Source organism: Pseudomonas sp., from assembly GCF_035497915.1.
Taxonomy (GTDB): Bacteria; Pseudomonadota; Gammaproteobacteria; order Pseudomonadales; family Pseudomonadaceae; genus Serpens.
The window spans coordinates 1-56,002 of record NZ_DATJCS010000053.1 but is presented as its reverse complement, the minus strand read 5'-3'; the positions used below and the strand labels follow the sequence as shown (position 1 = coordinate 56,002).

Sequence of the window (56,002 nt, the reverse complement as noted above, 5' to 3'; positions counted from 1 at the left end):
GGTCAACAAGCCGCTGATCCAGTACGGCGTCGAGGAGGCTCGTGACGCGGGCCTGACCCAGATCGCCATTGTCACCGGCCGTGGCAAGCGCGCGCTGGAAGACCACTTCGATATCAGCTACGAGCTGGAGCATCAAATCCAGGGTACGGACAAGGAGCGCTACCTGGATGGGGCTCGTGAGCTGATCGATCAGTGCACGTTTGCCTATACCCGCCAAGTAGAGATGAAGGGGCTGGGTCATGCGATTCTCTCCGGACAGCCGCTGATTGGTGACGAGCCCTTTGCGGTGGTGCTGGCCGATGACCTGTGCGTGAACCCGGACGGTGATCCGGTGCTGCTGCAGATGGTCAACCTGTACAAGCAGTTCCGATGTTCTATCGTGGCTATTCAGGAGGTGCCGCGTGAGGAAACCTCCAAGTACGGTGTGATCGCCGGGGATATGATTCGCGACGATATCTACCGGGTGAACACCATGGTGGAGAAGCCCAAGCCCGAGGATGCGCCTTCGAACCTGGCCATTATCGGGCGCTATATTCTGACACCTGATATCTTCGAGCTGATCGCGCAGACCGAGCCGGGCAAGGGCGGAGAGATCCAGATTACCGATGCCCTGATGAAGCAGGCTCAGCGCGGTTGCGTGCTGGCCTATAAATTCAAGGGCAAGCGCTTCGATTGTGGTAGCGCGGAAGGGTATGTCGAGGCAACCAACTATTGCTTCGAGGAGTTTTACAAGAAAGGGCGTTAGGCGTCTTTTCGTAGGAGCGGCTTCAGCCGCGATTGCATCTATGCCGTATTATCGCGGCTGAAGCAGCTCCTACAGTTCTGGACAAAAAAGCCGAGGCTATGCCTCGGCTTTTTTCATTCTTAATCAGGCTTTTTCAGGATCAGTACCTTGCGGCCTTTGCTGTTGGTGAACTCGGCAAGCAGTTCGAGTTTTTTTCCTTCTCGCCACTTTAGCTCGTCATCTGATAAATGCCGCCATAACGTGATATAGCGAATCTTCGGGTCATTATAGGCACGGTCTCTTCTGACCTGGTTGGGCTTGTCGAATTTGAAGTTGTACTTCACCCAGTCCGCATGGTACGCAATGCGGGCAAAGTCGATATAGGTTTCCCGCTCTGGAATCTGATGCTCCTTGAGCCAATGGCCGGCTTCTAGCAGATGAGTGTCCTGATCGCCGGTGGTAATAATGTTGTCCAAGCTGTTCAGGAGCAGGAGGGCAGTAACCAGATAGGCTGCGAGTTTTAGTTTCTGGCCATAGAGACGATACATGCCATAGGTGATCAGCGGAATGCAGAGGATGGCCAAGGGGGCGCTATATCGATCAGAAATGAAGTACTTTTTGAATACGAAGGCGATGATGACGAAGCTATATATCAGAAACAGCCAGCCAAACGGTGCGAAATTCTTGTGTTCCTTTAACTTCCAGTAGATGCCTATGGCAAGTGGAATTGCCAGTGAATAACACATTTCAAGGAAGCTGTTAAAGGCGTAGCCAATCAAGCCCCAGGCAAGAACTGGCTTGTTCCCATCTTGGCCAAAGTCAGCTTGCATGATGTGCTGGCCGATAAGAGCGGCTTTGTAATCGAACACTGTCTTAATCGAATGCAGATCCAGAATCGATAGAAAGTGTCTGGCTCTTTCAAGGTTTTCGTCTAGGCTAAATATCAAAAAAGCAAATGCGCCGGCAATAAGTGTCAGGGCAGGTAGGCAAAATAGCTTAGCAGTGGTTGCTAGCCCTCTGTTTTCCTCCAGTGCATACCATTGCCAGAGAATCAGCACCGGATAAAAAACAGCGAATTCAGCCCTGAACAGAAACGCTAGGAACAGCGCGACGGTAGGCCCTACGGCATTGAGGAGATTGATCTGTTTCGGCGCACGAATGGCCAACCAGATGGCCAGAATGAGGAACAGCCAGGCCCCATCTTCACGCATCACGTTATGCCGGTTTTCATTCAGCGCCGGCAAGGCCAGCACCACCAAGCATGCCAGCCAGGCGCTGTTGGGCACGTAGCGTTGGGTAATCTTCACCATCAGCGCGCATGCGCCGGACAGCATCAGGATATTGATCAGGTAGCCGGCCGTTTCGTAGGAAATGGGCAGCACATAACCGACAATGCCAATCATAATGGAAAAGAACGGCCAGTCGAAGAATTTGAGGGCGGCCGCGAAGCCCTCCTCGATGAAGATGCGCCCGGCCATGATATGCACCATGCCGTCGGGGTTCATGCTGGCGCGATAGCTGAGCGAGGCCAGGGAAAGGGCGATGCTCAGCAGGAAGGTCATGGCCACGGGTGAGGCCTTGATCCACTGCCAGGTTCGCTGAAGCTGAGGCACGGGTCACTCCTTTGGAGGCAAGGGGGATGGCGAAGCGGGCTGGATTATGCCCGCTCGCAGCTGTCGAACAAAGCCGACCATGACAGGCAGGATTTTTTTGCCGCTTGGCTTTAACATGCCGCCCTTCGGAACTGTTCAGGTGTACCAAGGACATGCAACCCATCCCGCGTTACCAACCCACCTTTGCCGAGCGTTACCCCGTACCGCTGTTCCTGGTAATGGTGGATATGGCCCTGGTGATTGGTGCGGGTATAACCGCCTATTTCCTGCGCTTTGACAGTATTTCCATGCCGGGGCGCTACAGCACCGCCATGCTGGTGGCCGCTATCGTCACGGCGCTGTGCTTTACCCTGGGCGGCGTGTATGGCTCCCAGCGCGGCAAGTCGTTCTTCAAGCTGGTGGGCACCTTCCTGCTTGCCTGGCTCACGGCGGTGGGCATCCTGCTGTCCTTGTCGTTCTTCATGAAGGTCTCCACGAACTATTCGCGCCTCTGGTTCATCACCATGCTGTTGATCGCGGCGGGTGGCACCCTGTTGCTGCGTGTGGGCATGTATCTGTTCCTGCGCCGCGTACGGGCCGCCGGGCGCAACCTGAAGACGGTGCTGCTGGTGGGCGGCAATGGCGCGACCTTCTTCAGGCTTACTCGGGACACTCCGCTGGGTGAGCATGGCTTCAAGGTGCAGGGGGCGCTTCCGTACGATCAGGGGCAGGCCTGGCTGGACAGGCTTGTGGCTGAGGTGAATGAGCAGGCGGTACACGAGGTCTGGCTGTGCCTGCCCCTCAGCAAGGGCGCGGCGCTGCCCACCATTCTCTATGCGCTTCGCCACCACACGGTGAGTGTGCGCTTCTTCCCCGAATGGGGAGATATGCCGCTGCTGAACCACAGGGTTTCACATATCGCCGGCCTGTACTCGCTAGACCTGAGCTGTACGCCCATGGACGGTCCGGCCCGCTTCATCAAGCGCACCGAGGACATTCTCATCGGTGGGCTGATCAGTCTGCTGATCCTGCCGGTATGCCTGGGCATCGCCATTGCCATCAAGGCGACCTCGCCCGGTCCGGTGGTGTTCAAGCAGTACCGCACCGGCATCAACGGCAAGAAGTTCAAGGTCTACAAGTTCCGTTCGATGGTGGTGCACCAGGAGCACAATGGCGATGTGACCCAGGCGAAGAAGAACGATGCGCGCATCACGCCGATAGGTGCCTTCCTGCGCCGCACCAGCCTGGATGAGCTGCCGCAGTTCTTCAACGTGCTGCAGGGCCGCATGTCGCTGGTCGGTCCGCGTCCCCATGCGCTGGCCCACAACGAGTACTACAAGGACTTGGTCGAGTCCTACATGCAGCGCCACAAGGTCAAGCCGGGCATCACCGGCTGGGCGCAGGTGAACGGCTATCGGGGCGAGACGGATACCCTGGATAAGATGCAGAAGCGCGTGGAGTACGACCTCTGGTACATCGACAACTGGTCGCTGTGGCTGGACCTGAAGATCATCTTCCTGACGGTGTTCAAGGGCTTCATCAACAAGAACGCCTATTGATCTGGCGCTTGGCCGCTTTTGTGGGAGCGGACTCGTCCGCGAGCCTTTCAGGGCAGCCGTAGGGTGATTCGCGCTTTATCGAGCCACCGAGCGTGCCGCAAGGCGCGCCTGGCCGGCCGCGCCGTGCCGTCGCGTTGGTTGCCAAGGAAAGCGTTGACCACCCTGCGGGCGGTGCGTGCTGTTCGTTGTGTGGGAGCGGACTTGTCCGCGAGCTTTTTGTGCGGTGCTTACCAAAAAGCTCGCGACTGAAGTCGCTCCCACAGGTCCGGATTTCTGCGCTTCGGCCCCTATTCGGCCAATAACCGCAGCGCCTGACCTTCCGCGTACCACAGCCGCAGCTCGCCGTTCTCTCCCATCTCCCAGCGCTTCACCTGGCCCAAGGCCTGGAGGAAGCGCTCTTCCTGTTCCATCAGGGCTGGGGCGCACATCATGCGCGTGGCGCCGGCCTGGCTGAAGCTCAACTGATTTCCCTTGGTCTGATAGCTGGCGAACCAGCGGTTGCAGCCGGCGTGGCCATGCGCGCGGCCGTCGGCGCCGAGGGTCACGGTGAGGTGGCTGCGGTCGACCAGCGGGCGCTCGCCGATCCATTCCACCTGGTAGGGGGTGCCCAACGGCAGGGTGGGTGCTGGGGTGCTGGCGCAGCCGGTGAGGAGTAGGGCGGTGCTCAGGGCGGGTACGAGCTTGCTCATAGGGGCCTCGTGAATGCGGTGTTTGCCGGCTTTTCGTAGGGTGGATCGCGCTTTATCGAGCCACCGTGCGTGCCGCAGGCGCGCCGTTGCCGCGCGATGGTGGCCAACGCTGCGCGTTGACCACCCTACTGGCAGGCCTCGCAAAGAGCGGCGGCGCGTTCGCCCTAGGCCTTGACCTGGCAGGCGGGGCACAGATGACCTTGGACTGCCTTGCTCCAGCCCAGTTCGGCGATGCGGGCTTCGGCGGCGGGCTGTTGGGCGGCCTTGCCGAGGCTGGCGTCGACGGCGAACTCGAAGTCGAGTTGGGTGCCGCAGGCGTCGCAGTTCACTTTCCAGGTACGGATGGCCAGTTCGCGGAAGGCGGGGCCGCTGGTCATGGCCAGCCACTGGCCGGGCGGGTTGATCAGATGGCGGACTTTCTCGACGGTCAGGCGCATGTGCAGGTCGCGGCTGCCCTTGAGGGTCACCAGCAGCGTGTCGCCGGCCTGGATCGAACCGCCGTTGCCGGTGACCTGGTAACGACCCGGCGACAGGGCGCGGCATTCGGTGAGGGTGTGGGCGGGGTTGAGCAGGTTGTAGCGGAAATCGTGTTCGGCCATGGCGGGTGATCTCGGGTGGGGCGGCAATGGTAGCAAACCTTGGCGCAGGAGCCTGTGTGGGGGGGCGAACTCATTCGCGAGCCTTGGGGTGCATGGTTAGGTGCGGCCTTCCAGAAAAAGCAGGGGGTCTTTTGTAGGGATGGGCCTTCCCGGTTGGGTCTATCCCGGCCAGCAGGGGAGGGGACGGAACTGAGGTGTGGCAATTCGGCTCCGTCGGCCGGCGTAAAGCCGGCCCTACAGAAGTTCGTGCCCACCGTACATCCTCAGGCAATACCTTGTAGGGACGGGCCTTCCCGGCTGGGTTCCCCGGCCGACAGGGGTGGGGCGTAGCTATTGCATGAGCATTCGGCTCCGTCGGCCGGCGTAAAGCCGGCCCTACAGGGGCCGAGAGGGGATTGCTAGGCGTGCGCTTCCCGTTTCAGTAGGTCGGTGACCCACTGGTTGATGCTCTTGTGTTCCAGTGCGGCCTTCACGGCTACGGTGGCATGCAGCTGGGGCTCCAGGCGCAGACTGAGCTTGCCGGAGTAGGGCTTTTGCGGGGAGCGCTCCAGTCTGGTGCAGGTGTCCAGGTAGTCGTCCACCGCTTCCTCGAACGCGGCGCGTAGTTCCTGCAGGGCCTCTCCGTGAAAGCCCACCACATCACGAATGCCGGCGATGTGGCCGATGAACAAGCTGTCCTCGACGCTGTACTCGATACGGGCTGAATAGCCTTTGTAGGTCATGGTCTTCATGGTGTGACTCCTGCTTCACTTGGCAGGCGTGACCGTCAGTTTGAAGCCCAGGCCATGGATCACCTTCAGCAGGGTTTCCGTGCTGGGCACTCGCTCGCCTGACAGGCTCTTGTACAAGCTTTCTCTGGAAAGGCCTGACTTTCTGGCCAGTTCGCTCATGCCTCGGGCGCGGGCGATGTCACCCAAGGCCGCCGCCAGGAGAGCGGGATCATTTTCTTCCAGAACCACGTCCAGATACGCGGCGATTTCTTCCTCGTTGGTGAGGTAGTTGGCTGCGTCGAAGGGGCGGGTCGTTGGTTTCGTCTTGTTCATTCAGAGCTCCTTGGACAACTGGATCGCTCGCTGGATATCGCGTTGCTGGCTGGATTTATCGCCGCCGCCAAGCATGATTAACAGCACATGGCCCTGTTGGATGTAGTCCATGCGCCAACCCGGCCCGAAGGACTCGCGCATTTCGAATACCCCTTCGCCCACAGGCTTGACGTCACCCAGGTTGCCGAGCCCGGCACGTCGCAATCGCTTGACCAGGCGAAGGCGGGTTTCGGGGCTCTTGAGGCTGCCAAGCCAGTTGGCGAATACCTCGGTTTCGATAATGGTGTACATGGCACGAACTGTAGTCGGCGGGCTACAGATGTCAATCGTTTGGCCACACTGCTCTGACTTGTAGGAGGCACTTCAGCGGCGACGGTTGGCTGCACGAAAAAACGGTCGTGGCGGTGTGTTGACCCGCGTAGGGCGGACAACGTTTTCTTGTCCGCCATCGCGCCGCAAGGCGCGCCAATCAGAAACGACAAGGCCCGCTTTCGCGGGCCTTGTCGTTTTACCGGGAAGCGATCAGCGCTCCAGGTACTTCAGCTTGTCCTTCACGCCGTCCCACTCCTCGGCATCCGACAGCGGTTCCTTGCGCTCGGTGATGTTCGGCCAGACTTCCGCCAGGTCGGCGTTGAGTTCGATGAACTCCTGCTGGTCCTCGGGCACTTCGTCTTCGGAGAAGATCGCCTGAGCCGGGCATTCCGGCTCGCACAGGGCGCAGTCGATGCACTCGTCCGGGTGGATCACCAGGAAGTTCGGGCCTTCGTAGAAGCAGTCCACCGGGCAGACTTCCACGCAGTCGGTGTATTTGCACTTGATGCAGTTGTCGGTGACGACGAAGGTCATGGCCTATCTCTCTCCTCAGGCGACGGCTGGGCTGGTCTTTGCCAGGCTCCCGCTCGAAACAGGGACCGCCGCGGCTCAGGCAACCGGGCAAGCTCCGATATCAAAAACGCGCGGATTCTAACAGCTCCCGCGCGGGTCGGTTATATCCGACTCTTCCACGCATATAACAATTCGAGCGCCTGACGGGGCGTCAGATTATCCGGGTGAAGCCGCGCCAGCTCGTCGATCACGGGGTGTGGCAGGCTGGCAAACAGGTCGCTTTGCATGGGTGCGACGGATTGTCCCTGGGGCGCTTTCGGGGCTTCGTGGGGCAGGCTGGTGACCTCCAGGCGCGCCAGGTGTTCGCGGGCGCGCTGGATTACCGGTGACGGTACGCCGGCCAGTTGCGCCACGGCCAGGCCGTAGCTCTGGCTGGCCGGACCGGGCAGCACATGGTGGAGGAAGACGATGCGTTCGTTGTGCTCGGTGGCGTTGAGGTGCACGTTGGCCACTACCGGTTCGCTTTCCGGCAGCACGGTCAGTTCGAAGTAGTGGGTGGCGAACAGCGTCCAGGCGTGCAGCCGCGCCAGGTGCTCGGCGGCTGCCCAGGCCAGCGACAGGCCGTCGAAGGTGCTGGTGCCGCGGCCCACTTCGTCCATCAGCACCAGGCTGCGGTCGGTGGCGTTGTGCAGGATGTTGGCGGTTTCGCTCATTTCCACCATGAAGGTGGAACGCCCGCCGGCCAAGTCATCGCTGGAGCCAATGCGGGTGAAGATGCGGTCCACCAGTGAGAGTTCGCAGGCCTTGGCCGGCACGAAGCTGCCGACGTGGGCGAGCAGCACGATCAGCGCGGTCTGGCGCATGTAGGTGGACTTACCGCCCATGTTCGGGCCGGTGATGACCAGCATGCGCGTGGCGTCGTCGAGGGTCAGGTCGTTGGCCACGAAGGGCGTGGTCAGCACCTGCTCGACCACTGGATGGCGGCCCTGCTCGATCTTCAGGCACGGCTCCTCGACGAAGCGCGGACGGTTGAGATCGAGGGTAAGCGCGCGCTCGGCCAGGTTGCTCAGCACGTCCAGCTCGGCCAACGCGGCGGCGGTTTCCTGCAGCGGCGCCAACTCGCCGATGAGCCGCTCCAGCAGTTCGTCGTAGAGCAGTTTTTCGCGGGCCAGGGCGCGGCTCTTGGCTGACAGCGCCTTGTCCTCGAAGGCTTTCAGCTCCGGGGTGATGAAGCGCTCGGCACCCTTGAGGGTCTGGCGACGCTGGTAGTCGGCCGGCGCCTGCTCGGCCTGCACGCGCGGCAGCTCGATGAAGTAGCCGTGGATGCGGTTGTAGCCGACCTTGAGATTGGGCAGGCCGGTGCGCGCCTTTTCGCGGGCTTCCAGGTCCATCAGGTACTGGCCGGCGTTCTCCGAGAGCGACAGCAGCTCGTCGAGCTCGGCATCGTAACCGCGCGCCAGCACGCCGCCGTCGCGGATCACCGCCGGCGGGTTGTCGATGATCGCGCGGCGAAGCAGATCGGCCAGCTCCGGGTAGGTGCGCACGTTGCTCGCCAGGCTCTGCAGGTGCGGCGCTTCCAGGTCGCCCATCGCCTGGTGCAGATCGGGCAGGGCAGCCAGCGCATCGCGCAGGCGCGCCAGGTCGCGCGGGCGGGCGTTGCGCAGGCCGATGCGGGCGAGGATGCGCTCGACATCGCCGATGTCCTTCAGGCGCGGCTGCAGGGTCTCGAAGCGGTAGCGTTCCAGCAGGCAGGCGATGGCGTCCTGGCGGGCTTCCAGCACGGCGCGGTCGCGCAGCGGGCGGTTCAGCCAGCGACCGAGCAGGCGGCTGCCCATGGCGGTCTGGCTGCGGTCGAGCACCGATTGCAGGGTGTTGTCGCGCCCGCCGGCCAGGTTGGTGTCGATCTCCAGGTTGCGGCGGCTGGCGCCGTCCAGCACCACGGTATCGGCCAGGCGTTCATGGCGCAGGCTGCGCAGGTGCGGCAGGGCGGTACGCTGGGTTTCCTTGGCGTAGGCGAGCAGGCAGCCGGCGGCGCCGATGGCCAGGCTCAGGCCTTCGCAGCCGAAGCCCTTGAGATCCTGGGTGCCGAACTGCTGGCAGAGGCTCTTGAAGGCGGTGTCGCGCTCGAAATCCCAGGGCGCGCGGCGGCGGCTGCCGCGCCGCTTCTCGGCCGGCAGGCCCTGCGGCCAGTCGTCGGGGATCAGCAGCTCGGCCGGATCGAGGCGTTCCAGTTCGGCCAGCAGCGCTTCCCAGCCCTTGATCTCCTGCACGGTGAAGCGGCCGCTGGTGATGTCCAGCACGGCCAGGCCGAACAGGCGCTCGTCGCCGAGCAGGGCGGCCAGCAGGTTGTCGCGGCGCTCGTCGAGCAGCGCCTCGTCGCTGACGGTGCCGGGGGTGAGGATGCGCACCACCTGGCGCTCGACCGGCCCCTTGCTGGTGGCCGGGTCGCCAATCTGCTCGCAGATCACCACCGACTCGCCGAGCTTGACCAGCTTGGCCAGGTAGCCCTCGGCGGAATGGAAGGGAATCCCGGCCATGGGAATCGCCTGTCCGGCGGATTGGCCGCGCGCGGTGAGGGTGATGTCCAGCAGCTTGGCGGCCTTCTTCGCGTCCTCGTAGAACAGCTCGTAGAAATCGCCCATGCGATAGAACATCAGCTGGTCCGGGTACTGGCTCTTGAGCTTCCAGTACTGCTGCATCATGGGCGTGTGGGACGAGAGGTCGAGGGTGTCCTTGGGCATGGGAATCCGGCGCTGGCTGGGTGTTCGAAAGCGCGGAAGATTACCATTTCCGGCGTTGAACCTGTGGGGGCGAATGCCAAAAGCTCGCGGACAAGTCCGCTCCCACGGCGAGCGCGGCGCCGGGCCCTGTGGGAGCGACTTCAGTCGCGAGCTTTTGGGGGCTGCACGAACAGGACCACTGGACTGATCCTGTTCGAACCCCGGAATCAGCGACTAAGCCCGAGGTACCTGTGCAAAACCGCCAGGTTGAGCGCCTGTTCCAGCTCGGCGTCTCGGAACTGATCGCACCACCCATTCGCGTTGCGGACGATCTCCAGGCATTCCTCGGTATGACTGGCGTAATAGTCCAGCTTTTCGTCGAGATCGCTGTAATCGTCGCTGATCTCGATATAGTGCTTGCCGCCGATCAATTTGCCTTCCATAAACCAGGTTTCGAACTTGGGTCTGGGCATGACGGCTATGGAATTGGACGACATGATCCACTTGAGATTGGTGGCCACGTCATTGCCTTCCAGTGCGAGAACGAATTTGTAGTGGAGATGTTTGGCGATGCTCACCTTGGGAGTAAGCCATTCCGGATTGGCGCCTGAAACATCGCCGAGATCGCATTTCGGATTGTGGAAATGCTGGCTAAAGAACGCCTTGCGATGGGGCTGAGTAACGGCCATGCGGCCGAACAGGGTGTCCATCTTGGCCCGGAACGGGACGTGATCCTCGATGAAGTTGAAATGCCGTACGGCATTCAATTTCATGATGATGCTGTGCTGATTGTCATCCCTGATGGGGCGGCTTTTTACCAGGGCGGGCTCTTCTGGAATCTTGCGTACATCGCCCGGAATCAGGCGAAACTTTCCGTCTCGAGGGAAGTATTTTAGATATTGTTTGAGGTCGTAATAATAGACCCGGCTTTTGGGTGGGCGAGAGAAGGTTCGATAGGTCTGATAACCGCGCAGTGCGAACGGCACTTCCTGCTTATGGTAATAAGCGAGGCGGGCGTTTAGTTCGTTTGCCTGCGGATGTTCTTCCAGTAGCGAAAGATAATGCCCTAGTCGTCTTTCGAAGAGCACTTTCGGTGCGTAATCGATCAGGGCCTTTTCGAGGTAATACGCGAATTTGGGATTCTTGTTGCGAAAGAGCAGTCTTTTCAGATTCATACTGCGGATCTGGTGAGGGGCGCGGGTGCGGCATGCTCGCATAAGCGATTCGGAGCGTAAACCGGGGGGCGTGTGGTGTAGGGTGGCGGCTGAAAAGAGAAGGAGCACCCCCCATGGACATTCTCACCCCCTTGGCCCGGCGCCTGGGCGATGCACTGCTGGCGCAACAGGCCCGGGTCACCGCCGCCGAATCCTGCACCGGCGGCGGCATTGCCGAGGCGATCACTCGCATTCCCGGCAGCTCGGCCTGGTTCGAGGCGGGTTATGTCACCTATTCCAACGCCCAGAAGACCGCCCAGCTGGGCGTGCCGGCGGAGCTGTTCGCCAGCGTCGGCGCGGTGAGCCGCGAAGTGGTCGAGGCCATGGCGCGGGGCGCGCATCAGCGCAGCGGGGCGCGCTTCGCCGTGGCGGTCAGCGGTATCGCCGGGCCGGATGGCGGCACGCCGGACAAGCCGGTCGGCACCGTCTGGCTGGCCTGGGCGGATGGCCAGCAGGTACATACGCAGCGCTTCCAGTTCGCCGGCGATCGCGCCGCTGTGCGCCGTCAGTCGGTCGAGGCGGCGTTGGTCGGCCTGATCCGCCTGGCCGTCGGAGAAAATCCGCTCGAGGGGTAGGCGAGTGCGGATGCCTATGCTCTAATACTGGCTACTTATACAGTTGTTTGGTGGCCGTCGGGCCCAGTCGAATTTAGCGAGGACTCTTCAATGGACGATAACAAGAAGCGCGCCCTGGCGGCGGCCCTGGGCCAGATCGAGAAGCAGTTTGGCAAGGGCGCGGTGATGCGCATGGGCGATCACGATCGCCAGGCCATTCCGGCCATTTCCACCGGTTCCCTGGGCCTGGACATCGCCCTGGGCATCGGCGGCCTGCCCAAGGGCCGTATCGTCGAGATCTACGGTCCCGAGTCCTCGGGCAAGACCACCCTGACCCTGTCGGTGATCGCCGAAGCCCAGAAGCAGGGCGCCACCTGCGCCTTCGTCGACGCCGAGCACGCGCTGGATCCGGACTACGCCGCCAAGCTGGGCGTCAATGTCGACGACCTGCTGGTTTCCCAGCCGGACACCGGCGAGCAGGCGCTGGAAATCACCGACATGCTGGTGCGCTCCAATGCCGTGGACGTGATCATCGTCGACTCCGTGGCCGCGCTGGTGCCCAAGGCGGAAATCGAGGGCGAGATGGGTGATGCCCACGTCGGCCTGCAGGCCCGCCTGATGTCCCAGGCGCTGCGCAAGATCACCGGCAACATCAAGAACGCCAACTGCCTGGTGATCTTCATCAACCAGATCCGCATGAAGATCGGCGTGATGTTCGGCAACCCGGAAACCACCACCGGTGGTAACGCCCTGAAGTTCTACGCCTCGGTGCGCCTGGACATCCGCCGCATCGGCGCGGTGAAGGAGGGCGACGAGGTGGTCGGCAGTGAAACCCGCGTCAAGGTGGTGAAGAACAAGGTCGCCCCGCCGTTCCGTCAGGCCGAGTTCCAGATCCTCTATGGCAAGGGCATCTACCGCAACGGCGAGATCATCGACCTGGGCGTGCAGTTGGGCCTGCTGGAGAAATCCGGCGCCTGGTACAGCTACCAGGGCAGCAAGATCGGCCAGGGCAAGGCCAACGCCGCCAAGTTCCTGGACGACAACCAGGACGTGCGTAGCGCCCTGGACAAGGCCATCCGCGAAAAGCTGCTGGTCAGCCCCGGCAACCTGAAGGCCAGCGCCGACAGCGAGGCGGACCTGGCCGAGGTGGACGATCTCTGATCGGCTGAGCCATGCCTGTCGTGCTGGATACGCCCGTCGCCGTGCGACGGGCCGCCATGGACCTGCTCGCGCAACGCGAGCACGGTCGCATCGAGCTGGCGCGCAAGCTGCGTCGGCGCGGTGCCACGCCTGAACTGATCGACAGCGCCCTCGACCGCCTGGCGGAAGAAGGGTTGCTCGACGAGTCCCGTTACCTGGAAAGCTTCATCGCCGCCCGCGCCCGCGCCGGTTATGGTCCCTTGCGCATTCGCGAGGAGCTGGCCCAGCGCGGCCTGCCGCGCGAGGCGATCGAACAGGCGCTCGGCGAATGCGGGGTGGACTGGGCCGAGCAACTGAACGAGCTCTGGCAGCGGCGCTTCGGGGTGCGTCCGCAGGACCCGAAGGAACGCGCCCGCCAGGGGCGGTTCCTGGCTTACCGAGGTTTCTCCATGGAGCAGATTTCGCGGCTACTGCGAGGCTAAAAGCATCCTTGCGGGCCGGGCCTGCGCGTAAAACTCGCGGACAAGTCCGCTCCCACGAAGTGCCGGTCCGGTGCGGAACCTGTGGGAGCGAATTCATTCGCGAGCTTTTGGGTTGGCTACCATGCTACGGCTTCACCACCCGCTCATGCCCTTCCACCAGAGACTGCGGCGTGCCGAGCTTGTCGCCATAGATCACCGCGTAGGTCAGCACGTTCTGCACGTACTGGCGGGTTTCGTCGAAGGGCAGGCTTTCCACCCAGACGTCGAAGTCCAGCCCCCGCGTGTCGTTCAGCCATTGGCGCACCCGTTGCGGGCCGGCGTTGTAAGCGGCGGTGGCGAGGATGCGGTTGTAACCGAACTGGCGGTGCACCTGGCTGAGGTAGGCGGTACCGAGCTGGATGTTGAGGTCGGGATCGAGGATCTGCTGGTTGGACTTGAGGGCGATGCCGAAGCGCCGTGCCGTTTCGCGGGCGGTGGTCGGCATCACCTGCATCAGGCCGGTGGCGCCGGCATGGGAGCGGGCATCGTCCATGAAACCGCTTTCCTGCCGAGTGATGGCGTATACCCAGCTGGATTCCACGCCGCGTTGCTGGGCGGTGCGCACCAGGGTGTTGCGGTGGGCCATCGGAAAGCGGATGTCCAGATCGTCCCAGTGCTGCGCCAGGCTGATGGTGCGAATGGCCGGGAAGTGCCAGTCCATTTCGTGGGCCAGCTTGGCCTGGGCGATCAGTTCCTCGCGGCTGAACAGCCGGCTGACGTGGTACCACTCGCGACGCGCATCGACGATCTGGCCACGCTGGTAGAGCTCCATGGCGCGACGAATGCCGGCGCTGTTGCGCACCCGTTGCAGCACCTGCGGATCGATTTCCAGCGGTTGGTGGCCGATGCGGTAGGGTTGGCCGATGCGGTCGGCGGCCAGGAAGCCGTAGAAGTCGCGCTCCGCCGATACCGGCAGGTACAGCTGCAGGGCTTCGGGGGTGTCGCCCTGGCTCAGTTGCAGGCTGCGCGCGCGCCAGTAGCGCCAGCGGTTGGTCTGCGCGAGTTCGCCATCCAGCCGGCGGGTGAGCTGGTGGGCTTCTTCCCAACGCTCCAGGCGCAGCAGCAGGCGCACGCGCCATTCGGTGAGCGTCGCATCGCGCAGTTCGGGGTCGTAGTCGGCCATCAGGCGCAGGGCGCGGCTGTCGAAGCGTCGCGCCAGGCGCAGGCCCAGGTCGCGGGCGATGGCCAGCTTTTCTTCGGCGGGGAAGCTGAGCTGGGGCGCGTACGCATCGAGCAGCTCGAGGGCGCGCTCGGGATCGCGACGCGCCAGGCGGCGCAGGCCCAGGCCGACGATCTCTGCCATGCGCGCATCATCGCGCGCAAAGCGCTGGCTCTGGCTCAGGCGCTCCGGGGTGCGGGCCACCTCCAGCAGCAACTGGCCATCGGCGCGCAGGGTACTTAGCTCCCCGGCCAGGTGGGTCGCCAGGCCGAGGTTGCCGGCCAGGGCGGCCAGGCGCAGGCGTTGCCAGCGCAAATCCTCGGTCAGCCCGCCCTGACGGCTCCACAGTCGGAACAGGCCATCGCACTCGTCCGGCTGGGAGGTGCCCACCAGCCACAGGCGTTCGGCCTGGGCCTGGCCGGCCTCCTGCTGGCCACTTTCCAGCAGGTAGCGGCCGTACAGGCAATCCAGTTCGGTGAGTTCCAGGCGCGGGTCGTAATGGTCGAGGAACGGCTGCCAGTCGCGTCGCTCGGCCAGCAGGCGCAGCCAGCGCAGTTTCAGGCGGCCGGCCTGGGGAAGGTCGCCGTGCTCGGTGAAGAACTTGTCCAGCTCGCGGTTGCTGGCGCTGCCCAGGCGCCGATTGAGCGCCTCGTAGGCCAAGTAGGGTTCCAGCGGATAGCTGCGCAGCGCCTCGGCATGCCGGCGATACGGGGCATCGTTGCCCTTCTTCAGCGCCGCGCGGGCGTCGTCGTACCAGCGACGTTGCTGATCGAGGCTGGCGGCCTGGCTCGTCAGGGCAAACAGGGCGGCCGTCAGGCAGGCAGTGAGGAACAAGGATCGGCGCATGGTACTTCCAGGATCACGAAAGCGGAGCTTATCCGAACAGGAGTATGGATGGGTTATGCCGATTGGCAGGGATTCTGGCTTCCGACAAGCCGCGCGTCGCACATTTCCAGCGGCAGCCTGTGGGAGCGAATTCATTCGCGAGCTTCTGGGCGTGGCTTGCACGAAAGGCTCGCGGACAAGTCCGCTCCCACAAACGGCAGGCCTCGCACGCCCCCGTGGGAGCATTTCATGCGCGAGCTCTTCCGGCATGGCCCGCACGGATGAGTCCACCGGGCGGGCTCCTGTTAGAATGCCCGCCCTGTTTTCGGAGGCGCCCATGACCCTGCTCAAATTCACCGATGTTTCCCTCGCCTACGGCGCCATGCCGCTGCTGGACGGCGTGTCCTGGCAGATCGCCAAGGGCGAACGGGTGTGCATCATCGGCCGCAACGGTACGGGCAAATCCAGTCTGTTGCAGCTGGCCAAAGGTACACAGGGTCCGGATGACGGCGAAATCTGGCGGGCGCCCGGACTGAAGATCGGCGAGTTGCCCCAGGAGTTGCCCCGCGCCGACGAACGCAGCGTGTTCGACGTGGTGGCCGAGGGGCTGGCCGGCGTCGGCGAGCTGTTGGCGCGCTATCACCACCTGAGCCAGCACATCCAGGGCGATACCGATCTGACCGAGCTGATGCATGTGCAGCAGGAACTGGAGGCCAAGGATGGCTGGCGCCTGCAGCAACTGGTGGACAGCACCCTGAGCCGCCTCAACCTGCCGGCCGACAAGACCCTGGCCGAGCTGTCCGGTGGCTGGCGCCGCCGTGTGCTGCTGGCCCAGGCGCTGGTGGCCGAGCCGGATCTGCTGCTACTCGACGAGCCGACCAACCACCTGGACATCGGCGCCATCGCCTGGCTGGAAGAGGCGCTGCTCGGCTTCAACGGTGCGGTGTTGTTCATCACCCACGACCGGGCCTTTCTGCAGAGCCTGGCGACGCGCATCCTCGAACTGGATCGCGGTCACCTGATCGACTGGAACGGCGATTACGCCAGCTTCCTGGTGCACAAGGAGCAGCAGCTCGCCGCCGAGGAAAGCGCCAACGCGCTGTTCGACAAGCGTCTGGCCCAGGAGGAGGTGTGGATTCGCCAGGGCATCAAGGCCCGCCGCACCCGCAACGAGGGCCGCGTGCGCGCTCTGAAGGCCATGCGCGCCGAACGCGCCGAGCGTCGCGAGCGCCAGGGTAAGGCCAGCCTGCAGTTGGAGACGGCGGAGAAGTCCGGCAAGCAGGTGATCGTCGCCGAGCATGTCAGCTTCGCCCACCCCGGCGGCAAGCCGCTGGTCAAGGACTTTTCCCTGGTGCTGCAGCGTGGCGATCGCATCGGCCTGCTTGGCGCCAACGGCACGGGCAAGACCACGCTGCTCAAGCTGCTGCTCGGTGAGCTGCAGCCGCAATCCGGCCGCATCGAGGCCGGTACCAAGCTGGAGGTCGCCTACTTCGACCAGTTGCGCCTGCAGCTGGAGCCGGAAAAGACCGTCATCGACAACCTGGCCGAAGGCCGCGATTTCATCACCATCGATGGCCAGAGCCGCCACGTGCTGAGCTATCTGGGCGACTTCCTGTTCAGCCCGCAGCGCGCCCGCACGCCGGTCAAGGCGCTGTCCGGTGGCGAACGTGCGCGGTTGCTGCTGGCCAAGCTGTTCAGCAAGCCCGCCAACCTGCTGGTGCTCGACGAGCCCACCAACGATCTGGACGTGGAAACCCTGGAGCTCCTCGAGGAAGTGTTGCTCGGTTTCCCGGGCACCGTGCTGATGGTCAGCCACGACCGGGCGTTCCTCGACAACGTGGTGACCAGCACCCTGGTGTTCGAGGGCGATGGCCGGGTGCGCGAGTACGTCGGGGGCTATCAGGACTGGCTGCGCCAGGGCGGTTCGCCGCGTCTGCTTGGCGTCGAGGAGAAGGGCAAGGCGCAGAAGGCCGAAGAGCCGGCGCCTGCGCCAGTTGCGGCACCGGTCGCGGCGCCGCGGCGCAAGCTCAGCTACAAAGAGCAGCGCGAGCTGGAAGCGCTGCCCGGACAGATCGAAGCGCTGGAAGAAGAGCAGGCGGCCCTGCAACGGGAAACCGCTGCGCCTTCCTTCTATCAGCGACCGGCCGAGGAAACCCGTGCGGCCCTGGCTCGCCTGGAGAGCCTGCAGCACGAGCTGGATGTCCTGCTCGAGAGGTGGGCCGAATTGGACGACTGACCAGGAGCCTTGAATGGCGATCGAGTACCGGATAACCCTCGACGACGAACACACGTTCAGCTACCAGATCGAACTCGATCGTGATCCGCGCCCCGTGGCGGACAAGCTGCCGCCCTGGACGCGGCTGGAATATCAGCAATGCAGCAACTGCCCGCTCAACCGCGCCGAGCATCAGCATTGTCCGGCGGCGGTTGACGTGCATCGGGTGATCGGCGATTTCCAGGGCTTGCCCGCCGTGACCCGGGCCTTTGTCTGGGTGCGCACGCCGGAACGCGAATACAGCAAGCAGGTAGGCCTGGAGGAGGGGCTGCGTTCGCTGCTCGGGGTGATCATGGCGACCAGCGCCTGCCCGGTGATGGCTCGTCTGCGACCGATGGCCCAGCAGCACCTGCCGTTCGCCAGCAACCGCGAATTCATCCTCCGCGCGGTGGCGTTGTATCTGGCCCGCCAGTACTTCAACAGTCGCGAGGGTCGCCGTCCCGACTGGGAACTGCGCGGCCTGGTGAAGGCCTTCCAGCAACTGCAACTGGTCAATCAGGCCTTCTGGCAGCGCATCCACGCCACCTGCGAGGGTGACTCCAACCTCAAGGCCTTCCTGACCTTCTTCTCCATGGCCAACAGCATGACGGTGTCGCTGGAAACCCAGTTGCACAAGATCCGGCCGCTGGTGATGAGCGCGGGGGAGGGCGGGGAGTACGGCGCTGACCTGTAGGAGCGACTTTAGTCGCGAGCTCTTGAGCGCGGCCTACAGAGAAGCTCGCGGACGAGTCCGCTCCCACAAAAAAGCTGGCCGGCGCTGACCTGTAGGAGCGACTTCAGTCGCGAGCTTTGGATGCGGCTGCACCAGAAGCATCGCGGCTGAAGCCGCTCCTACAATAGGTCCTTCCCCTATTCCTCTTTCTTCAAGCGCACCGCCAGCACGTCGCAGGGCGCGCCGTGCAGCAGGTCGTTGGCGGTGGAGCCGAGCAGCAGGGCCAGACCGTGGCGGCCGTGGCTGCCCACCACGATCAGGTCGCAGCCCTGCTCGATGGCCAGGCGGTGAATCTCCTGACGCGGTTGGCCATAGGCGAGATGGCGCTGGTCGGCCGGCAGGATGTCGCCGTAGCGTCCGGTAAAGGTATCCAGGCGTTCGCGGGCCTGGTCGAACTGCTGCTGTTGCAGCATCGACAGGTCCATCGGGACGTCGCCACCGAAGGCCATGGCCATGGGCTCGACGATGTGTACGATCGACAGCCGGGCATTGTGGCTGCGGGCCAGGGTGGCGGCGCGCTCCACCACCGGATGGCATTCCTCTGCCAAGTCGATGGCGACCAGTATGTGCTGGTACTGCATGATCATTTCCTCCTGGAATGCCGGACCATTCACCACTGCGTGCAGTATGGCTCCGGCCGGGGTTTCATGATGAGTTCTGGAACGGGTTGGCTAACGTTCACCACAAGGCGGGCTGAATGCTAGCAGAATGCGATTGGCTGGTGCGGCAGGCGGGAATGCGCAGAGCGCCAATTGACAAGCCGGGCCTTTTGCAGGAAGGTTGGCACACCCGAATCAAACGATCGTATGAATTGAGCGTTTGCCTTGCACTGCTCTATTACGCACGACCCCATGCATCGACGGGTGTGCCGGTAAACACGCTGCTTCAGGTGCTGGTCCGGCGATCGATGTATACCAGTTCAGCTTCCAATACCTGGAGATCAGTTGATGATTTACGAAGGTAAAGCCATCACGGTTAAGGCTCTTGAGGGCGGCATCGTCGAATTGAATTTCGACCTCAAGGGTGAGTCCGTCAACAAGTTCAACCGTCTCACCCTGAACGAGCTCCGTCAGGCCGTCGACGCCCTCAAGGCCGACGCCTCCGTCAAGGGCGTGATCGTGACCAGCGCCAAGGACGTGTTCATCGTCGGCGCCGACATCACCGAATTCGTCGACAACTTCAAGCTGCCCGAGGCCGAACTGGTCGCCGGCAACCTCGAAGCCAACAAGATCTTCAACGACTTCGAAGACCTGGCTGTTCCCACCGTGGTCGCCATCAACGGCATCGCCCTGGGTGGCGGTCTGGAAATGTGCCTGGCCGCCGACTACCGCGTCATGGCCGATAACGCCAAGATCGGTCTGCCGGAAGTGAAGCTGGGCATCTACCCGGGCTTCGGCGGCACCGTGCGCCTGCCGCGCCTGATCGGTACCGACAACGCCATCGAGTGGATCGCCGGCGGCGCCGAGAACAAGGCCGAGGATGCCCTCAAGGTACGCGCCGTCGACGCCGTGGTTGCCGCCGACAAGCTGCGTGACGCCGCGCTGGATCTGGTCAAGCGCGCCATTGCCGGCGAGCTGGACTACAAGGCCAAGCGTCAGCCGAAGCTGGAAAAGCTCAAGCTCAACGCCATCGAGCAGATGATGAGCTTCGAAACCGCCAAGGGCTTCGTCGCAGGCAAGGCCGGCCCGAACTACCCGGCGCCGGTGGAAGCCATCAAGACCATCCAGAAGGCCGCCGGCATGGGCCGCGACAAGGCCCTGGAAGTCGAAGCCGCCGGTTTTGCCAAGCTGGCCAAGACTTCGGTCGCCGAAAGCCTGATCGGCCTGTTCCTCAATGATCAGGAACTGAAGAAGAAGGCCAAGGGCTACGACAAGCAGGCCCGCGACGTGCAGCTGGCCGCCGTGCTGGGCGCCGGCATCATGGGTGGCGGCATCGCCTACCAGTCGGCCGTCAAGGGCACCCCGATCCTGATGAAGGATATCCGCGAAGAGGGTATCCAGATGGGTCTGAACGAGGCCTCCAAGCTGCTCGGCAACCGCGTCGAGAAGGGTCGCCTGACCGCCGCCAAGATGGCCGAGGCGCTCAACGCCATTCGTCCGACCATGTCCTACGGCGACTTCAAGAACGTCGACATCGTCGTCGAAGCCGTGGTCGAGAACCCGAAGGTCAAGCAGATCGTGCTGGCCGAGGTGGAAGACCAGGTGAAGGAAGACGCCGTGCTGGCCTCCAACACCTCGACCATCTCCATCAACCTGCTGGCCAAGGCGCTCAAGCGTCCGGAAAACTTCGTCGGCATGCACTTCTTCAACCCGGTGCACATGATGCCGCTGGTGGAAGTGATCCGTGGCGAGAAGTCCAGCGAGACCGCCATCGCCACCACCGTGGCCTACGCCAAGAAGATGGGCAAGAACCCGATCGTGGTCAACGACTGCCCCGGCTTCCTGGTCAACCGCGTGCTGTTCCCGTACTTCGGCGGCTTCGCCAAGCTGGTCAGCGCCGGTGTCGACTTCGTGCGCATCGACAAGATCATGGAAAAGTTCGGCTGGCCCATGGGCCCGGCCTACCTGATGGACGTGGTCGGCATCGACACCGCCCACCATGCCCGTGACGTGATGGCCGAAGGCTTCCCGGAGCGCATGAAGGAAGAGCGCAAGACCGCCGTCGACGCGCTGTACGAGGCCAACCGCCTGGGCCAGAAGAACGGCAAGGGTTTCTACGTTTACGAGACCGACAAGCGCGGCAAGCCGAAGAAGGTGGTCGATGCCTCCGTCCAGGAGGTGCTGGCACCGATCGTCTACGAGCAGCGTGAAGTCACCGACGAGGACATCATCAACTTCATGATGATCCCGCTGTGCCTGGAAACCGTGCGCTGCCTGGAAGACGGCATCGTCGAAACCGCCGCCGAAGCCGACATGGGCCTGATCTACGGCATCGGCTTCCCGCCCTTCCGCGGGGGTGCGCTGCGCTACATCGACTCCATCGGTGTGGCCGAGTTCGTCGCCCTGGCCGACAAGTACGCCGACCTGGGCGCACTGTACACCCCGACCGCCAAGCTTCGTGAAATGGCCGCCAAGGGCCAGAAGTTCTTCGGTTAATGCGGACAGAACAGAGCGAGATATAGAGATATGAGTCTGAATCCGAGAGACGCCGTCATTGTCGACTTCGGCCGCACCCCGATGGGCCGTTCCAAGGGTGGCATGCACCGCAACACCCGCGCCGAGACCATGTCGGCGCACCTGATCAGCAAGCTGCTGGAGCGCAACGCCGCGATCAACCCGGCCGAGGTCGAGGACGTGATCTGGGGTTGCGTCAACCAGACCCTGGAGCAGGGCTGGAACATCGCGCGCATGGCGTCGCTGATGACCCAGATCCCCCACAGCAGCGCTGGCCAGACCGTCAGCCGCCTGTGCGGTTCCTCCATGAGCGCCCTGCACACTGCCGTGCAGGCCATCCAGACCGGCAACGGCGACGTGTTCGTGGTCGGCGGCGTGGAGCACATGGGCCACGTCAGCATGATGCACGGCGTGGATCCGAACCCGCAGCTGTCCCTGTACGCCGCCAAGGCCTCGGGCATGATGGGCCTGACCGCCGAAATGCTCGGCAAGATGCACGGCATCAGCCGTGAGGCCCAGGATCAGTTCGGCGTGCGCTCCCACCAGCGCGCCTGGGCTGCCACCCAGGAAGGCCGGTTCAAGGACGAGATCATCCCGATGGAAGGCTACGACGAGAACGGCTTCCTGAAGGTGTTCGATTTCGACGAAACCATTCGTCCGGAAACCAGCTACGAAAGCCTGGCCGCGCTGAAGCCGGCATTCAACCCGAAGGGCGGCACCGTGACTGCCGGTACCTCCTCGCAGATCACCGACGGCGCGTCCTGCATGATCGTCATGAGCGCCCAGCGCGCCAAGGACCTGGGCATCCAGCCGATGGCCGTGGTGCGTGCCATGGCGGTGGCCGGTGTCGACCCGGCGATCATGGGTTACGGCCCGGTGCCGTCCACCCAGAAGGCGCTCAAGCGTGCCGGTCTGACCATCGATGACATCGACCACATCGAGCTCAACGAAGCCTTCGCGGCACAGGCCCTGCCGGTGCTCAAGGACCTCAAGGTGCTCGACAAGATGGACCAGAAGGTCAACCTCAACGGTGGCGCCATCGCTCTGGGTCACCCGTTCGGCTGCTCCGGTGCGCGTATCTCGGGCACCCTGCTGAACGTGATGAAGCAGAACGGCGGCACCCTCGGCATCGCGACCATGTGTATCGGTCTCGGCCAGGGCATCACCACGGTCTTCGAACGCGTCTAAGCGCTCGGGATCAAAGGAACCGGGGCCTCTGTGCCCCGGTTTTCGTTTTTGCGGGTTTTTTGCGCAAGCGGGTCGGGTTTTCTTCATGCCTGCCGATACCGCTGACGCAACGGTTGTTCGGAGTCGAGTCGATGCAGATAACGACTGGCGTTTATCGCCATTACAAGGGGCATGAATACCGCGTGTTCGGTGTGGCCCGCCATTCGGAGAATGAAGAGGAAATGGTGGTCTACCAGGCGCTGTATGGAGAATACGGCCTGTGGATCCGGCCGCTGCGCATGTTCTGCGAAACGGTCGATCTGAATGGCGAGCGGTTGCCGCGCTTTGCGCTGGTCAGGGAGGAGGCACCCCTGATCGGACTCAAGCCGGAGTTGGGAGCTTGACGCCGGCAGCTTGACCTTGGCGTGATCGCCACTATATATAGCGGTTCCGCGCAAGGCGGCCCCTTCCTTTATTTATTTGTCAGGAATTCTCCAACCCATGGGTAAATCGCTGGTCATCGTGGAATCACCGGCCAAGGCCAAGACCATCAACAAGTATCTGGGCAACCAGTACGTTGTGAAGTCGAGTATCGGCCACATCCGCGACCTGCCGACCAGCGGTTCGGCGAGCAGCACCAAGGAGCCGGCCAAGCGCGGCAAGAGCGCGGCCGAAGGCGCCACGCTGTCGCCCAAGGAAAAGGCCAAGAAGCAGTTGTTCACCCGCATGGGTGTCGACCCGGAACACGGCTGGAAGGCACAGTACGAAATCCTGCCGGGCAAGGAAAAGGTCGTCGAGGAGCTCAAGCGCCTGGCCAAGGACGCCGACACCATCTATCTCGCAACCGACTTGGACCGCGAGGGGGAGGCCATCGCCTGGCACCTGCGCGAATCCATCGGCGGCGACGACAGCCGCTACAAGCGCGTGGTGTTCAACGAGATCACCAAGAAGGCCATTCAGGAAGCCTTCTCCCAGCCGGGCGAGCTGGATATCAACCGGGTGAATGCCCAGCAGGCGCGTCGTTTCCTCGACCGCGTGGTGGGCTACATGGTCTCGCCGCTGCTGTGGGCCAAGGTCGCCCGTGGTCTGTCCGCCGGCCGCGTGCAGTCGGTGGCAGTGAAGCTGGTGGTCGAGCGCGAGCGCGAGATTCGCGCCTTCGTCCCGGAAGAGTATTGGGAAGTCCACGCCGATCTCGGCACGGCGCGCCAGGACAAGGTGCGTTTCGAAGTCGTGCGCGAGAAGGGCGAGGCGTTCAAGCCGGTCAACGAGGCCCAGGCCATGGCGGCCCTGGAGCGCCTGAAGACGTCGGCCTACAGCATTGCCAAACGCGAGGACAAGCCCACTTCCAGCAAGCCCTCCGCGCCGTTCATCACCTCCACGCTGCAGCAGGCGGCGAGCAACCGCCTGGGCTTCGGCGTGAAGAAGACCATGATGATGGCTCAGCGCCTGTACGAGGCCGGCTACATCACCTACATGCGTACCGACTCGACCAATCTGTCGCAGGACGCCATCGCCATGGTGCGCGGCTTCATCGACGACGAATTTGGTGCCAAGTACCTGCCGGAAAAGCCGAACTTCTACTCCAGCAAGGAAGGCGCCCAGGAAGCGCACGAAGCGATTCGTCCTTCCGACGTCCAGCTGCGCCCGACGCAGCTGTCCGGCATGGAGCGCGACGCCGAGCGCCTCTACGAACTGATCTGGCGCCAATTCGTCGCCTGCCAGATGCCGCCGGCCCAGTACCTGTCGACCACGGTCAGCGTGGCGGCCGGTGACTTCGAGCTGCGCGCCAAGGGCCGCATCCTCAAGTTCGACGGCTATACCCGTGTGCTGCCGCAGCAGAGCAAGCCCGGCGAGGACGACGTGCTGCCGGACATGGCCGAGGGCGAAGCGCTCAAGCTGCTCCAGCTCGACCCCAGCCAGCACTTCACCAAGCCGCCGGCGCGCTTCTCGGAAGCCAGCCTGGTCAAGGAACTGGAAAAGCGCGGCATCGGCCGGCCGTCCACCTACGCGGCGATCATCTCCACCATTCAGGAACGCGGCTACGTCACCGTGCACAACCGTCGTTTCCACGCCGAGAAGATGGGCGACGTGGTCACTGATCGCCTGTCGGAGAGCTTCGCCGACCTGATGGACTACGGCTTCACCGCCGGCATGGAAGAGCGCCTGGACGATGTGGCCCAGGGCGAGCGCGACTGGAAGAACCTGCTGGACAGCTTCTACGCGCAGTTCAGCCAGCAACTGACCCGCGCCGAGGGCAGTGAGGGCGGCATGCGTGCCAACCAGCCGACGCTGACCGACATTCCCTGCAAGGAATGCGGCCGCCCGATGATGATCCGCACCGCCTCCACCGGGGTGTTCCTCGGTTGCTCGGGCTACAGCCTGCCGCCGAAGGAGCGTTGCAAGTCCACCCTGAACCTGGTGCCGGGCGACGAGATCGCCGCGGACGACGAGGGTGAATCCGAGTCCCTGCTGCTGCGCAACAAGCATCGTTGCCCGAAATGCGGCACGGCCATGGATGCCTACCTGCTGGACGAAACCCGCAAGCTGCACATCTGCGGCAACAACCCGGATTGCAGTGGCTACGAGATCGAGCAGGGCCAATACCGCATCAAGGGTTACGAAGGCCCGAGCCTGGAGTGCGACAAGTGCGGCAGCCAGATGCAACTGAAGACCGGCCGTTTCGGCAAGTTCTTCGGCTGCACCAACGCCAGCTGCAAGAACACCCGCAAGCTGCTGAAGAGCGGCGAGGCGGCGCCGCCCAAGAGCGATCCGATTCCGATGCCGGAGCTCAAGTGCGAGAAGGTCAACGACACCTACGTGCTGCGCGATGGCGCCTCGGGGCTGTTCCTGGCCGCCAGCCAGTTCCCGAAGAACCGCGAGACCCGCGCGCCGCTGGTGCTGGAGCTGCTGCCGCACAAGGCCGAACTGGATCCCAAGCACCATTACCTGCTGTCCGCGCCACCGCGTGATCCGGACGGCCGCCCGGCGGTGATCCGCTTCAGCCGCAAGACCAAGGAGCAGTACGTGCAGTCCGAGGTGGATGGCAAGCCCACCGGCTGGCGCGCGTTCCACGCCAACGGGCAGTGGAAGGTGGAAGACAAGCGCTGAGACCCGGTCGCGGCGTTGCCGCGACCCGTAACCGCTCACCGGAGGGCGCCGTTGTGGCCCAGGAACGTTATACCCGCACCAACCAGAAGCTCTACTTTGCCGGGCTCGCCATCAAGGCGCTGCGCGAAGCCGAACAGGGCGCCGCGCTGGACGCCGCCGGCCGCAGCCAGGCCGAGCGCGAGGCGGCGCTGTTCCACTTGCACGGGGCATTGCTCGGCCTGTTGCAGGAGATCGCCGGCTTCTATCGCCTGCCCGGCGCCGATGCACCGTCGGTGGAAGCCCTGCTGGGCATTGCTTCCGACTGTCCCGAACTGGGGGAGCTGCGTCAGCTGGCGGCGCGTGGCGACAGCTGGCTGTCCGCTCTGCGCGGGGCCTATGCCGGACTCTTCGTGCCGCCCGTGGCGCCGCGCAAGCCGGCCGAGGACAACGGGCTGATCGTCACCAGTGCGGCGCGGTCCGCGTTGCCCGTCGATGCGGACATGCTGGCGACCTGGCAGACCGAGCTGAAAGCCCTGGCGCTGCGCTTTCGCGAAGCGATGGTGGACAGCTGAGCGCGGGCTTCAGCCGCGATGCCCCATTCTGTGGGGCCGGGTTTATCCCGGCCAAGGCCGGCGCCAGCCGGCCCACCAAAGCTTCCCCCTTCGTCCGGACACTAGGGCAACGCCCGCCGGGCTGCTACAATGCGCGCCCTCTTGCTGGGATCGAAACTATGCCGACCGCTTTCCTGGAAATCGTCGAATTGCCTGATGGCCGAATTGCGCTGCGTCGCGCCGAGGACGAGGAAACGCTGGTGACGCTGGAATTTTCCGCCGATGCCCGTGAATTCCTGCAGGGACAGCATGTCGAGGTGGCCAAGGCCATGATGAACGCCGGTCTGCAGATGGCCGGCCGCCTGGTCGAAGGCGAACTTCCGGATCCGGACGCCCCTCGGGTTCTGCACTGAACCCGCTCAGCTCATGCGAATGTTCAGGCTCTGTGCGCAGCCTTCGTTGGCCGCGCGGGCCAGGGCGCGGCTTTGCTGCGCGGACAACGGCAACCAGCTGACCACGGTGTGACTGCGCCCCAGGCGTAGCGCCTCACAGGCCAGCTCGAAGGCCGATTGTGGGTCGCGGGCCTGCAGCAGCAGGATGCGTTCCCGGTTCAGCGAGGCGCTGCGCAGCCAGGCCGGTGTGAGCGGCGAGGGAGGTGCTATCAGCGTCAGCCAGCGGGCATCCGCCGCCTGGCTCAGCTCGCGCAGGACCGGCCCCAAGAGACTCAGGCAATGCTCGGCGGCACCACGCAGCGACAGTTCGCTCGCATGATCGGTGGCGTCCGCCGGCTCGCTGGCATCCCCGAGGGGCAGCAGCAGGGGATACTGGAAGCGATCGGGCATCTGCTGCTGGTACTGCTGCATGGGAAGCTCCTTGCCGGCTAGCGGCGAATGACGCCAACGCTGAGACCTTCGATGGTCAGGTGCTGATGTTCGAGATCGACCTTGATCGGGGCGAACTCGGGATTTTCCGCCAGCAGCCAGACGTTCTTGCCGTCACGCTTGAAGCGCTTGACGGTGACTTCCTCGTCGAGGCGAGCGACTACGATCTGACCGTTGCGGGCTTCCTGGGTGGCATGCACGGCCAGCAGGTCGCCGTCGAGGATGCCGGCGTCCTTCATGCTCATGCCGCGTACACGCAGCAGGTAGTCGGCGCGCGGCTTGAAGATGCCGGCGTCGAGCTTGAAGGTATCTTCGATATGCGCCTGGGCCAGGATCGGTGCGCCCGCCGCGACCCGGCCGATGACCGGCAGGCCGCCTTCATCGTTGTCCAGGGGTTCGCCTTCGGGAATGCGGATACCGCGGGACGCGCCCGGGATCATCTCGATGGCGCCCTTGCGGGCCAGTGCCTTGAGATGCTCCTCGGCGGCGTTGGGTGACTTGAAGCCCAGCTGCTGGGCGATTTCCGCGCGGGTGGGCGGGTAGCCGTGGCGCTCCAGGCTGTGCTTGATGAAGGCCAGAATCTCGGCTTGGCGGGGCGTCAGTTTCAGCATGTCCAGCCTCTGTGTTTTTATCCAGTGGCTGGGATTATATACAGTGTTTTTGCCGCTCGCCAATCCGCGACGGCGCGGAATGCCGAAGTTCATCTCCGCGAGCCGGTCGCCTTGACTGCGCGCAACTGAAAACGTATGTTTCAAACAAGTGTTTGTCAGGTGAAAGAGAGAAATGGCTCAGTCAGAAACGGTGGAGCGGATACTGGATGCGGCGGAGCAGCTGTTCGCCGAAAAGGGATTCGCCGAAACCTCGCTGCGGCTGATTACCAGCAAGGCGGGTGTCAACCTGGCGGCCGTCAATTATCACTTCGGTTCCAAGAAGGCACTCATTCAGGCGGTATTCTCGCGCTTCCTCGGGCCGTTCTGCGCCAGCCTGGAAAAGGAGCTGGATCGCCGTCAGGCGCTTGCGGAGCATAAACCGGAACTCGAAGAGTTGCTCGAATTGCTGCTGGAGCAGGCCCTGGCGGTGAAGCCACGCAGCGGCAATGACCTGTCGATCTTCATGCGCCTGCTGGGGCTTTCCTTCAGTCAGAGCCAGGGACACCTGCGCAAGTACCTGGAGGAAGTCTACGGTCGGGTGTTCCGCCGCTACATGCTGCTGGTCGTCGAGGCCGCCCCCCGGATTCCGCCGCTGGAGCTGTTCTGGCGCATGCATTTCATGCTCGGTGCGGCGGCGTTCAGCATGTCCGGGATCAAGGCGCTGCGTGCCATGGCGGAAAACGACTACGGCGTGCATACCTCCACTGAGCAGGTGATGCGCATGATGGTGCCGTTCCTGGCCGCCGGCGCGCGCGCCGATACCGGCATCACCGATCCGAACCTGATGGCGGCCCAACTGCGCCCGCGCAACAAGAGCGGCGCTGCTCCCGTCAAGGCCTGACCCCGTGGGGCGGTTGGGCTCCGCGGATGCTTGAGCTAAGCTAGCGGCCTGTTTCCGGGCCGCCCTGCCATGCCTGCTCTCGACCTACTGCACATCTCGCTCGCCGACCAGCGGCTTTACGGCTTCGCTGGCGGCGTGCTGCGCCTGCGCCTGCCGGTCTCCACCGCACTCCACGGCGCTGGGGAGCGGCAGGGCAGCGGCTGCACACCGCGCGGCCTGCATCGGGTACGGGCGAAAATCGGCGACGGCCTGCCGGAGGGCGCGGTGTTGCGTGGCCGGCGCTGGACCGGCGAGATCTGGACCCCGGAGCTGCATGTCGCCGCGCCCGAGCGCGACTGGATCCTCACGCGGATTCTCTGGCTCAGCGGTTGCGAGCCGGGGCGCAACCGGCTCGGTGCGGTGGACACCTTCCGTCGCTACATCTATCTGCACGGTACGCCGGACTGCGAGCCCATGGGCGAGCCGCGCTCCCACGGTTGCGTGCGCTTGCGCAACCGCGATCTGCTCGAGTTGTTTCCCCGCGTTCCGGCGTACTGCCCGGTGCGCATCGACGAAGCGCCCTGCCCACAGTGGGCCGGCGCGCCACTGCCATAAGGATTCTCCGTGAGCACCGTTCTGCAGGGTTCCCTGATGCTGGACATCGCCGGCCCTTGGCTGACTGCCGAGGACCGTCATCTGCTGCGCCAGCCGCAGGTCGGCGGGCTGATTCTGTTCGCCCGCAACATCGAATGCCCGCGTCAGGTCCGTGAGCTGAGTGCCGCGATCCGCGCCCTGCGTCCCGATCTGCTGCTGGCCGTGGACCAGGAAGGCGGGCGGGTGCAGCGCCTGCGCCAGGGCTTCGTGCGGCTGCCGGCCATGCGCCGCATCGCCGAATGCGCGCATGCCGAGCAGCTGGCCGAGCATTGTGGCTGGCTGATGGCCACCGAGGTGCTGGCGGCCGGACTGGACCTGAGCTTCGCCCCGGTGCTGGACCTGGATCACGGCCACAGCGCGGTGATTGGCGATCGCGCCTTCGCCGATGATCCGCAGCGCGCGGCCCGGCTGGCCGGCGCGTTCATTCGTGGCATGCGTCAGGCCGGCATGGCGGCGACCGGCAAGCACTTCCCGGGACATGGCTGGGCCGAGGCGGACTCGCATGTGGCGATCCCGCGCGACCCGCGCAGCCTCGAGCAGATCCGCGCCACTGATCTGCAGCCCTTCGCCCGGCTGGCGAAGGACCTGGCGGCAGTGATGCCGGCGCATGTCATCTACCCGCAGGTGGACGAGCGGCCGGCTGGCTTCTCGCGTCGTTGGCTGCAGGACATCCTGCGTGGCGAGCTGGGTTTCGAGGGCGTGATCTTCAGCGACGATCTGTCGATGGCCGGCGCCCATGTGGCTGGCGATGCGGCGGCGCGCATCGAGGCGGCACTGACCGCTGGCTGCGACATGGGGCTGGTGTGCAACGACCGGGCGGCGGCGGAGCTGGCCTTGTCCGCCTTGCAGCGCTTGCGGGTGCAGGCGCCGCAGCGTCTGGCCAGCATGCGCGGTCGTGGTTACGCGACTTGCGAATACAAGCAGCGGCCGCGCTGGCTGAAGGCCGTGAGCGAGCTGCGCAGCGCCGGATTGGTGTAGAGCGGTCAGCGCTTCCTGGCCGCCGCAGCGGTGTAGCTGGCCGCCAATCGCTCCGTGCCGCCGTGACGGTGGGCAGGGAAAACGCTCTGCGGTTGTAGGAGCGGCTTCAGCCGCGATGCTTTTATGCGTAAGTCACACTAAAGCTCGCGGCTGAAGCCGCTCCTACAGGTCTCGTTTCAGATCCCTTATTCCGGCGTGGCACGCACCAGCAGACCCAGGCTGGTGCCGTCGACGAACGTCAGTTCGCCCGGCTTGAGGCGGCGGTTCTGCTTGATCTGCTCGCTCTGCACGATCTGCCCTTCGTTCAACTGGTTGACCCAGAGCTCGGCCTGCATCTCCACCAGGCGGTCCAGGCGCAGGCGCAGGGTGCCGTGGACGGGGTACTGACCCAGTTGCGGCTCGCCTTCGCCGATCGCCACGCGGCTGGCGGTCGGGCCAAGGGTCTGGCGCCAGGCGCGGTGCATCAGTACCTCATAACCATTCTCCGGAGTCAGCTTGGCCACTTCCGCGTCCAGCCGCGTGCTGGCGCGGGCCTCGCTGGCACGCAGGTCGACGTTGCGCGCCCAGTCTTCCGGCGCGGGCTGGCCGCTGGCGATGGGTTCGCCCTGGCGGAACAGCACCACTTCCAGGTGATAGGGAACCGGGCCGGTCGTCTCGGCGGCGGGCGCGGTCTGCGCCTGGGCCAGCGGAGCTAGCAAGGCCAGCAGCAGGGCGAAGGGACGGAATAGACGCATCGGACGGGGTCCTTCAGGCAGGTTGCGGAGCGAGGCGCTCAAGCAGCGCCTCGAGCGTATTGAAACGTTCTTCCGGGCGCTCCATGGGCACCTGGAACTTGAACAGGGTAGCGCCTTCGAACTTGTAGCGGGTCGGTTGGCTCTGGATCAGCTTAATCAGCGTGAGCGGGTCGACACAGGTATCGGCGGAGAACTCCAGGCGGCCGCCCTGCGGGCCGGCGTCGATCTTCTGGATGCCCAGCTTCTCGGCCTGCAGCTTGAGCAGGGTCTGGCGGATCAGGTGCTTGGCCGGCTCGGGCAGCAGGCCGAAGCGGTCGATCATCTCCACCTGCAACTCCTTGAGCGCGTCCTCGTCGGCGGCCGAGGCGATGCGCTTGTAGAGAATCAGGCGGCCATGCACGTCCGGCAGGTAGTCCTCGGGAATCAGCGCCGGCACCCGCAGGTTGATCTCGGTGCCGCTGGCCAGCGGCTGGTCGAGGTTCGGCTGTTCGCCCTTCTGGATGGCCTTGACCGCCCGCTCGAGCATTTCCATGTACAGCGTGAAGCCGACCGCCTGGATCTGCCCGCTCTGGCCTTCGCCGAGCAGTTCGCCGGCGCCGCGGATCTCCAGGTCATGGGTGGCCAGGACGAAGCCGGCGCCCAGGTCCTGGGCGTTGGCGATGGCCTCCAGGCGCATCTGCGCGTCGTCGGTCAGCTGGCGGCGCGGCGGGGTGAGCAGGTAGGCGTAGGCCTGGTGGTGGCTGCGGCCGACCCGGCCGCGCAGCTGGTGCAGCTGGGCCAGGCCGAACTTGTCGGCGCGCTCGATGATGATGGTGTTGGCGGTGGGCACGTCGATGCCGGTCTCGATGATCGTCGAGGCCACCAGCACGTTGAAGCGCTTGTGGTAGAAGTCGCTCATCACCTGTTCCAGCTGGCGTTCGGGCATCTGCCCGTGGCCGATGGCGATGCGCGCCTCGGGCACCAGCGCGGCCAGCTCGGTGGCGCACTTCTCGATGGTCTTCACGTCGTTGTGCAGGAAGTACACCTGGCCGCCGCGCAGCAACTCGCGCAGCAGGGCTTCCTTGATCACCGCCGGCTGGCGCTCCATGACGAAGGTGCGCACCGACAAGCGGCGCGCCGGCGGCGTGGCGATGATCGACAGGTCGCGCATGCCGGCCACCGCCATGTTCAGGGTGCGCGGGATCGGCGTGGCGGTCAGCGTCAGGATGTCCACCTCGCTGCGCAGCGCCTTGAGCTGTTCCTTCTGACGCACGCCGAAGCGGTGTTCCTCGTCGATGATCAACAGGCCCAGGTTCTTGAAGCGGATGTCGCCCTGCAGCAGGCGATGGGTGCCGATGACGATGTCCACCTTGCCCTCGGCCAGCTGTGCGGCGGCGTCGGCGATTTCCTTGGCGGACTTGAAGCGGCTCATCACCTCGACGCGCACCGGCCAGTCGGCGAAACGGTCGCGGAAACTGTTGTAGTGCTGCTCGGCCAGCAGCGTGGTGGGCACCAGCACGGCGACCTGCTTGCCGCTGTGCACGGCGATGAAGGCGGCGCGCATGGCCACCTCGGTCTTGCCGAAGCCGACGTCGCCGCAGACCAGGCGATCCATGGGCTGGCCGGCCAGCATGTCGTGGCGCACCGCCTCGATGGCCGCTTCCTGGTCGACGGTCTCCTCGAACGGGAAGGCGGCGCTGAAGGTTTCGTAGTCGGCGGCCGGATCCTTGAAGGCGTAGCCCTTGCGCGCGGCGCGGCGGGCGTAGATGTCCAGCAGCTCGGCGGCCACGTCGCGTACCTGCTCGGCGGCCTTGCGCTTGGCCTTCTGCCAGTGCTCGGAGCCGAGCTTGTGCAGCGGGGCCAGCGCTTCGTCGCTGCCGGTGTAGCGGGCGATCAGGTGCAGGCTGGTCACCGGCACATAGAGCTTGGCGTCGTCGGCGTACTGCAGGACCAGGAACTCGTTGCTCTGGCCGTCATAGTCCAGGGTGATCAGCCCCTGATAGCGGCCGACACCGTGGTCGATATGCACCACCGGTGCGCCTTCGCGCAGCTCCGTGAGGTGCTTGATGACATTGTCGCCGTGGTCGCGGGTCTTCTCCCGGCGCCGGCGCTGCATGACGCGCTGACCGAACAGCGGGCTTTCCGGGATCAGGGCCAGCTCGTCGAGCAGCAGGCCTTCGTCCAGCGGCGCGATGCAGATGTTCAGCCGTTCGCCGCTGGCCAGGAAATCCACCCAGCCATTCACTTCGCGGGGCTTGAGCTTCAGGCGGCCGAGCAGGTCGAGCAGCACCTCGCGGCGCCCGGCGCTCTCGGCGCTGAACAGCACGCGGCCGGGATACTCCTCGAGGAAGCGGCGCAGCGCGGCCAGCGGCTCGGTGGCCTTGGCCTGCAGCGCCAGGTCCGGCAGCGGGCGGGCCGGGAAGCGCTCGCGACCGACGCCGGTCTGCAGGTCCTGGGTGTCGGCCACGACCCGTGGCCAGCGCTTGAGACGCGCGAAGCAGTCTTCCACCGCCACGAACAGTTCCGCCGGTGGCAGCACCGGCCGTTCCGGGTCCAGGCGGCGGTCCTCGTAGCGGTTGCGCACGTCGTGCCAGAAGTGATCGGCGGCCTGTTCGATGCCCGGCAGGGAAAACACCTGGGTGTCCTCGGGCAGGTAGTCGAACAGCGTCGAGGTTTCCTCGAAGAACAGTGGCAGGTAGTACTCGATGCCGGCCGGGGTGATGCCGGTGCTCAGGTCCTGGTAGATCGGGCAGCGGCGAAAATCGACGTCGAAGCGCTCGCGGAAGCGTCCGCGGAAGTCGCTGACCGACTTCTTGTCCAGCGGGAACTCGCGCCCCGGCAGCAGACGGATGGAGTCGACCTTGTCCACCGAACGCTGGGACTCCGGATCGAAGGTGCGCAGCGTCTCGATCTCGTCGTCGAACAGGTCGATGCGGTAGGGCGTGTCGCTGCCCATCGGGAACAGGTCCAGCAGCGCGCCGCGCACCGCGAATTCGCCGTGCTCGTAGACGGTTTCCACGCAGCGATAGCCGGCGGCTTCCAGCCGCCCGCGCATGTCTTCCACGTCCAGGCGCTGGCCCACATCCAGCACCAGGCTGCGACCGAGCAGGAAGCGGGTCGGCGCCAGGCGGTGCAGCGCGGTGCTGATCGGCACCACCAATATGCCGTGGCGGATCTCCGGCAACCGGTAGAGGGTGGCGATGCGCTGGGAAATGATGTCCTGGTGCGGCGAGAACTGGTCGTAGGGCAGGGTTTCCCAGTCCGGGAAATGCAGCACCGGCAGGGTCGGCGCGAAGAAGGCCAGCTCTTCCTTCAGACGTTCGGCGCTCTGGCTGTCGGGGGTCAGCAGCAGGGTGAGGCGCCGGCCGGCCGCGCTGGCGGCCTCGGCGATGGCCAGGGGCAGGGCGGCGCCGGGCAGGTTGCCCCAGTGCTGTTTGCCTGCCGCGGACGGCAGGGTCGGAAGACGCAGTACGGACACGGGCGACTCGGATCGGGGGACGAAAGGTGGCGATTGTAACGTGCCGAGCCGGGGCAGGCATCGTGGATCATCGTTTTGAAAAGGGGCTGGCGAGGAGGACTACACTGGTGCCTCGAATCGACCGTCGATTGCCCCCTTGGTGGCGCGCCGGCATAATGTAGCCCCTTTTTTTCCGTCCTACATGTAGCGAAGGTACTGCCTGTGACTCTGAAGCCCGACCAATGTCTTGGTGAGTGGATCGACCGCGAAGCTCTGGCTGAGGCCATGATTCCGCTGATCGGTCAGCTCTACCGCAACAACAATGTAGTGACCTCGATCTTCGGTCGCGGCCTGATCAACCGCTCGGTGATCGCCATCCTCAAGGCCCACCGCTTCGCCCGTCACCGCCTGAGCGGCGAGGACGAGCTGTCCGTGCACGACAGCTACACCATCCTCAAGACCATGAGCGAGATGAACCTGGGCGCCGCGTCGGTCGACCTGGGCAAGCTGGTCGCCAAGTTCAAGACCGCCGGCGGCACCGATCTGGCCACCTTCGTGCGCGAAGAGCTGAACAGCCTGGCCAACAAGCGCGGCGAGAAGCGCGAAGGCACCGACGTGGTGCTCTACGGTTTCGGTCGCATCGGCCGTCTGCTGGCGCGCATCCTCATCGAAAAGACCGGCGGCGGCGACGGCCTGCGCCTGCGCGCCATCGTGGTGCGCAAGGGTGCCGACAACGACCTGGCCAAGCGTGCCAGCCTGCTGCGTCGTGACTCGGTGCATGGCCCGTTCGACGGCACCATCGTCATCGACGAGGAAAACAGCACCATCACCGCCAACGGCAACCTGATCCAGGTGATCTACTCCAACGATCCGGCTTCCGTCGACTACACCCAGTACGGCATCAAGAACGCCCTGCTGGTGGACAACACCGGCAAGTGGCGCGACGCCGAAGGTCTGGGTCAGCACCTGAAGTGCCCGGGCGTGGACCGTGTGATCCTCACCGCGCCGGGCAAGGGCGCGCTGAAGAACATCGTGCATGGCATCAACCACAGTGAAATCACCGCTGACGACAAGATCGTCTCCGCCGCCTCCTGCACCACCAACGCCATCGTGCCGGTGCTCAAGGCCGTCTACGACAAGTTCGGCATCGTCCATGGCCATGTCGAGACCGTGCACTCGTACACCAACGACCAGAACCTGATCGACAACTTCCACAAGGGCAGCCGTCGCGGCCGCTCCGCAGCGCTGAACATGGTGATCACCGAGACCGGTGCCGCCACTGCCGCCGCCAAGGCGCTGCCGGTGCTCAAGGGCAAGCTGACTGGTAACGCCATTCGCGTGCCCACGCCGAACGTGTCCATGGCCATCCTCAACCTGGCCCTGGAAAAGCCGACCACCCGCGAAGAGATCAACGAGTACCTGCGCCAGATGGCCATGCACTCGGAGCTGCAGAAGCAGATCGATTTCGTGCAGTCCCAGGAAGTGGTGTCCACCGACTTCGTCGGCTCGCGCCATGCCGGTGTGGTCGATGCCGAGGCCACCATCTGCAACGACAACCGTGTCGTCCTCTATGTCTGGTACGACAACGAGTTCGGCTACAGCTGCCAGGTGGTGCGCGTGATGGAAGAGATGGCCGGGGTCAACGCGCCGGCGTTCCCGCGCTAACCCTCTGCGCCGCGTCACCAGAACGGGAGCTTCGGCTCCCGTTTTTCATTTTTGCTCCTGCAGCTGCCGTACGTCGGCATGCACCTGTGCACTGCGGCAATATGACCCCATTCGACGGGTTGACTGTTTTGGATCAAGAAAATAGCGCCGCCCCGGTGGCCATTTCGTGGGGTGCGTCCTTATAATCGGCCGGATTTTTTAGGGGTTCGGCAGGATTTGTGCATACGGCGGAGTTTCCTTTCGTCGGCAATTGGACCTTGGTCCTAGGCGCAGATCGCCGGAACAAAAATTCAACTACTGGTTAGGCATCCTGATGATCAGAATAAAACGTGGGCTTGATTTGCCCATCGCCGGCGCTCCGGCGCAGCGCATCGAGCCGGCTCGGCCGGTGCGCAGCGTCGCGCTGCTGGGGCCCGACTACCACGGCATGAAACCGACCATGGCCGTTCAGGTCGGGGATCGCGTCAAGCTGGGTCAAGAGCTGTTTTCTGACAAGAAGAACCCGGGCGTGATCTACACCGCGCCGGGTGCCGGCGTGGTCAGCGCGATTCACCGTGGCGAGAAGCGCATTCTGCTGTCCGTGGTCATCGACCTCGATGGCGACGAGGCGCTGCGTTTCGCTCAGTACCCGGCTGAAGCGCTTGGACAGCTGAGCGACGCACAGATTCGCGAGAATCTGCAGCAGTCTGGTCTGTGGACCGCGCTGCGCACCCGCCCGTACAGCAAGGTGCCTGCCGTTGATGCCGTTCCCTCGTCCATCTTCGTCACCGCCATCGACACCCATCCGCTGGCGGCCGATCCGCAAGTCGTGATCGCCGAGCAGTCCGAAGCCTTCGCCCAGGGCCTGCAGGTGCTGGCGCGCTTGGCCAAGGTGCAGCTGTGCAAGGCCGAGGGCGTGCAGTTGCCGGGCGAGAACCTGGCTAATGTGCACACCACCGCCTTCGCCGGTCCGCACCCGGCCGGCCTGGCCGGTACCCATGTGCATTTCATCGACCCGGTCAGCGCCAGCAAGAGCGTCTGGACCATCGGTTACCAGGACGTGATCGCCGTCGGCAAGCTGTTCACCACCGGTGAACTGTCCGTCGAGCGCGTGGTCGCCCTGGGCGGCCCGGTGGTCGAACAGCCGCGTCTGCTGCGCACCCGCCTGGGCGCCAATCTGGACGAGCTGACCGCTGGTCAGCTGCAGCCGGGCAACTCCCGGGTGATCTCCGGCTCCGTGTTCGGCGGTCGTACCGCCCACGGCGCCCTGGCGTTCCTGGGTCGCTATCACCAGCAGCTGTCCTGCCTGAGCGAAGGCAAGGACCGCGAGATGCTGCATTACCTGCGTGCCGGCGTGAACAAGCATTCGGTGCTGAACGTCTTCGCCTCCAAGCTGATGGGCGGCAAGCTGTTCGACTTCACCACCACCACCAACGGCAGCCCGCGCGCCATGGTGCCGGTCGGCAACTACGAGCAGGTGATGCCGCTGGATGTCCTGCCGACCCAGCTGCTGCGTGCCCTGATCGTCGGCGACACCGAAACCGCACAGAAGCTCGGCTGTCTGGAACTCGATGAAGAGGATCTGGCGCTGTGCAGCTATGTGTGCGCCGGCAAGTACGAGTACGGCCCCATCCTGCGGGACAACCTGACTCGCATCGAGAAGGAGGGCTAAGCCTTGGGTATTCGTGCATTCCTCGACAAGATCGAGCACAACTTCGAAAAAGGCGGTAAGTACGAGAAGTGGTACGCGCTCTATGAAGCCGTGGACACCTTCCTCTACCGCCCCGGCAGCGTGACCCGCACCACCGCCCACGTGCGCGACGGCATCGACCTCAAGCGCATGATGATCACGGTGTGGCTGTGCACCTTCCCGGCCATGTTCTTCGGCATGTGGAACACCGGCTATCAGGCCAACCTGATCTTTGCCCAGAACCCCGAGCTGCTGGCGGCCCAGGATGGCTGGCGCTTTGCGCTGACCGCCCTGCTGGCCGGCTTCGATGCGGGCAGCCTGTGGGACAACTTCGTCCAGGGCGCCATGTACTTCCTGCCCATCTACGCGGTGACCTTCATCGTCGGTGGCTTCTGGGAAGTGCTGTTCGCCTCGATCCGCAAGCATGAGGTCAACGAAGGCTTCTTCGTCACCTCCGTGCTGTTCGCCCTGATCGTGCCGCCGAGCATCCCGCTCTGGCAGGTGGCGCTGGGCATCAGCTTCGGTGTGGTGATCGGCAAGGAAGTGTTCGGCGGCACCGGCAAGAACTTCCTCAACCCGGCGCTGGCCGGCCGCGCCTTCCTGTTCTTCGCCTACCCGGCGCAGATCTCCGGCGACGCGGTATGGACCGCCGTGGACGGCTATGCCGGCGCCACTGCGCTGAGCGTGACCGCCGCCCAGGGCATCGAGGGCCTGGTCGCCAGCGGCCTGACCTGGACCGACGCGTTCCTGGGTCTGATGCACGGCTCGATCGGCGAGACCAGCACCCTGGCCATCCTGATCGGTGGCGGCCTGCTGCTGCTGACCAAGATCGCCTCCTGGCGCATCGTCGCCGGCGTGATGATCGGCATGATTGCCCTCAGCACCCTGTTCAACGCCATCGGCTCGGAAAGCAACGCGCTGTTCGGCATGCCCTGGTACTGGCATCTGGTTACCGGCGGCTTCGCCTTCGGCATGGTCTTCATGGCCACCGACCCGGTGTCGGCGTCCATGACCAATACCGGCAAGTGGGTGTTCGGCATCGTCATCGGTGTGATGGTGGTGCTGATCCGTGTGGTCAACCCGGCCTTCCCCGAAGGCATGATGCTGGCGATCCTTTTCGCCAACCTGTGTGCACCGCTGATCGACCACTTCGTCGTTCAGGCCAACATCAAGCGGAGGCTGGCACGCAATGTCTAATCAGAAAGAATCCACCGCCCGCACCCTGACGGTGGCCCTGCTGGTCTGCCTGGTCTGCTCGGTGTTCGTCGCCGGCGCCGCCGTGGCCCTGCGTCCGACCCAGGAAGCGAACCGCCAGCTCGACAAGCAGCGCAGCATCCTGTCCATCGCCGGTCTGGGCGAGGCAGGCATGAGCGCCCGCCAGGTGCGTGACCTGTATGCGCAGCGCATCACCGCGCGTGTCGTCGACCTGGAAACCGGCACCTTCACCGATGCCATGGACCCGGCCACCTTCGACCCGCTGGCAGCCGCCAAGGATCCGCAGCTGTCCGAGGCCCTGCCGGGCCAGCAGGACATCGCCTCGATCAAGCGCCGCGAGCGCTACACCACCGTGTACCTGGTGGAGAGCGAGGGCGAGCTGCAGACCCTGGTCCTGCCGGTGCGTGGCTATGGCCTGTGGTCGACCCTGTACGGCTTCATCGCCGTGGAAGGCGACCTGAACACCGTGGCCGGTTTCGGCTTCTACCAGCACGGCGAAACCCCCGGCCTGGGCGGCGAAGTCGACAATCCCAAGTGGAAATCGCTGTGGCTCGGCAAGTCGCTGTTCGACGAGAACGGCAAGCTGGCCGTGCAGATCGTCAAGGGCAACGTCGATGCGCAGAGCCCGAAGGCGATTCACCAGGTCGATGGCCTGGCCGGCGCCACCCTGACCAGCAACGGGGTGAACAACCTGCTGCATTTCTGGCTGGGTGAGAACGGCTTCGGTTCCTTTATTGCCAAACTTCGTGCAGGGGAGGCGTGAGCATGTCGCAACCCACTATCAAGGAAGTCCTGTTCAATCCGGTCTTCGCCAACAACCCCATCGGCCTGCAGATCCTCGGGATCTGCTCGGCCCTGGCGGTTACCTCCAACCTCAAGACCGCGCTGGTGATGTCCATTGCGCTCACCCTGGTGACGGGTTTCTCCAACCTGTTCATCTCGATGATCCGCAGCCAGATCCCCAGCAGCATCCGCATGATCGTGCAGATGGTGATCATCGCTTCGCTGGTGATCGTGGTGGACCAGGTGCTCAAGGCTTACGCCTACTCGCTGTCCAAGCAGCTGTCGGTGTTCGTCGGCCTGATCATCACCAACTGCATCGTGATGGGTCGCGCCGAAGCGTTCGCCATGCAGAATCCGCCCGTACTGTCGTTCTTCGACGGCATCGGCAACGGCCTGGGTTACAGCGCCATGCTGATCGTGCTGGGCGTGATCCGCGAGCTGTTCGGTGCCGGCAAGCTGTTCGGCTATACCATCATTCCGCTGATCAAGGACGGTGGCTGGTATCTGCCCAACGGTCTGCTGCTGCTGCCGCCGTCGGCGTTCTTCCTGATCGGCCTGATCATCTGGGCGCTGCGCTCCTGGAAGAAGGAGCAGGTCGAGAAACCGTCCTTCAAGATGGCCCCGCAAGTGTCCAATAAGGAGGCGTTCTGATGGAGCATTACATCAGCCTGTTCGTCAAGGCAGTGTTCGTGGAGAACATGGCCCTGGCGTTCTTCCTCGGCATGTGCACCTTCATCGCCATCTCCAAGAAAGTGGAGACGGCGATCGGCCTGGGCGTCGCCGTGGTGGTCGTGCAGACCATCACCGTGCCGGCCAACAACCTGATCTACGCCTACCTGCTCAAGCCGGGCGCGCTGAGCTGGGCCGGACTGCCCGAGGTGGACTTGTCCTTCCTCGGCCTGCTCAGCTACATCGGGGTGATCGCCGCCATCGTGCAGATCCTCGAGATGCTGCTCGACAAGTACGTGCCGGCGCTCTACAACGCCCTCGGCGTGTTCCTGCCGCTGATCACCGTGAACTGCGCCATCATGGGTGGCACCCTGTTCATGGTGGAGCGTGACTACAACCTCTCCGAGAGCGTGGTTTACGGCGTTGGCTCGGGCTTCTCCTGGGCGCTGGCCATTGCGCTGCTGGCGGGTATCCGCGAGAAGCTCAAGTACAGCGATGTACCGGAAGGGCTGCAGGGACTGGGCATCACCTTCATCACCATCGGCCTGATGTCGCTGGGCTTCATGTCTTTCTCCGGCGTGCAGCTGTAAGGACGGGATGATCAGATGAACTACGAAATCTTCCTTGCCATCGGCATGTTCACCGCCATCGTGCTTGCACTGGTGGTGATCATCCTGGCGGCGCGCGCCAAGCTGGTTTCCAGCGGCGACGTCAATATCGAAATCAACGGCGAGCGGACCATCACCGTTCCGGCCGGCGGCAAGCTGTTGCAGACCCTGGCGGCCAACAACATCTTCCTGTCCTCGGCCTGTGGTGGCGGCGGTACCTGCGCCCAGTGCAAGTGCATCGTCGAGAGCGGCGGTGGTGAAATGCTGCCCACCGAGGCCTCGCACTTCACCCGTCGCGATGCGACCGCCGGCTGGCGTTTGTCCTGCCAGACTCCGGTCAAGCAGGACATGAAGATCGAAGTGCCGGAAGAAGTCTTCGGCGTGAAGAAGTGGGAATGCACGGTGGAATCCAACCCCAACGTGGCCACCTTCATCAAGGAGCTGACCCTGCGTCTGCCGGAAGGCGAGAACGTGGACTTCCGCGCTGGTGGCTATGTGCAGCTGGAATGCCCGCCGCACACCGTCAACTACAAGGACTTCGACATCCAGCCCGAATACCGTGGCGACTGGGACAAGTTCAACATGTGGCGCTACGTGTCGAAGGTGGATGAAACCACCATTCGCGCCTACTCCATGGCGAACTACCCCGAAGAAAAGGGCATCGTGAAGTTCAATATCCGTATTGCTTCGCCGCCGCCCGGTCGTGACGACATTCCGGCCGGCAAGATGTCCTCCTTCGTGTTCAGCCTCAAGCCGGGCGACAAGATCACGGTGTACGGACCCTTCGGCGAGTTCTTCGCCAAGGACACCGAAAACGAGATGGTCTTCATCGGCGGTGGCGCGGGCATGGCTCCCATGCGTTCGCACATCTTCGACCAGCTCAAGCGCCTCAAGTCCACGCGCAAGATCAGCTTCTGGTATGGCGCCCGTTCCATGCGCGAAGCCTTCTACGTGGACGAGTTCAACAAGCTGGCCGAAGAGAACCCGAACTTCACCTGGCACCTGGCGCTGTCCGACCCGCTGCCGGAGGACAACTGGACCGGCTACACCGGCTTCATCCACAACGTGCTGTACGAGAACTACCTCAAGAGCCACGTCGCTCCCGAGGATTGCGAGTTCTACATGTGCGGCCCGCCGATGATGAACGCCTCGGTGATCAAGATGCTCACCGAGCTGGGCGTCGAACCGGAGAACATCCTGCTCGACGACTTCGGCGGCTAGCATGCGTCTCCGAGCTGTCCTGCAGCCCGTCATCGCTGTCGCTTCGGCGGCAGCCCTGACGGGCTGCCTGTTTTCCGAGAGCCTGGAAACCTTCGGCGGCCCGACGATGGGCAGCACCTATTCGATCAAGTACGTACGCACGTCCGGCGCACCGCGCCCCGACGCGCTGCGCAAGGATGTCGATGCGCTGCTCGCTGAAATCGACCGGCAGGTTTCCACCTACCGCAGCGATTCCCTGATCGAAGCCTTCAACAACGGCCCGGCCGGTTGCCAGGCCATGCCCGAGCCGGTACTCGAGCTGGCCCGCCACGGTCTGGAGCTGTCGCGGCGCAGTGAAGGGGCCTTCGACCTGACCCTGGAGCCGCTGCTGAACCTCTGGGGCTTCGGCCCGAAGTCGCGCGATCAGCGCGTACCCGGTGCGGATGAAATCGAGACGGTGCGCGAGCAATACGGCTACCGGTTGCTGGAGGTCCGCGACGGGCAGCTGTGCAAGGCCCGTGACGCGGTGCAGGTGGATTTCAACAGCATCGCCGCCGGTCAGGCGGTGGATCGCATCGCCCAGTTGCTGCAGGAGCAGGGCGTGAACAGCTATCTGGTGGAAGTCACCGGCGAGCTCAAGGCCCTGGGTCGCAAGCCGGATGGCGCGCCCTGGCGGATCGCCATTGAGGCGCCGCAGAGCGATGTCCGCGCGGTGCAGCAGATCGTCGAACTGGACGGGCTGGCGGTGTCCACCTCGGGCGATTACCGCAACTACTTCGAGCAGGACGGGCGTCGTTATTCGCACACCCTCGATCCTCGCCAGGCTGCGCCGATAACCCATACACTGGCGGCCGTCACCGTGCTGACGCCCTCGGCGATGGAGGCCGACGGCCTGTCCACCCTGCTGATGGTGCTCGGACCCGAGGAGGGCCTGGCCCATGCGCAGGAACATCATGTCGCAGCGCTGTTCGTGACCCGCGCGGCAGAGGGCTTCGTCTCCACAGGCAGCCCTGCATTCGATGCGCTGTTCAAGGCGCAAGGAGTTCAGCCATGACCTGGCTTATCACGTTCATCGTTCTTCTGTTGGTGGTGCTCGGCATGTCCGTCGGCGTGATCGCCGGCCGCAAGCCGATCGCCGGCTCGTGTGGCGGCATCGCCGCGCTGGGCATCGAGAAGGAATGCTCCATCTGTGGCGGCGACCGGCAGAAATGCGAAGAGGTCAATGCCGAAAAGGCGCAGGACGCCGCCGATCTGGCCTACGACGCCACCCGGCGCTGACGCAAACCCGGCGCCCTGGGCGCCGCATTCCCGGCCCGGCCGGGACAGACAAGCGCCCGGCGCGACGCGCAGGGCAATTGCCGTGGGCGACCGCGTGCCGCCCCGGCGCGTTATGAGGAGTACACATGGCGGTCTACAACTTCGACGTAGTGGTGCTGGGCACGGGTCCGGCGGGTGAAGGCGCGGCGATGAACGCGGTGCGTTCGGGGCGCAAGATCGCTGTGGTGGACGAACGTCCGCTGGTGGGGGGCAACTGCACCCACCTGGGCACCATCCCCTCCAAGGCGCTGCGTCACTCGGTGCGCCAGATCATGCAGTACAACACCAACCCGCTGTTCCGCCAGATTGGCGAGCCGCGCTGGTTCTCCTTCCAGGACGTGCTGAAAAGCGCCGAGAAGGTGATCGGCAAGCAGGTCACCTCGCGCACCAGCTACTACGCGCGCAACCGCATCTCCACCTTCTTCGGCACCGCCAGCTTCGCCGACGAGCACTGCATCGAAGTGGTCTGCCTGAACGGCGCCGTCGAGCGCCTGGTGGCCAAGCAGATCATCATCGCCACCGGCTCGCGTCCCTACCGTCCGGCGGACGTCGACTTCAATCACCCGCGCATCTACGACAGCGACACCATCCTCCAGCTGACCCACACGCCGCGCCGGATCATCATCTACGGCGCCGGCGTGATCGGCACCGAATACGCATCGATCTTCAGCGGCCTGGGCGTGCTCGTCGACCTGATCGACACCCGTGACCAGCTGCTCAGCTTCCTCGACGACGAGATCTCCGACGCGCTTTCCTACCACCTGCGCACCAACAACGTGCTCATTCGCCACAACGAGGAGTACGAGCGGGTCGAGGGCACCGAGAACGCGGTGATCCTGCACATGAAGTCGGGCAAGAAGATCAAGGCCGACGCCTTCCTGTGGTGCAACGGCCGTACCGGCAACACCGACAAGCTGGGCCTGGAAAACATCGGCATCAAGGCCAACAGCCGTGGCCAGATCAATGTGGACGAGCACTACCGCACCGAGCTGCCCAACGTCTACGCCGCCGGCGACGTGATCGGCTGGCCGTCGCTGGCCAGCGCCGCCTATGACCAGGGTCGTTCGGCCGCGGGCAGCATCATGGAGAACGACAGCTGGCGCTTCGTCGACGATGTGCCGACCGGCATCTACACGATTCCGGAGATCAGCTCGATCGGCAAGACCGAGCGCGAGCTGACCCAGGCCAAGGTGCCCTACGAAGTCGGCAAGGCCTTCTTCAAGAGCATGGCCCGTGCGCAGATTTCCTATGAGCCGGTCGGCATGCTGAAGCTGCTGTTCCACCGCGAGACGCTGGAAGTGCTCGGCGTGCACTGCTTCGGCTACCAGGCCTCGGAGATCGTGCACATCGGTCAGGCGATCATGAACCAGAAGGGTGAGGGCAATACCATCAAGTATTTCGTCAACACCACCTTCAACTACCCGACCATGGCCGAAGCCTACCGGGTGGCGGCGTTCGATGGCCTGAACCGGCTTTTTTGACAGGCTCCGTCCGGTCGCCTGAGCCGGGCGGGGAACCCCTTCAGGACCCCCGGCTCTGGCAATGGCCGAACCGGGAGAGCTTCTGATCAGGCCCAAAGGCCCGCCATGTGCGGGCCTTTGTTTTTTTAGGGGTGCCCATGGGGCCGGGTTTACCCCGGCTGACGCGGATGGGCCACAGGTCGGCGGGGAGCGCGTACCGGTCACCTTGTAGGGCCGGGTTTATCCCGGCCGGCAGGGGTGCGGCCCACACCCAGGTGAGGAGGCTTCGGCCTCGCAGGCCGGCATAAAGCCGGCCCCACAGGGTTGGGTGTGGTCCAACAGGAGGAGCCCTTTACGCCTTGCCCAGCGTCTCCACCGCCAACCCCGGGAAGTCGGTGATCACGCTGTCCGCGCCGAAATCGGCCAGGCGGCGCATCAGGGACGGTTCGTTGACCGTCCACACCGACACATGCAGCCCCTGCTGCTGCGCCTTGAGCAGGCGCTCCGGGGTGCACAGCGTCCAGTTCAGGGCCAGCAGGTCGCAGCCATACTGCTTGGCCACCTTGAGCGGGTCCAGCCAAGCGTACTCGGCCACCAGGCCGCGCGACAGCTCCGGCGCCCAATGGCGCAGGGCGCGCAGCACCACGCGGGAGCTGGAGGTCACCGTCACCTTGTCGGCCAGGCCGTAACGCTCGGTCAGCGCATGGATCGCCTTGACGGTGCGGCTGGCGCGTTCGCGCGAGGCACTCTTGACCTCCAGTTGCCAGTGCTCGAACGGGCACTGTTCGAACAGCTCGGCCAGGGTCGGAACCGGCGTCGGCTGCGGCCAGCCCGGGCCGCCCAGGCGCGCATCGTAGCCACGCAGTTCCTCGGCGCTGTGCTCGGCCACCTTGCCGCGCCGTCCCGTGGTGCGCTTGAGGGTCGGATCGTGGATCACCATCAGCTCGCCGTCCCGCGACAGGTGCAGGTCCAGCTCGCAGCGGGTCACGCCGTGCTCCAGGCAGCGACGGAAACTGGCCAGGGTATTTTCCGGGGCTTCGCCCTTGGCGCCGCGGTGGCCGTAGATCAGGGTCATGCAATCTCCAGAGACAGGGTTACTGACCCTGCGCAGGGGTGGGTCGCGGATGGCGAACGCTATCGATCACCTTGCCGCTTTCGAAATAAACGGAAAAGCCGGGATAGTCCCAACGGCTGATGGGCGGTTGGCCGACCGCCGGATGGCGGGTTTCGGGGCTGCCGTAACGGGTTTCGACGGACTGCTGAGTTTCACCCTGGCGGGGCAGTTGCAGGCGGGCGTCGCCCTGTTGACCTACCGGCACGCTCAGCGTGTCGGCCAGCACGGAAAAGGGCAGCAGCAGGGCGAACAGAAAGGCGAAGCGGGTCATGCGCGGATTCTCATGGCTGATCGGAGAGTTCGCGGGCCTGGCGTCGGGCCTGGGCCTGCTTCTGCAGGATATGCCGGGCCAGCAGCTGACGTTGTGCGTCGGTCAACGCTTCGAACTCCGTGCCAATGTGGTAGCCGCCCTCGGCCAGCGGCTGGCAATGCGCGACCCGCGCCTGCAGCAGCAGGCCCAGGCCGTGGGGCATCAGCAGCATGCGCAGGCCGACCAGCGCGTTGCGTTCCAGCGCCTGGTCGTGACGAAAGCTGATGCCGCCTTCGCTCAGGGTGACGTTCTGCTGCGCGCCGAACTGGGCCTGCAGGCCATGCGTCATGGCCTGGCCGATCAGGTCGATGCGCCGGTTCATGACGCGCAACAGGCTGCCCGTCAGGCGATCCCGCTCGCCCAGCTGGCGCAGCAGGTGCTGGGCCTCGAAGTCCAGCAGACTGAGTTCGCCGAGCAGATTGAACAGCTGCGCATCGTCCGGTTGTGCGGTCTCGTTGCCGCCGTCCAGCGGAACGATTTGCACAGCGACCTGGTCTTCGATGCGGTAGTATTCGCGGCGATCTGCGTCTTGCATGGGTATGGCGATCCAATGGCAAACTGGGTCGGCTGAGTGTAAGACGCCCGGCGTCCGAGGGCCAGATGGCCGGGCCGGGATGTTCCGCCCGCTCCGAACGGGGCGGTTTTCATGGCCGAACGGATGTTTTCTTCTTCATGTTCAGACCCCTCCCTGTTTTCATCGGCACCCGCTATACCCGAGCCCGGCGTCGCAGCCGCTTCGTGTCCTTCATCTCCCTGACCTCCATGCTCGGCCTGGCGCTCGGCGTGATGGTGATGATCCTGGTGCTGTCGGTGATGAACGGCTTCGACCGCGAGATGCGCGAGCGGGTGCTTGGCATGGTGCCGCACGCCAGCCTGGAAACCGGCCAGGCGCTGAGCGACTGGCCGGCGCTGGCCGAGCGCCTGCAGCAGCATCCCGAGGTGCTGGCGGTGGCCCCCTACACGCAGATGCAGGGTCTGCTGACGAGCGCGGGCCAGGTGCAGAAGGTGCTGATCAACGCCGTCGATCCGCAGCGTGAATCCCAGGTGTCGATCGTCGAGCAGTTCTTCCGCGAAGGCGGCCTGGCGGCGCTGCAGCCGGGCGAGTTCGGTCTGCTGATCGGCGACCGTGCCGCGGAGAAGCTCGGCGTGCGGGTCGGCGACAAGGTCACCTTCGTCGCGCCCGAGGTGGCGGTCACCCCGGCCGGCATGTTCCCGCGCATGAAGCGCTTTACCGTGACCGGCATCTTCCATGTCGGCGCCGGCGAGATCGACGGCTTCCTGGCCATCGCCCATATCGAGGATGCCGCGCGTCTCAAGCGCTGGCGGCCGGATCAGGTGCAGGGGCTGCGCCTGAAGTTCGCCGACCTGTTCCAGGCGCCGGGTCTGTCCTGGCTGCTGGCCGGCAGCCTGGGCGAGGAATTCTTCGCCCGCGACTGGACCCGTACCCACGGCAACCTCTACCAGGCGATCCGTATGGAGAAGGCCATCATCGGCCTGCTGCTGTTGCTGATCGTCGCGGTGGCCGCCTTCAACATCATCTCCACCCTGGTGATGGTGGTGACCGACAAGAAATCCGACATCGCCATCCTGCGCACCCTGGGCGCCTCGCCGGCGCGCATCATGGGCATCTTCATGGTGCAGGGCACGGTGATCGGCGTGGTCGGCACGCTGCTCGGTGCGCTGCTCGGCATCTTCGCGGCGCTGAACATCAGCGACGGCATCGCCGCGCTGGAGCGCCTGCTCGGCCACAAGTTCCTCAGCGCCGAGGTGTACTTCATCGATTACCTGCCGTCCCAGCTGCTGCTCGAGGATGTGCTGATGGTCTGCGGCTCGGCTCTGCTGCTGAGCTTTCTCGCCACCCTTTATCCGGCCTGGCGTGCCGCGCGCACCCAGCCTGCGGAGGCTTTGCGTTATGAGTGACAAAGCGGTGCTGAGCTGTCGCAACCTGGGCAAGAGCTACGAGGAAGGCCCGCAGCCGGTGGAAGTGCTCAGTGATGTGCAGCTGGAGCTGCTACCCGGCGAGCGCGTGGCCATCGTCGGCAGTTCCGGCTCGGGCAAGAGCACGCTGCTGAACCTGCTGGGCGGGCTCGATACCCCGAGCAAGGGCAGCGTCTGGCTGGCCGGCGAGGAACTGTCGGCGCTCGGCGAGAAGGCCCGCGGCCTGCTGCGCAACCGGGCGCTGGGCTTCGTCTACCAGTTTCATCACCTGCTGCCGGAATTCACCGCCCTGGAAAACGTCTGCATGCCGCTGTTGATCGGCAGGACGCCGATTCCCGAGGCGCGCCGGCAGGCCAGCGAGCTGCTCGCTCGGGTCGGCCTCGGCCATCGCCTGGAGCACAAGCCGTCCGAGCTGTCCGGCGGCGAGCGTCAGCGCGTGGCCATCGCCCGTGCGCTGGTCAACCGCCCGGCGCTGGTGCTGCTCGACGAACCCACCGGCAACCTGGACCGCCACACCGCGCAGGGCATCCAGGAGCTGATGCTGGAACTCAGCCAGTCGCTGCACACCGCCTTCCTGGTGGTGACCCACGATCCCGAGCTGGCGCGGCAGATGGACCGCGTGCTGCGGCTGGCCGAAGGCCGCCTGGTGGCGGAGTAGGGCGCATGTTCAGACCCCTGGCCCTGTTCGTCGGCGCCCGCTACACGCGGGCCAAGCGGCGCAACCACTACATCTCCTTCATCTCGCTGACCTCGATGCTGGGCCTGACCCTCGGCGTGCTGGCCATGATCGTGGTGCTGTCGGTGATGAACGGCTTCCAGAAGGAAATGAGCGGGCGCATCCTCGGCACCGTGCCGCACGCCACGCTCACCGCCGCAGCGCCAATGGACGACTGGCAGGCCGTGGCCGGCCGTGTGCTCGAGCATCCGGAAGTCACCGGCGCGGTGCCGCTGGCCGAGCTGGAAGGCATGCTCTCCTACAAGGGCGGTATGCTGCCGGTGCAGGTCAACGGCATCGATCCGTCCCGCGAGGATGACGTGTCGATCGTCGGCCGGCACATGCAGCGCGGCGCGTTGAGCGACCTGCAACCGGATGACTACGGCGTGGTGATCGGCGAGCTGATCGCCCGACGCTTCGCCCTCGGTATCGGCGACAAGCTGACCCTGATCGTCCCCGAGGTCAGCGACTCGGCCGCTGGTGTCACGCCGCGCATGCAGCGCCTGACGGTGGCCGGCATCTTCAAGGTGGGCGCCGAGCTGGATGGCTCGCTGGCGCTGGTGCACATCGCTGATGCCGCGCAGATGCTGCGTCTTGAGCCCGGCCAGGTGCCGGCGCTGCGCCTGGCGGTCACCGACCTGTATGCGGCGCCGCGCATCGCTGCCGAGCTGAGCGCACAGCTGGGCGACGGCTACCGGATCGGTGACTGGACCCGCACCCAGGGCAGCCTGTTCGCCGCCATGCAGATGGAGAAGACCATGATCGGCCTGCTGTTGCTGCTGATCATCGCGGTGGCTGCCTTCAACATCATCGCCACGCTGATCATGGTGGTGGCCGACAAGCGCACCGACATCGCCATCCTGCGCACTCTGGGCGCCACGCCCGGACAGATCATGGCCACCTTCATGGTGCAGGGCACGCTGATCGGCCTGGTCGGCACCGCGCTGGGCGGCGTGCTCGGTGTGCTGACGGCGCTGAATGTCAGCCAACTGGTTGGCTGGCTGGAGCGCCTGAGCGGCCAGCAGATCCTCAGCTCGGACATCTACTTCGTCAGCTACCTGCCCTCCGACCTGCAGTGGCTGGATGTGGCGCTGATCTGCACGGCGGCGCTGATCCTGAGTTTCCTGGCTACCCTGTACCCCGCCTGGCGTGCGGCGCGCACCCAGCCGGCCGAAGCGCTGCGCGACGAGTAGCGCTTCACCCCAGTCAACAACCGGAGGCACGGATGCCTCCGGCGGAGAACTCGATGCGCACAGGGATGCTGGCGCTGGGCGCGGGCCTGCTGGCCCTGCGCTTTCTTCCCGCCTTGCCCGGAACCTCCTGGCTGCTGCTGATGGCCGCGGTCGGCGTACTGCTGCTGCCGTTTCGAACCTATCCCCTGGGGCTGTTCGCTCTCGGCCTGGCCTGGGCCTGTGCCTCGGCGCAGTTGGCCCTGGATGATCGGCTGAGCCCCGAGCTGGACGGCCGCATCCTGTGGCTGGAGGGTGTGGTGGTCGGCCTGCCGGAGCAGCGCGGGGGCGTGGTGCGCTTCGTGCTGGAAGAGCTGGACGCGCGGCGCGGCGAACTGCCCGCCCGGCTGCGCCTGAGCTGGCCGCAGGGCCCGGCGCTGCACAGCGGCGAGCGCTGGCGCCTGGCGGTGCATCTGAAACGGCCCCACGGCATGCTCAATCCCGGCGGCTTCGATTACGAAGCCTGGCTGCTCGCCCAGCGCATCGGCGCGACCGGCACAGTGAAGAGTGGGGAGCGATTGGCGGAAGCCGAGGGGACGAGCGCCTGGCGCGACGGTTTGCGCCAGCGCCTGCTGGCCATGCCGGCCTTCGGCCGCGAAGGTGGCCTGGTGGCGCTGGTGCTGGGCGATGGTTCGGGGCTGTCGAGCGCCGACTGGCGGGTGCTGCAGGACACCGGTACCGTGCACCTGATGGTGATCTCCGGCCAGCACATCGGCCTGATCGCCCTGCTGATCTACGGCGCGGTGGCCGGGTTGGCGCGTCTGGGACTCTGGCCCGCTTCCTGGCCCTGGTTACCCTGGGCCTGTGCCCTGGCCATGCTGGCGGCGCTTGGCTACGGCTGGCTGGCCGGCTTCGACGTGCCGGTGCAACGCGCCTGCGCGATGCTCGCGCTGGTGCTGATGTGGCGGCTGCGCTTTCGCCAGCTGGGCATCTGGACGCCGTTGCTGGCCGCGCTGCTGCTGGTGCTGCTGATCGAGCCACTGGCCAGCCTGCAGGCCGGTTTCTGGTTGTCCTACGCAGCGGTGGCCGTGCTGCTGCTGGTATTCGCCGGCCGGCTGGGCGCCTGGCCCTGGTGGCGCAGCCTGGGGCGCGCCCAGTGGGCCGCCGCGCTGGGCCTGCTGCCGGTGCTGCTGGCGTTGGCCTTGCCGGTGAGTGTCAGCGGCCCGTTGGCCAACCTGCTGGCCGTGCCCTGGGTCGGCTTCCTGGTGGTGCCGCTGGCGCTGCTGGCCACGCTGCTGCTGCCGCTGGCACCGCTGTCCGAGGGCCTCTGGTGGTTGGCTGGCGGGGCGCTGGAGCTGCTGTTCCGCCTGCTGGAGTGGCTGGCGGCGCTGTTGCCGGCCTGGCTGGGTGGGCACCTGCCAGTCTGGGCCTGGCTGCTCGGCGCGCTGGGCGTGGTGCTACTGCTGCTGCCTGCGGGCGTGCCCATGCGCCTGCTCGGCGTGCCGCTGGTGCTGCTGTTGCTGCTCCCTCCGCGCCAGTCGCCGCTGGAGGGGCAGGCGGAAGTCTGGCAACTGGACGTGGGGCAGGGCATGGCGGTACTGATCCGCACCCGTGAGCATGCGCTGCTCTATGACGCCGCCGGGCGCTTCGGCGATTTCGATCTGGGCGAGCGCGTGGTACTGCCGGCGCTGCGGGCGCTGGGCATCGAACGGCTGGATACGCTGCTGATCAGCCATGGCGACAACGACCATGCCGGCGGTGCGGCGGCGGTGCTGCGCCGCATGCCGGGCGCCACGCTGTGGAGCGGCGAGCCGCAGCGCCTGGCCGGACTGGACGCGCAAGCCTGCCCGTCCGACGCGCGCTGGGAATGGGACGGCGTGGCGTTCCAGGTATGGCGCTGGCCGCAGGCGCGCGGCGGCAACGACGCCTCCTGTGTACTGTGGGTCGAGGCCGGTGGCGAGCGGCTGCTGCTAAGCGGCGACATCGATGCCCGCGCCGAGGCGGTGCTGCTGGGCAGCGGCCTTGACTTGCGCGCCGACTGGCTGCTGGCGCCGCACCATGGCAGCCGCTTCTCCTCGACGCCGGCGTTCATCGCCGCCGTGGCGCCGGCGACCGTGCTGTTCTCGCGCGGTGCGCACAATGCCTTCGGGCATCCCCATCCGCAGGTGCTGGCCCGCTACGTCCGGCAGGGCGTACACATCCATGACAATGTGACGGATGGCGCGCTGCGCATTCGGCTGGGTGCCCACGCCAGCGCTCAAAGCTGGCGTTCCGCGCGGCGCTTCTGGCGAAAAAACTGAGAAGCCGGGCGGTCGGCTGACGAATCACCCTGTGGTAGAGTGGCGCGCACTTTTCCGGAGGATTGCCACAGTGTGGGAATTGGTTAAAGCCGGCGGCTGGATCATGCTGCCGATCATTCTCTGTTCTGTCACGGCTGCAGCCATCATCGTCGAACGCTTCTGGACCCTGCGCTCGTCGCGGGTCACCCCGCCGCACCTGCTGGGTCTGGTCTGGCGCTGGATCAAGGACAAGAAGCTCAACCACGAGCGCCTCAAGGAACTGCGCGCCAACTCGCCGCTGGGCGAGATCCTCGCCGCCGGGCTGGCCAACTCCCGGCACGGCCGCGACATCATGAAGGAATGCATCCAGGAAGCCGCTTCGCGGGTCATCCATGATCTGGAACGCTACCTCAACGCCCTGGGCACCATTGCCGGCATCGCGCCGCTGCTCGGCCTGCTCGGTACCGTGTTGGCGATGATCGACATCTTCAGCGCCTTCATGGGTTCGGGCATGGCCAACGCGCCGCTGCTCGCCGGCGGCATCGCCAAGGCGCTGATCACCACCGCCGCGGGCCTGATGGTCGGCATTCCGGCTCTGTTCTTCCATCGCTACCTGCAACGCCGCGTCGATGAACTGGTGGTCGGCATGGAACAGGAAGCCATCAAGCTGGTGGACGTGGTGCACGGTGAGCGCAGCGTCGACCTGGCCGAGAGCAACAAGCGCGAGGGCAGCAAGGCGTGAAATTCCGGCGCAGACAGCGGGACAACGTGGAGATCGGTCTGGCCCCCCTGATCGATGTGGTCTTCATCCTGTTGCTGTTCTTCGTGGTCACCACCACCTTTACCCGGGAAACCCGCCTCAAGGTGGATCTGCCCGAGGCGGTCAGCGGCACGCCGCCCGAGGACGCCGAAGTGCGGCCGCTGGAAGTGCTGATTGGCGCCGACGGCAGCTTCTCGGTAAACGGCAAGGCCCTGGTGCAGAGCGACCTGAACAGCCTGATGACTTCCCTGCAGCGGGAATCGGAAGGCGACAACAGCCTGCCGCTGACCATCAGCGCCGATGGCAAGACGCCGCATCAGGCGGTGATCATCGCCATGGATGCGGCCGGCAAGCTGGGCTTCTCGCGCCTGCGCATCGCCACGGTCGAGGCCCAGGCGACGCCCTGATGAGCCTTTCCGATCGCTTGTTGAAGGCCTGGTACCAGGAACGCAATCATCCGGTGCTGGGCCTGTTGCGCCCCCTCGAATCCCTCTATCGCCGGGTGGTGCGCCGCAAGCGCGCCGCGTTCGTGGAAGGGCGCGGCGCCATCTATCGCGCCCCGGTACCGGTCATCGTGGTCGGCAACATCACCGTCGGCGGAACCGGCAAGACCCCACTGATTCTCTGGTTGATCCAGCATTGCCGCGCCCGTGGCCTGCGCGTCGGCGTGGTCAGTCGCGGCTATGGCGCCAAGCCGCCCAGCCTGCCCTGGCGGGTATTGCCCGAGCAGGAAGCTGCGATCACCGGCGATGAGCCGGCATTGATCGTGCGCCGAACCGGAGTGCCGCTGGTCATCGATCCGGACCGGGGTAGGGCGGTGCGCGCGCTGCTGGACAGCGAGCCGGTCGACCTCATCCTCTGCGATGACGGTCTGCAGCATTACCGCCTGGCGCGGGACCTGGAGCTGGTGCTGATCGATGCCGCGCGTGGCCTGGGCAACCACCGCTGTCTGCCGGCCGGCCCGTTGCGCGAGCCCGAGGAGCGCCTGCAGAGCGTGGACGCCGTGCTGTTCAATGGTGCGACCCATGACCGCGCCGAGGGCTACGCCTTTCATTTGCAACCGGCCGAGCTGGTGCAGGTGAACAGCGGGGCGCGTCGCCCGCTCGGCTATTTCCCCCCGGACCAGAGCCTGCACGCGGTGGCCGGCATCGGCAACCCACAGCGTTTCTTCGCCACCCTCGAAGCGCTACACTGGCGCCCGATTGCCCATCCCTTCGCCGATCATGCGCAGTACGACGCCGAGCAGCTGACTTTCAGCCCGCCGCTGCCGCTGCTGATGACCGAGAAGGATGCGGTCAAATGCCGTGACTTCGCCGCCGACGACTGGTGGTACCTGGCGGTCGACGCCGTGCCGTCGCCGGCCTTCGTCGCCTGGTTCGACACCCAGCTGGTGCGCCTGCTGCCGGAGCGTTGCTGAAGCGGGCGCCTTCCCTGTTCGTGAGGATTTCCCGATGGACCCGAAACTGCTCGATATCCTGGCCTGCCCGGTATGCAAGGGCCCGTTGCAGCTCAGCGAGGACAAGACCGAGCTGATCAGCAAGGGCGCCGGCCTGGCCTACCCGATTCGCGACGGCATCCCGGTGATGCTGGAAAGCGAAGCCCGTACCCTGACCGTCGACGAGCGCCTGGACACCCGTAAATGAGCCAGGCTTTCACCGTCGTCATTCCCGCCCGCTACGCCTCCACCCGCCTGCCCGGCAAGCCGCTGCAGGACATCGCCGGCAAGCCGATGATCCAGCATGTCTGGGAGCAGGCCTGCAAGTCCTCCGCCGCCCGCGTGGTGGTGGCCACCGACGATGCGCGCATCGTCGAGGCCTGTCGCGCCTTCGGCGCCGAGGTGCTGCTGACCCGCGCCGACCATGACTCCGGCACCGACCGTCTGGCCGAAGTGGCCAGCCAGCTGGGTCTGGCGGCCGATGCCATCGTGGTCAACGTGCAGGGCGACGAGCCGCTGATTCCGCCGTCGATCATCGACCAGGTGGCGGCCGATCTGGCGGCCAACCCGCAGGCCGGCATCGCCACCCTGGCCGAGCCGATCCATGACGTGCAGGCGCTGTTCAATCCGAACGTGGTCAAGGTGGTCAGCGATGTGACCGGCCTGGCGCTGACCTTCTCCCGCGCGCCGCTGCCCTGGGCCCGCGATGCCTTCGCCAGCAGCCGCGAGCAGCTGCCCGAGGGCGTGCCCTACCGCCGCCACATCGGCATCTATGCCTACCGCGCCGGCTTCCTGCACGACTTCGTGACCTGGGGCGCCTGCTGGCTGGAGAAGACCGAATCCCTGGAGCAGTTGCGTGCCCTCTGGCACGGTGTGCGCATTCATGTCGCCGACGCCCTTGAGGCGCCGCCGACTGGGGTGGACACACCCGAAGACCTGGAGCGCGTGCGCCGTCTGCTGGGAGCCTGAGGATGAACATCCTGTTCGTCTGCATGGGCAACATCTGCCGCTCGCCGACCGCCGAAGGCGTGTTTCGTCATCGGGTGCGCGCTGCCGGGTTGGCAGATCGGGTGCATATCGATTCCGCCGGCACCGGCGACTGGCATGTGGGCAAGAGTCCGGACCCGCGCACCTGCCGTGCCGCCCTGCAGCGCGGCTATGACCTGAGCTCGCTGCGTGGCCGCCAGGTGACCGTCGAGGATTTCCAACGCTTCGACCTGATCCTGGCCATGGACCATGACAACCTGCTGCGCCTCAAGGATATCCAGCCGGACAGTGCGCGCGCCGAACTGGATCTGCTGCTGCGTCGCTACGGCCTGGGCCGAGGCGTGGTGCCGGATCCCTACTACGGCGGCGCCGACGGCTTCGAGCAGGTGCTGGATCTGATCGAACAGGCCAGCGACGCGCTGCTGGCCGAAATCAAGGGGCGCCTGTGAGCCTGACCATCATCGAAAACCCGTCCCTCAAGCCCTAC

General features: G+C 65.0%; 54 protein-coding genes (1 of these 54 cut by a window edge). 36 read left to right on the top strand and 18 right to left on the bottom strand.

The features are described from left to right. Positions 1–745, top strand: partial view of a UTP--glucose-1-phosphate uridylyltransferase GalU gene (gene galU / locus VL129_RS16515; protein ID WP_325414652.1) — the 3' portion only. It extends 89 nt beyond the left edge of the window; only the last 745 of its 834 coding nucleotides appear in the window; the start codon falls outside the window, past its left edge; its stop codon occupies positions 743–745. Between the two features lie 119 nt (positions 746–864). Here galU and VL129_RS16510 read toward each other — a convergent pair whose 3' ends face one another. Beyond that, the gene (locus VL129_RS16510; RefSeq protein ID WP_325414650.1) at positions 865–2,337 is read right to left on the bottom strand and encodes a hypothetical protein; all 1,473 of its coding nucleotides are present in this window, start codon (positions 2,335–2,337) and stop codon (positions 865–867) included. Between the two features lie 152 nt (positions 2,338–2,489). On the opposite strand from VL129_RS16510, the gene VL129_RS16505 reads away from it, so the two are divergent. Then, positions 2,490–3,875, top strand: coding sequence for an undecaprenyl-phosphate glucose phosphotransferase (locus VL129_RS16505; protein WP_325414648.1), 1,386 nt, complete (start codon positions 2,490–2,492; stop codon positions 3,873–3,875). A gap of 287 nt (positions 3,876–4,162) precedes the next feature. On the opposite strand, the gene VL129_RS16500 is transcribed toward VL129_RS16505, so the two are convergent. The 8 genes from VL129_RS16500 to VL129_RS16465 all read right to left on the bottom strand — a co-directional run bounded on the left by VL129_RS16500 (position 4,163) and on the right by VL129_RS16465 (position 10,926). Then, a complete protein-coding gene (locus VL129_RS16500; protein WP_325414646.1) occupies positions 4,163–4,564 on the bottom strand; it encodes an META domain-containing protein in 402 nt (133 codons plus the stop codon). A gap of 164 nt (positions 4,565–4,728) precedes the next feature. Continuing rightward, complete coding sequence (locus VL129_RS16495; RefSeq protein ID WP_325414644.1) at positions 4,729–5,163, bottom strand: hypothetical protein; 435 nt, start codon at positions 5,161–5,163, stop codon at positions 4,729–4,731. A 398-nt stretch (positions 5,164–5,561) separates the two neighbouring features. Continuing rightward, positions 5,562–5,894 carry a type II toxin-antitoxin system HicB family antitoxin gene (locus VL129_RS16490; RefSeq protein WP_325414642.1) on the bottom strand — a complete coding sequence of 111 codons (333 nt, stop codon included), beginning with the start codon at positions 5,892–5,894 and terminating at the stop codon, positions 5,562–5,564. 15 nt (positions 5,895–5,909) lie between these two features. Further along, positions 5,910–6,206 (bottom strand): addiction module antidote protein, encoded by a 297-nt coding sequence (locus VL129_RS16485; RefSeq protein WP_325414640.1) that lies wholly within the window; start codon positions 6,204–6,206, stop codon positions 5,910–5,912. Beyond that, the gene (locus VL129_RS16480) at positions 6,207–6,497 is read right to left on the bottom strand and encodes a type II toxin-antitoxin system RelE/ParE family toxin (RefSeq protein ID WP_325414638.1); all 291 of its coding nucleotides are present in this window, start codon (positions 6,495–6,497) and stop codon (positions 6,207–6,209) included. Between the two features lie 231 nt (positions 6,498–6,728). After that, on the bottom strand, positions 6,729–7,052 hold the full coding sequence (fdxA, locus tag VL129_RS16475; RefSeq protein ID WP_325414636.1) for a ferredoxin FdxA: 324 nt from the start codon (positions 7,050–7,052) through the stop codon (positions 6,729–6,731). A 140-nt stretch (positions 7,053–7,192) separates the two neighbouring features. After that, positions 7,193–9,772, bottom strand: a complete 2,580-nt coding sequence (gene mutS / locus VL129_RS16470; protein ID WP_325414634.1) for a DNA mismatch repair protein MutS — start codon at positions 9,770–9,772, stop codon at positions 7,193–7,195. 206 nt (positions 9,773–9,978) lie between these two features. After that, positions 9,979–10,926 carry a glycosyl transferase family 90 gene (locus tag VL129_RS16465; RefSeq protein WP_325414632.1) on the bottom strand — a complete coding sequence of 316 codons (948 nt, stop codon included), beginning with the start codon at positions 10,924–10,926 and terminating at the stop codon, positions 9,979–9,981. 113 nt (positions 10,927–11,039) lie between these two features. Between VL129_RS16465 and VL129_RS16460 the strand changes: the two genes are divergently transcribed. From VL129_RS16460 to recX, 3 genes are all read left to right on the top strand, one after another. Further along, positions 11,040–11,540, top strand: coding sequence for a CinA family protein (locus VL129_RS16460; RefSeq protein ID WP_325414630.1), 501 nt, complete (start codon positions 11,040–11,042; stop codon positions 11,538–11,540). Positions 11,541–11,630: 90 nt separating this feature from the next. Beyond that, positions 11,631–12,680, top strand: coding sequence for a recombinase RecA (gene recA / locus VL129_RS16455; protein ID WP_325414628.1), 1,050 nt, complete (start codon positions 11,631–11,633; stop codon positions 12,678–12,680). Positions 12,681–12,691: 11 nt separating this feature from the next. Beyond that, complete coding sequence (gene recX / locus VL129_RS16450) at positions 12,692–13,141, top strand: recombination regulator RecX (protein WP_325414626.1); 450 nt, start codon at positions 12,692–12,694, stop codon at positions 13,139–13,141. A gap of 124 nt (positions 13,142–13,265) precedes the next feature. Here recX and VL129_RS16445 read toward each other — a convergent pair whose 3' ends face one another. Then, entirely contained in the window at positions 13,266–15,185 is a 1,920-nt protein-coding gene (locus tag VL129_RS16445) for a transglycosylase SLT domain-containing protein (protein WP_325414624.1), read from the bottom strand. A gap of 316 nt (positions 15,186–15,501) precedes the next feature. Here VL129_RS16445 and VL129_RS16440 point away from each other — a divergent pair, with 316 nt between their 5' ends. After that, complete coding sequence (locus tag VL129_RS16440) at positions 15,502–17,400, top strand: ATP-binding cassette domain-containing protein (RefSeq protein ID WP_325414622.1); 1,899 nt, start codon at positions 15,502–15,504, stop codon at positions 17,398–17,400. 13 nt (positions 17,401–17,413) lie between these two features. Then, a complete protein-coding gene (locus VL129_RS16435; RefSeq protein ID WP_325414620.1) occupies positions 17,414–18,112 on the top strand; it encodes a DUF6901 family protein in 699 nt (232 codons plus the stop codon). A gap of 176 nt (positions 18,113–18,288) precedes the next feature. On the opposite strand, the gene VL129_RS16430 is transcribed toward VL129_RS16435, so the two are convergent. Next, the gene (locus VL129_RS16430) at positions 18,289–18,732 is read right to left on the bottom strand and encodes a universal stress protein (protein WP_325414656.1); all 444 of its coding nucleotides are present in this window, start codon (positions 18,730–18,732) and stop codon (positions 18,289–18,291) included. A gap of 366 nt (positions 18,733–19,098) precedes the next feature. On the opposite strand from VL129_RS16430, the gene fadB reads away from it, so the two are divergent. From fadB to VL129_RS16400, 6 genes are all read left to right on the top strand, one after another. After that, positions 19,099–21,246: a fatty acid oxidation complex subunit alpha FadB gene (gene fadB / locus VL129_RS16425; protein WP_325414618.1), complete on the top strand. Its 2,148-nt coding sequence runs from the start codon at positions 19,099–19,101 to the stop codon at positions 21,244–21,246. A gap of 30 nt (positions 21,247–21,276) precedes the next feature. Next, positions 21,277–22,452 (top strand): acetyl-CoA C-acyltransferase FadA, encoded by a 1,176-nt coding sequence (gene fadA / locus VL129_RS16420; protein WP_325414616.1) that lies wholly within the window; start codon positions 21,277–21,279, stop codon positions 22,450–22,452. Positions 22,453–22,583: 131 nt separating this feature from the next. Further along, the gene (locus tag VL129_RS16415) at positions 22,584–22,835 is read left to right on the top strand and encodes a DUF1653 domain-containing protein (protein WP_325414614.1); all 252 of its coding nucleotides are present in this window, start codon (positions 22,584–22,586) and stop codon (positions 22,833–22,835) included. Positions 22,836–22,932: 97 nt separating this feature from the next. Next, positions 22,933–25,539 carry a type I DNA topoisomerase gene (gene topA / locus VL129_RS16410; RefSeq protein ID WP_325414612.1) on the top strand — a complete coding sequence of 869 codons (2,607 nt, stop codon included), beginning with the start codon at positions 22,933–22,935 and terminating at the stop codon, positions 25,537–25,539. Between the two features lie 53 nt (positions 25,540–25,592). Next, entirely contained in the window at positions 25,593–26,090 is a 498-nt protein-coding gene (locus VL129_RS16405; RefSeq protein ID WP_325414610.1) for a DUF6586 family protein, read from the top strand. Between the two features lie 158 nt (positions 26,091–26,248). Beyond that, positions 26,249–26,482 (top strand): hypothetical protein, encoded by a 234-nt coding sequence (locus tag VL129_RS16400; protein WP_325414608.1) that lies wholly within the window; start codon positions 26,249–26,251, stop codon positions 26,480–26,482. Positions 26,483–26,488: 6 nt separating this feature from the next. Here VL129_RS16400 and sulA read toward each other — a convergent pair whose 3' ends face one another. Then, on the bottom strand, positions 26,489–26,932 hold the full coding sequence (gene sulA / locus VL129_RS16395; protein WP_325414606.1) for an SOS-induced cell division inhibitor SulA: 444 nt from the start codon (positions 26,930–26,932) through the stop codon (positions 26,489–26,491). Positions 26,933–26,949: 17 nt separating this feature from the next. After that, positions 26,950–27,561, bottom strand: a complete 612-nt coding sequence (lexA, locus tag VL129_RS16390) for a transcriptional repressor LexA (protein WP_325414604.1) — start codon at positions 27,559–27,561, stop codon at positions 26,950–26,952. Positions 27,562–27,733: 172 nt separating this feature from the next. Between lexA and VL129_RS16385 the strand changes: the two genes are divergently transcribed. The 3 genes from VL129_RS16385 (at position 27,734) to nagZ (ending at position 30,052) form a co-directional block, all read left to right on the top strand. Further along, on the top strand, positions 27,734–28,441 hold the full coding sequence (locus VL129_RS16385; protein ID WP_325414602.1) for a TetR/AcrR family transcriptional regulator: 708 nt from the start codon (positions 27,734–27,736) through the stop codon (positions 28,439–28,441). A 69-nt stretch (positions 28,442–28,510) separates the two neighbouring features. Further along, positions 28,511–29,035 carry a L,D-transpeptidase gene (locus tag VL129_RS16380; RefSeq protein ID WP_325414600.1) on the top strand — a complete coding sequence of 175 codons (525 nt, stop codon included), beginning with the start codon at positions 28,511–28,513 and terminating at the stop codon, positions 29,033–29,035. Between the two features lie 21 nt (positions 29,036–29,056). Then, positions 29,057–30,052 (top strand): beta-N-acetylhexosaminidase, encoded by a 996-nt coding sequence (nagZ, locus tag VL129_RS16375; protein ID WP_325414654.1) that lies wholly within the window; start codon positions 29,057–29,059, stop codon positions 30,050–30,052. Positions 30,053–30,237: 185 nt separating this feature from the next. Here the strand turns inward: nagZ and VL129_RS16370 are convergent, their stop codons facing one another. Next, positions 30,238–30,786 carry a CsiV family protein gene (locus VL129_RS16370; protein ID WP_325414598.1) on the bottom strand — a complete coding sequence of 183 codons (549 nt, stop codon included), beginning with the start codon at positions 30,784–30,786 and terminating at the stop codon, positions 30,238–30,240. A gap of 13 nt (positions 30,787–30,799) precedes the next feature. Beyond that, entirely contained in the window at positions 30,800–34,243 is a 3,444-nt protein-coding gene (gene mfd, locus VL129_RS16365) for a transcription-repair coupling factor (protein WP_325414596.1), read from the bottom strand. Positions 34,244–34,444: 201 nt separating this feature from the next. Between mfd and VL129_RS16360 the strand changes: the two genes are divergently transcribed. The 10 genes from VL129_RS16360 to sthA all read left to right on the top strand — a co-directional run bounded on the left by VL129_RS16360 (position 34,445) and on the right by sthA (position 44,829). Continuing rightward, positions 34,445–35,887: a glyceraldehyde-3-phosphate dehydrogenase gene (locus VL129_RS16360; protein ID WP_325414594.1), complete on the top strand. Its 1,443-nt coding sequence runs from the start codon at positions 34,445–34,447 to the stop codon at positions 35,885–35,887. A gap of 313 nt (positions 35,888–36,200) precedes the next feature. Beyond that, positions 36,201–37,538 carry a Na(+)-translocating NADH-quinone reductase subunit A gene (locus VL129_RS16355; protein ID WP_325414592.1) on the top strand — a complete coding sequence of 446 codons (1,338 nt, stop codon included), beginning with the start codon at positions 36,201–36,203 and terminating at the stop codon, positions 37,536–37,538. Between the two features lie 3 nt (positions 37,539–37,541). Next, on the top strand, positions 37,542–38,753 hold the full coding sequence (locus VL129_RS16350; protein WP_325414590.1) for an NADH:ubiquinone reductase (Na(+)-transporting) subunit B: 1,212 nt from the start codon (positions 37,542–37,544) through the stop codon (positions 38,751–38,753). Further along, entirely contained in the window at positions 38,746–39,534 is a 789-nt protein-coding gene (locus VL129_RS16345) for a Na(+)-translocating NADH-quinone reductase subunit C (RefSeq protein WP_325414588.1), read from the top strand. The genes VL129_RS16350 and VL129_RS16345 overlap by 8 nt, the downstream gene beginning before the upstream one ends. Continuing rightward, complete coding sequence (locus VL129_RS16340; protein WP_325414586.1) at positions 39,531–40,205, top strand: NADH:ubiquinone reductase (Na(+)-transporting) subunit D; 675 nt, start codon at positions 39,531–39,533, stop codon at positions 40,203–40,205. The genes VL129_RS16345 and VL129_RS16340 overlap by 4 nt, the downstream gene beginning before the upstream one ends. Continuing rightward, complete coding sequence (gene nqrE / locus VL129_RS16335) at positions 40,205–40,813, top strand: NADH:ubiquinone reductase (Na(+)-transporting) subunit E (RefSeq protein ID WP_325414584.1); 609 nt, start codon at positions 40,205–40,207, stop codon at positions 40,811–40,813. The genes VL129_RS16340 and nqrE overlap by 1 nt, the downstream gene beginning before the upstream one ends. 15 nt (positions 40,814–40,828) lie before the next feature. Then, entirely contained in the window at positions 40,829–42,052 is a 1,224-nt protein-coding gene (gene nqrF / locus VL129_RS16330; RefSeq protein ID WP_325414582.1) for an NADH:ubiquinone reductase (Na(+)-transporting) subunit F, read from the top strand. A 1-nt stretch (position 42,053) separates the two neighbouring features. Next, complete coding sequence (locus VL129_RS16325) at positions 42,054–43,085, top strand: FAD:protein FMN transferase (RefSeq protein WP_325414580.1); 1,032 nt, start codon at positions 42,054–42,056, stop codon at positions 43,083–43,085. Next, entirely contained in the window at positions 43,082–43,309 is a 228-nt protein-coding gene (gene nqrM / locus VL129_RS16320) for a (Na+)-NQR maturation NqrM (protein ID WP_325414578.1), read from the top strand. The genes VL129_RS16325 and nqrM overlap by 4 nt, the downstream gene beginning before the upstream one ends. Before the next feature lie 125 nt (positions 43,310–43,434). Continuing rightward, positions 43,435–44,829 carry a Si-specific NAD(P)(+) transhydrogenase gene (gene sthA / locus VL129_RS16315; RefSeq protein WP_325414576.1) on the top strand — a complete coding sequence of 465 codons (1,395 nt, stop codon included), beginning with the start codon at positions 43,435–43,437 and terminating at the stop codon, positions 44,827–44,829. A gap of 331 nt (positions 44,830–45,160) precedes the next feature. Here sthA and VL129_RS16310 read toward each other — a convergent pair whose 3' ends face one another. Genes VL129_RS16310 through VL129_RS16300 form a run of 3 tightly spaced genes read right to left on the bottom strand, consistent with a single transcriptional unit; the run spans position 45,161 to position 46,767 of the window. Next, positions 45,161–45,883 carry a glycerophosphodiester phosphodiesterase gene (locus VL129_RS16310; RefSeq protein ID WP_325414574.1) on the bottom strand — a complete coding sequence of 241 codons (723 nt, stop codon included), beginning with the start codon at positions 45,881–45,883 and terminating at the stop codon, positions 45,161–45,163. A gap of 19 nt (positions 45,884–45,902) precedes the next feature. Continuing rightward, positions 45,903–46,193, bottom strand: coding sequence for a phosphodiesterase (locus VL129_RS16305; RefSeq protein WP_325414572.1), 291 nt, complete (start codon positions 46,191–46,193; stop codon positions 45,903–45,905). A gap of 10 nt (positions 46,194–46,203) precedes the next feature. After that, a complete protein-coding gene (locus VL129_RS16300; protein ID WP_325414570.1) occupies positions 46,204–46,767 on the bottom strand; it encodes a PilZ domain-containing protein in 564 nt (187 codons plus the stop codon). A 137-nt stretch (positions 46,768–46,904) separates the two neighbouring features. Between VL129_RS16300 and VL129_RS16295 the strand changes: the two genes are divergently transcribed. From VL129_RS16295 to VL129_RS16250, 10 genes are all read left to right on the top strand, one after another. Next, positions 46,905–48,152 carry a lipoprotein-releasing ABC transporter permease subunit gene (locus VL129_RS16295; protein ID WP_325414568.1) on the top strand — a complete coding sequence of 416 codons (1,248 nt, stop codon included), beginning with the start codon at positions 46,905–46,907 and terminating at the stop codon, positions 48,150–48,152. Continuing rightward, complete coding sequence (lolD, locus tag VL129_RS16290) at positions 48,145–48,828, top strand: lipoprotein-releasing ABC transporter ATP-binding protein LolD (RefSeq protein ID WP_325414566.1); 684 nt, start codon at positions 48,145–48,147, stop codon at positions 48,826–48,828. The genes VL129_RS16295 and lolD overlap by 8 nt, the downstream gene beginning before the upstream one ends. A 5-nt stretch (positions 48,829–48,833) precedes the next feature. Continuing rightward, positions 48,834–50,078, top strand: a complete 1,245-nt coding sequence (locus VL129_RS16285; protein ID WP_325414563.1) for a lipoprotein-releasing ABC transporter permease subunit — start codon at positions 48,834–48,836, stop codon at positions 50,076–50,078. A 53-nt stretch (positions 50,079–50,131) separates the two neighbouring features. After that, positions 50,132–52,354, top strand: coding sequence for a DNA internalization-related competence protein ComEC/Rec2 (locus VL129_RS16280; protein WP_325414561.1), 2,223 nt, complete (start codon positions 50,132–50,134; stop codon positions 52,352–52,354). 70 nt (positions 52,355–52,424) lie between these two features. Next, positions 52,425–53,075, top strand: a complete 651-nt coding sequence (locus VL129_RS16275; RefSeq protein WP_325414559.1) for a MotA/TolQ/ExbB proton channel family protein — start codon at positions 52,425–52,427, stop codon at positions 53,073–53,075. Further along, entirely contained in the window at positions 53,072–53,500 is a 429-nt protein-coding gene (locus VL129_RS16270) for an ExbD/TolR family protein (RefSeq protein WP_325414557.1), read from the top strand. Before VL129_RS16275 ends, VL129_RS16270 begins: the two co-directional genes overlap by 4 nt. After that, complete coding sequence (gene lpxK, locus VL129_RS16265; protein WP_325414555.1) at positions 53,500–54,510, top strand: tetraacyldisaccharide 4'-kinase; 1,011 nt, start codon at positions 53,500–53,502, stop codon at positions 54,508–54,510. The genes VL129_RS16270 and lpxK overlap by 1 nt, the downstream gene beginning before the upstream one ends. Before the next feature lie 34 nt (positions 54,511–54,544). Next, positions 54,545–54,736 carry a Trm112 family protein gene (locus tag VL129_RS16260; RefSeq protein ID WP_027589337.1) on the top strand — a complete coding sequence of 64 codons (192 nt, stop codon included), beginning with the start codon at positions 54,545–54,547 and terminating at the stop codon, positions 54,734–54,736. Then, positions 54,733–55,497 (top strand): 3-deoxy-manno-octulosonate cytidylyltransferase, encoded by a 765-nt coding sequence (kdsB, locus tag VL129_RS16255; RefSeq protein ID WP_325414551.1) that lies wholly within the window; start codon positions 54,733–54,735, stop codon positions 55,495–55,497. Before VL129_RS16260 ends, kdsB begins: the two co-directional genes overlap by 4 nt. Positions 55,498–55,499: 2 nt before the next feature. Further along, positions 55,500–55,964, top strand: a complete 465-nt coding sequence (locus tag VL129_RS16250; protein WP_325414549.1) for a low molecular weight protein-tyrosine-phosphatase — start codon at positions 55,500–55,502, stop codon at positions 55,962–55,964. Positions 55,965–56,002 lie beyond the last annotated feature (38 nt).

Excerpts from the sequence above, each read along its gene's own strand:
- VL129_RS16490 (WP_325414642.1), bottom strand. The coding sequence starts at position 5,894 with ATGAAGACCATGACCTACAAAGGCTATTCAGCCCGTATCGAGTACAGC.
- VL129_RS16305 (WP_325414572.1), bottom strand. The coding sequence starts at position 46,193 with ATGACCCGCTTCGCCTTTCTGTTCGCCCTGCTGCTGCCCTTTTCCGTG.
- fadB (WP_325414618.1), top strand. The coding sequence starts at position 19,099 with ATGATTTACGAAGGTAAAGCCATCACGGTTAAGGCTCTTGAGGGCGGC.
- VL129_RS16440 (WP_325414622.1), top strand. The coding sequence starts at position 15,502 with ATGACCCTGCTCAAATTCACCGATGTTTCCCTCGCCTACGGCGCCATG.
- nqrM (WP_325414578.1), top strand. The coding sequence starts at position 43,082 with ATGACCTGGCTTATCACGTTCATCGTTCTTCTGTTGGTGGTGCTCGGC.
- VL129_RS16500 (WP_325414646.1), bottom strand. The coding sequence starts at position 4,564 with ATGAGCAAGCTCGTACCCGCCCTGAGCACCGCCCTACTCCTCACCGGC.
- VL129_RS16300 (WP_325414570.1), bottom strand. The coding sequence starts at position 46,767 with ATGCAAGACGCAGATCGCCGCGAATACTACCGCATCGAAGACCAGGTC.
- lpxK (WP_325414555.1), top strand. The coding sequence starts at position 53,500 with ATGAGCCTTTCCGATCGCTTGTTGAAGGCCTGGTACCAGGAACGCAAT.
- VL129_RS16435 (WP_325414620.1), top strand. The coding sequence starts at position 17,414 with ATGGCGATCGAGTACCGGATAACCCTCGACGACGAACACACGTTCAGC.
- kdsB (WP_325414551.1), top strand. The coding sequence starts at position 54,733 with ATGAGCCAGGCTTTCACCGTCGTCATTCCCGCCCGCTACGCCTCCACC.
- VL129_RS16430 (WP_325414656.1), bottom strand. The coding sequence starts at position 18,732 with ATGCAGTACCAGCACATACTGGTCGCCATCGACTTGGCAGAGGAATGC.
- VL129_RS16385 (WP_325414602.1), top strand. The coding sequence starts at position 27,734 with ATGGCTCAGTCAGAAACGGTGGAGCGGATACTGGATGCGGCGGAGCAG.
- VL129_RS16345 (WP_325414588.1), top strand. The coding sequence starts at position 38,746 with ATGTCTAATCAGAAAGAATCCACCGCCCGCACCCTGACGGTGGCCCTG.
- lexA (WP_325414604.1), bottom strand. The coding sequence starts at position 27,561 with ATGCTGAAACTGACGCCCCGCCAAGCCGAGATTCTGGCCTTCATCAAG.
- VL129_RS16260 (WP_027589337.1), top strand. The coding sequence starts at position 54,545 with ATGGACCCGAAACTGCTCGATATCCTGGCCTGCCCGGTATGCAAGGGC.
- VL129_RS16280 (WP_325414561.1), top strand. The coding sequence starts at position 50,132 with ATGCGCACAGGGATGCTGGCGCTGGGCGCGGGCCTGCTGGCCCTGCGC.
- VL129_RS16465 (WP_325414632.1), bottom strand. The coding sequence starts at position 10,926 with ATGAATCTGAAAAGACTGCTCTTTCGCAACAAGAATCCCAAATTCGCG.
- VL129_RS16250 (WP_325414549.1), top strand. The coding sequence starts at position 55,500 with ATGAACATCCTGTTCGTCTGCATGGGCAACATCTGCCGCTCGCCGACC.
- nqrE (WP_325414584.1), top strand. The coding sequence starts at position 40,205 with ATGGAGCATTACATCAGCCTGTTCGTCAAGGCAGTGTTCGTGGAGAAC.
- lolD (WP_325414566.1), top strand. The coding sequence starts at position 48,145 with ATGAGTGACAAAGCGGTGCTGAGCTGTCGCAACCTGGGCAAGAGCTAC.
- topA (WP_325414612.1), top strand. The coding sequence starts at position 22,933 with ATGGGTAAATCGCTGGTCATCGTGGAATCACCGGCCAAGGCCAAGACC.
- VL129_RS16415 (WP_325414614.1), top strand. The coding sequence starts at position 22,584 with ATGCAGATAACGACTGGCGTTTATCGCCATTACAAGGGGCATGAATAC.
- nqrF (WP_325414582.1), top strand. The coding sequence starts at position 40,829 with ATGAACTACGAAATCTTCCTTGCCATCGGCATGTTCACCGCCATCGTG.
- VL129_RS16460 (WP_325414630.1), top strand. The coding sequence starts at position 11,040 with ATGGACATTCTCACCCCCTTGGCCCGGCGCCTGGGCGATGCACTGCTG.
- VL129_RS16295 (WP_325414568.1), top strand. The coding sequence starts at position 46,905 with ATGTTCAGACCCCTCCCTGTTTTCATCGGCACCCGCTATACCCGAGCC.
- recA (WP_325414628.1), top strand. The coding sequence starts at position 11,631 with ATGGACGATAACAAGAAGCGCGCCCTGGCGGCGGCCCTGGGCCAGATC.
- VL129_RS16485 (WP_325414640.1), bottom strand. The coding sequence starts at position 6,206 with ATGAACAAGACGAAACCAACGACCCGCCCCTTCGACGCAGCCAACTAC.
- VL129_RS16370 (WP_325414598.1), bottom strand. The coding sequence starts at position 30,786 with ATGCGTCTATTCCGTCCCTTCGCCCTGCTGCTGGCCTTGCTAGCTCCG.
- VL129_RS16400 (WP_325414608.1), top strand. The coding sequence starts at position 26,249 with ATGCCGACCGCTTTCCTGGAAATCGTCGAATTGCCTGATGGCCGAATT.
- VL129_RS16445 (WP_325414624.1), bottom strand. The coding sequence starts at position 15,185 with ATGCGCCGATCCTTGTTCCTCACTGCCTGCCTGACGGCCGCCCTGTTT.
- VL129_RS16285 (WP_325414563.1), top strand. The coding sequence starts at position 48,834 with ATGTTCAGACCCCTGGCCCTGTTCGTCGGCGCCCGCTACACGCGGGCC.
- VL129_RS16325 (WP_325414580.1), top strand. The coding sequence starts at position 42,054 with ATGCGTCTCCGAGCTGTCCTGCAGCCCGTCATCGCTGTCGCTTCGGCG.
- fadA (WP_325414616.1), top strand. The coding sequence starts at position 21,277 with ATGAGTCTGAATCCGAGAGACGCCGTCATTGTCGACTTCGGCCGCACC.
- VL129_RS16380 (WP_325414600.1), top strand. The coding sequence starts at position 28,511 with ATGCCTGCTCTCGACCTACTGCACATCTCGCTCGCCGACCAGCGGCTT.
- recX (WP_325414626.1), top strand. The coding sequence starts at position 12,692 with ATGCCTGTCGTGCTGGATACGCCCGTCGCCGTGCGACGGGCCGCCATG.
- mutS (WP_325414634.1), bottom strand. The coding sequence starts at position 9,772 with ATGCCCAAGGACACCCTCGACCTCTCGTCCCACACGCCCATGATGCAG.
- VL129_RS16480 (WP_325414638.1), bottom strand. The coding sequence starts at position 6,497 with ATGTACACCATTATCGAAACCGAGGTATTCGCCAACTGGCTTGGCAGC.
- sthA (WP_325414576.1), top strand. The coding sequence starts at position 43,435 with ATGGCGGTCTACAACTTCGACGTAGTGGTGCTGGGCACGGGTCCGGCG.
- VL129_RS16495 (WP_325414644.1), bottom strand. The coding sequence starts at position 5,163 with ATGGCCGAACACGATTTCCGCTACAACCTGCTCAACCCCGCCCACACC.
- fdxA (WP_325414636.1), bottom strand. The coding sequence starts at position 7,052 with ATGACCTTCGTCGTCACCGACAACTGCATCAAGTGCAAATACACCGAC.
- sulA (WP_325414606.1), bottom strand. The coding sequence starts at position 26,932 with ATGCAGCAGTACCAGCAGCAGATGCCCGATCGCTTCCAGTATCCCCTG.
- VL129_RS16355 (WP_325414592.1), top strand. The coding sequence starts at position 36,201 with ATGATCAGAATAAAACGTGGGCTTGATTTGCCCATCGCCGGCGCTCCG.
- VL129_RS16310 (WP_325414574.1), bottom strand. The coding sequence starts at position 45,883 with ATGACCCTGATCTACGGCCACCGCGGCGCCAAGGGCGAAGCCCCGGAA.
- VL129_RS16505 (WP_325414648.1), top strand. The coding sequence starts at position 2,490 with ATGCAACCCATCCCGCGTTACCAACCCACCTTTGCCGAGCGTTACCCC.